Source organism: Embleya sp. NPDC020630 (genome assembly GCF_044334985.1).
Taxonomy (GTDB): Bacteria; Actinomycetota; Actinomycetes; order Streptomycetales; family Streptomycetaceae; genus Embleya.
The window spans coordinates 1,333,714-1,389,858 of the sequence record NZ_JBIRUB010000001.1 but is presented as its reverse complement, the minus strand read 5'-3'; the positions used below and the strand labels follow the sequence as shown (position 1 = coordinate 1,389,858).

Below are 56,145 nucleotides of genomic sequence, written 5' to 3'. Positions count from 1 at the left end.
ACGGCGGCTACCGCGCCGACCACTACACGCTCGCCTTCGACTGGCAGGCGCCCGGCGCCGCGTTCCCGGCCGTCACCACCATGGAGGCCACCGCCACCCAGGCGCTGTCCCGGTTCGACCTCGACTTCGCGGGCAACACCCTCGGCCGGGTCACCGTCGACGGGCGCCCGGCCAAAACCCGCCGCGACGGCGACGAGTTGGTGATCACCCCGGCCCGCCCGCTGCGCAAGGGCCGCTCGTTCACCGTCCGGGTCGAGTACACCGCCGACCCCACCCAGCAGCGCCACCGCGACGACGCCATCGATACGTTCGGCTGGATCCCCACCCCGGACGGCACGGTGATCTACCCGCAGCCCGACGGCGCCAAGATGATCTTCCCGAGCAACGACCACCCGAGCCTGCGCACCCGCACCACGGTCGAGATCACCGCGGCCGACGACCTCACCGCGCTCTCCAACGGCACCCTCGTCAACAAGCGCCCGGCCGCCCCCGGCCGCACCCGCTGGACCTACGACAGCCGGCAACCCGTGGCCGGCCAGCTCTTCCAACTCGCCGTCGGCAAGTACACCCTGATCGACGGCAAAGCCGCCGACGGCACCCGGCTGCGCGACGCGATCCCGCCGGACCTGGTCGACCAGGTCGAGCAGTACCGCTCGCTGACCCCGCGACACCTGGCCTGGGTGACGGACAGGCTCGGCCCGTACCCGTTCGACAGCTACGGCCTGCTCGTCGCGCACACCGACCTCGGCGTCGCGCTGGAGACCCAGGGGTTGTCCCTGCTCCCCAAGGGCGACCTGCTCGGCGACAAGATCAACGCCGAGCGCAACATGGTGCACGAGCTGGTGCACCAGTGGACCGGCGACAGCGTGGCCATCGAACGCTGGTCCGACCTGTGGCTGAGCGAGGGCCACGCCCGCTACTACGAGCGCGTCTACAGCGAGGAGAACGGCGGCGCCGACATGGAGGCGCTGATGCGCGAGGCGTACCGGCAACACGACATCTGGCGCCGGGACACCGGCGCGCCGGCCGAGCCCACCGAGCCGAACCTGTTCAAGCGCATGCGCTACGACGGCTCGGCGCTGGTCTTCTACGCGCTGCGCACCGAGGTCGGCGCGGACACCTTCGCCCGGATCGAACGGGCCTGGACCACCCGCTTCCGGGGCCGCGCCGCAAGCACCGCCGACTACGTGAAGCTGGCCTCCCAGGTCGCCCACCGCGACCTCGCCCCGTTCCTGGACCCGTGGCTGTACGGCGCCAAGACACCGCCGATGCCGGGCCACCCGGACTGGACCGTCGACCCGGCCTGACCGCGCGATCCCGATATCCCGGGCGCGGCGGCCGACCACCGCCGCGCCCGGGCCGGTTCGGCGTGCTCCCGCACGAAACAACCCCGGGAAAGCAACTTTGCCGACCGCCTCTCCCGTGATAGAAACCGGAACGAACGTCCCACTTTATTTTCTATCGACGGGAACTCCCGTGCGTAACCCCTACCGAGACATCTTCACCGCGCCCGGCGCCAAGGGATTCTCGGCGGCCGGCTTCATCGCCCGCATGCCCATCTCGATGACCGGCATCGGCATCGTCACCATGCTCTCCGAACTGCGCGGCGAATACGGCCTGGCCGGCGCGGTGGCGGCCACCTTCGCACTGGCCACCGCGCTGATCGCGCCGCAGGTGTCGCGGATCGTGGACCGCTACGGGCAGGGCCGAATACTTTTGCCGGCCACCGCCGTCAGCGTCTTCGCGATGGGCGCCCTCCTGCTGTGCGCCCGCTACGACGCCCCCGCGTGGACCCTGTTCGTGTGCGCGGTGCCGGCCGGCTGCATGCCCAGCATGGGGGCCATGGTCCGGGCCCGCTGGCTGGTCCTGTACCGCGGCTCGGCGCACCTGCACACGGCGTTCTCGTTCGAGTCCGTGGTCGACGAACTGTGTTTCATCCTGGGCCCGATCATCGCCGTCCAGCTCTCGGTGTCCGTCTTCCCCGAGGCGGGGCCGCTGGCCGCGATCGTCTTCTTCACCGTCGGCGTACTGCTGTTCACCGTGCAGCGCGGCACCGAGCCCCCGCCGCACCCGCGCACCGCCGGCCCGACCAGGTCGGTCATGCGGATCCGGGGGCTCCAGGTGCTCGTGGTCACCCTGATCGCGATCGGCGCCATCTTCGGCACCGTCGACGTGGTCACCATCGCCTTCGCCGAGGAGCACGGCCAACGCAGCAACGCCAGCTTCGTGTTGGCCACCTACGCGGCCGGCTCCTGCATCGCAGGGGTCGCGTTCGGCGCGTTCAAGTTCGCCGCCCCGCTGCCCCGGATGTTGCTGATCAGCGTGGGCTGCACCGCGATCACCATCCTGCCGCTGCAGCTCGTGGGCAACCTGCCCGCACTCGCGGCGACCGTGTTCGTCGCGGGCATGTCCATCTCGCCCACCATGATCCTCACGGTCAGCCTGGTCGAGCGCCTGGTCCCGCCCGCGCGGCTGACCGAGGGCATGACCTGGACCACCACCGGCATCGGCATCGGCGTGGCCGCCGGCTCCTCGCTGTCCGGTCTGGTCGTGGACCACTTCGGCGCCCGGGCCGGCTTCGGCGTCGCGGTCGGCGCGGCCCTCGTCGCGGTCGTGATGGCGCTCGGTGGATACCGTGTGTTGCGGCGGACCGCCCCGCGCGTGGTCGGCACGACCGTCGCGCACGGCGGCTCGCTGCCCCAGGCCGCACCCGTACGAGAAGGTGAGTCCCACTGACCGAGGAAGCCGTCGACGGCCGACGGGCCAAGGGCGAACGCCGGCGCCGCGCGCTGATCGAGGCCACCCTGCGGGTGGTCGAGCGGGACGGCGCCGCGGGGGTCAGCCACCGTTCCGTCTCGCGCGAGGCGGGCCTGCCCACCAGCGCGTCCACGTACTACTTCGCCGGCGTCGACGACCTGCTCACCGCCGCGCTCACCACGTGTATGACCGAGGACGCGGTGCACATCCGGGGGCTCGTCGACACCCCGGGCGACCCCCGGCGCGCGCTGGCCGAGCACCTGCGGCACATCTGCACCGCCCCCGGCCGACTGGTCGCCGAGTACGAGTTGTTCCTGCTCGCCGCCCGCCGCCCGGAGTTGCGCGAGTCGACCGACCACTGGACGGCCGCCGTCACCGACTTCGCGCTGCGCTTCAGCAGCGATCCGGTCCGGGTCCGGGTCTTCGTCGGCGCGCTGGACGGGCTGCTCATCCAGGCCCTGCTCACCGACGCACCGCCGAGCACCGACGAGTGGGAGGCGATGATCCGCGACCTGCTGCCGGGCCCCTGCCTGGCGCCCGCCTGACGCCCGCCCGACCGGCGCGCGGTGTGGTCGCCAGCTCCCCCGCCCGCCGGATGGGCCAGAATCGGGTCATGTCCCGACGCACCTCGCGGCCCCGACCGGACGCCGTCACCGCCGCCTCGCCCTGCCCCTGCGGCCTGTCCGCGACCTATGGCGAGTGTTGCGGCGCCCGCCACGCCGGCTCCCCCGCGCCCACCGCCGAGTCACTGATGCGCTCGCGCTACAGCGCCTTCGTCGTCGGCGACGAGCCGTACCTGCTGCGTACCTGGCACCCGGACACCCGGCCGGACCGGGTCGGCCTCGACGACCGCACCCGCTGGCTGGGCCTGGAGGTGCACGGGAGCACCGACGGCGGCTCGTTCCACCAGGAGGGCACGGTCGAGTTCACCGCGACCTACCTCGAGCGCGGCAACCGGGGCGAGGTGCACGAGCACAGCCGCTTCGTCCGACACGAGGGCGCGTGGGTGTACGTCGGCCCGCTGCCTCCGTCGGCGTAGTCAGGGCCCCGACCGGTTCGCGCACCGCCCGGGTCCGGCTACAGCTCCGACTCGCCCCACTCCGTCACCGTGAGTTCGTCGCCCACCGCCACCTTGCCGGGGCGCAGCACGGCGAACTTGCCGCCGAAGGCCACCCCGCCCTGCGGCGCGCGGCGGTATCCGGCGAACGTGCGCAGCGGTTCCGGGCCGGCCTTGGCCCCGGTGCGCTGGTCGACCAGGGTGACCGCGCACCGGATCGCAAGCTTCGCGTAGCCCAGTTCGGCCTCGCCGAGCGTGAATCGGCGGATCCGGTCCTCGGTGTGCGGTTCGGCCCAGCCGTCCACCACGACGTTCGGCCGGAAGCGGTCCATCGGCAGCGGCGCCTCCCCGCGCTCGGCCAGGCGCGCGTGCAGCAGTGCGAGCGAGGCGCGGGAGAGCACGTGCAGGGGCGAGCTGTCCGCGTAGCCGCAGGTGCCCGGTATCGCTCCGTCGGTCACCCGGTCGTGCTCCGGCGGCACCCGGACCAGGCGGCTCGGCACGCCGAGCGCATCCGACAACCACGCGGCAGGCGCGTCGCCCTGGTCGATGCCCCGATAGGGATCGCCGAACAGGTCCACCTCCCGGCGCGGGCCGTCGGTGTCCACCTCGATCGCGACCGGATCGGCGTCCGGCCGATGCAGGATCAGCCGGGTACCGTCGGCGTCGATCTCCGGTCGGATCGACGCCAGGCGAGGATCCCGTCGCTGGGTGCGGAAGACGCCGTCCGGATCGGTCACCATGAAGGTCCGGTCGTGGGCGAGCCCGGCGGGGGTGAGCAAGGTGCGCTCCACCGGGATGCCGGCGCACCCCTTGACGGGGTAGTGGATCAGTTCGACTACGGAGATCATCATCCGAGCCTATCGACGGCCGCGACACGTGCGCCGAGCGGCCGTGCGACCCTTGTTACCGACCCGTAGCACTGCTTGACTACCGGACATGTCGACGCACGAGGTCACCAATCAGGTCCCGGCTTTGACCGCGCGGGAGGCCGCCGCCGACCCGGCCCTGTTCGAGGCGCTGCACCGCGAGCGGGCGGGTTGGGCCGAGGCCGAGGTGCGCGAGTTGGGCCTGCGCGCGTGGGACGAACCGGCGCGGGAGTGGGGCCGGTTGGCCAACGAGCACGAGCCGATCCTGCGCAGCCACGACCGCACCGGGCACCGCATCGACGAGGTCGAGTTCCATCCGGCCTGGCACGAGTTGATGACCGTCGCGATCGAACACGGCCTGCACGCGAGCCCGTGGCAGGACGACCGGGTCGGCGCCCACGTCGCGCGCGCGGCGAAGTTGTACGCGTGGGGCCAGGTCGAGGCGGGGCACATGTGTCCGCTGTCGATGACCTACGCGTCGGTGCCGGTGCTCCGGGTCGAGCCGGAACTGGCCGAGCGCTACGAGCCGTTGCTGGCGGCGCGGACGTACGACTTCGGGTTGCGCGAGCCGACCGCCAAGCGCGGGCTGCTGGCCGGCATGTCGATGACCGAGAAGCAGGGCGGCTCCGACGTACGGACCAACACCACACTCGCGGCTCCGACGGCGGACGGGTCGTACCGGCTGACCGGGCACAAGTGGTTCACCTCCGCGCCGATGTCCGACCTGTTCCTGACCCTGGCCCAGGCCCCCGGCGGGTTGTCCTGCTTCCTGGTCCCCAGGGTGCTCCCGGACGGCACGCGCAATACGTTCCGGCTGATGCGGCTCAAGGACAAGCTCGGCAACCGGTCGAACGCGTCGGCCGAGATCGAGTACGAGGGCGCGTACGCCCGCCTCGTCGGTGCCGAGGGCGAGGGGGTGCGGACCATCGTCACCATGGTCAACGCCACCCGGCTCGACTGCGTGATCGGCGCGGCCGTCGGGATGCGGGTCGGCGCGGTCCGCGCGGCGCACCACGCGGCGCACCGGTGGGCGTTCGGCGCGGCGCTGATCCACCAGCCGCTGATGCGCAACGTGCTGGCCGACCTGGTGATCGAGTCGGAGGCGGCGACCACGGTGGCGATGCGGCTCGCGGGCGCGGCCGACCGGGCGCTGCGCGGGGATCCGGCCGAGGCGGCGTTTCGTCGGATCGCGGTCGCGGTGTCGAAGTACTGGGTGTGCAAGCGCGGTCCGATGCACGCGGCCGAGGCGTTGGAGTGTCTGGGCGGCAACGGCTACGTCGAGGAGTCGGGGCTGCCCCGGCTGTACCGGGAGGCGCCGCTGGTGTCCATCTGGGAGGGCTCCGGCAATGTCGCCGCGCTCGACGCGTTGCGCGCGATGGCCCGCGAACCGGCGTGCGTGGACGCGTACTTCGCCGAGATCGACGCGGTCGCCGGGGCGGATCGCCGACTCGACGCGGCGGCCGCGGCGCTGCGCAAGGAGTTGGCCGATCCGAGCGAGGCGGAGTTCCGGGCCCGGCGGCTCGTCGAGTCGATGGCGGTACTGCTCCAGGGCGCACTGCTCGTGCGGTACGCGAACCCGGCGGCCGACGCGTTCTGCGCGACGCGGTTGGCCCGCGAGGGCGGCCACGCCTTCGGCACGCTCCCGGCCGGCACCGACACGGCGCCGCTGCTGGCCCGAGTCCCCGGTGCGTAGCGCAACGGGAACGGGGACAGCGACGGGACGGGAACCGTGACCGGAACAGAACACACGCCCTAAGCTCCCGTTCATGATCAACTCTGTCGGACTTGTCATCTTCGACTGCGACGGCGTCCTCGTGGACAGCGAGCCGATCGCCATCCGGGTGCACGTGGCGCTCGGCGCCGAGCACGGCTGGCCGTTGACCCCCGCCGACGTGATCGAGCGGTTCGTCGGCCGCTCGTCCACGGCGATCGCCGAGCAGATCGCCGAGCGTGTCGGGCCGGACGTGGCCGCCGAGTGGACCCGGGGCTTCGAGGCGCGGCACCGGGACGAGGTCGAGGCGGGCCTGAGTCCGGTCGAGGGCATCGAGTACGCCGTGGACACCCTCGCCGACCTGGGCCTGCCCACGTGCGTGGCCTCCAGTGGCAGCCACGACAAGATGGCCCACACCCTCGGCCGAACCGGCCTGTACGACCGCTTCGCGGGCCGGATATTCAGCGCGACCGAGGTCGCTCACGGCAAGCCCGCCCCCGACGTCTTCCTCCACGCCGCGGCCCGGATGGGCGTCGCCCCGGAACACTGCGTCGTGGTCGAGGACAGCCTCAACGGCCTACGCGCCGCCCGCGCGGCAGGCATGCGCTCCTTCGCCTACGCGGGCGATCTGATCCCCCCGCACCTGCTGGAGGGCCCGACCACCACGGTCTTCAAGTCGATGCGAGACCTGCCGGCCCTGATCACCGGCACCCCCTGACCCACGACACGGCCGGGCCGCCGGGGGCGGCCGGCGGGGGCGGCCGGTGGCGGCGGCTGCCCGCTCCGGATCAGGCCTGGTTGGTCGCGACCACTCGGGCGACCACCTCGGCCGCCCGGGCGGCCGGTACGCCGAGGGCCACCAGAGCCGCCGCCGCCTGGTCCTCGGCGGTCACCACGATGTCCGCCTCGGCTGCCTGGAGGAGCGCGACGCACATCCCCTCCAGCGCGAGCGCCAGCACCGACGCGGGCAGATGGTCCGCGAACACGCCGCTGCGCTGGCCGGCCGCGATCAGCTCGATCGAGCGCTCCCGGACCGGTGCCAGCATGGCCGGGATCCCGCCGTCCTTCAGGTTGCGCTGGGCGAAGCCGATCAGCAGCCGATAGCGCTCCCCGCCCTCCCACGCGGCGAGATCGAACCGCGCCACCGCCTCCTCGGGCGAGTCACCCGCACGCCGCGCACCCTCGACCGCGGCCAGGATGTCCCGCCGCGCCTCCTCCGCGAGCCCGGCGACCAGCGCCTCCCGGCTCGGGAAGTGCCCGTACACGGTGCGCCGCACCACTCCCGCCGCGCGTGCGATGTCGTCCATCGACGCGTCGGCGTCGCGGATCAGTTCGCTGCGGGCCACCGCCAGGATCCGCTCCCGGTTCGACTGCGCGTTGCGCCGACGTGGCGGCGTACTCGCGGTGGCGGGCGCCGCGGGCGCGTCGCCGACCGCTGCGGCACCGACCGCTGCGGCACCGGCCGGAATCCGTGCGGCGCCCGGTTTCGTCTCCATCGCGCGTTCCTCCCTGGGGTGACCTGGAGCCTGCCAGAGATCCGGCCCTGTCGGCACCGACACTCCGCTCCGATGCGGCGAATCGACCGATTCACCCGACTCGTTCCACAATATTTGCACAGCCGTGTGCAATCAACTAAGTTGCACATCGTTGTGCAATTACTGCGGCTGCGCCGGCCGCCTGCTCCGAAAGGCGTTCGATGTCCGTCTTCGCCACCACGCCGGTCGATCGCATGGACCGGCCGTACACCCGCCGCTGGTGGGCCCTGGGCGTGCTCTGCCTGAGCCTGCTGATCATCGTCATGGCCAACACCTCGCTGATCGTGGCGGCCCCCGACATGACCCGGGACCTGGGCCTGTCCAGCCGCGACCTGCAATGGGTGATCGACGCCTACACCGTCCCTTACGCGGCGCTGATGCTCGTGCTCGGCGCGATCGGCGACAAGTACAGCCGCCGCGCCGCGCTCATCACCGGCCTGGTGGTGTTCGCCGCGGGCTCCGTCGCCGGTTCCCTGGTCCACTCGACCAGCGGCGTGATCATCGCCCGCGCGGTGATGGGCCTGGGCGCCGCGGTGATCATGCCCGCGACCCTGTCCCTGCTGGTCGCCTCCTTCCCGCGCAGCGAGCGGGCCAAGGCGATCACCGCGTGGACCGCGACCTCGGGCCTGGCGATCGCACTCGGCCCGCTGATCGCCGGCTGGCTCCTGGAGCGCCACGCGTGGGGCTCGACCTTCCTGATCAACGTGCCCGTCGCGCTGATCGCCGTGGTCGCCGCGCTGTTCGTGGTCCCGCCGTCGAAGGCGCACGACTACGGCCGGCTCGACCTGGTCGGCGGCGCGCTGTCCATCGTCACGCTCGGCTCGCTGGTGTACGCGATCATCGAGGGCCCGCACTTCGGCTGGGGCACCGGCCCGGTGACCGCGCTGGTCCTCTTCGTCCTGGGCCTCGGCTCGTTCATCGGCTGGGAACTGCGGCACCCGCGCCCGATCTTCGACCTGCGCAAGTTCGGCGAGCGGGTCTTCTCCGGATCGATGCTCGCCGTACTGCTGTTCTTCCTGGGCACCTTCGGCGCGATCTACTTCCTCACCCAGCACCTCCAGTTCGTGCTCGGCTACAGCCCGCTGGAGACCGGCGTCCGACTGCTGCCGCTGGCCGGCGCGGTCTGCCTGGGCGCGATCGCCACCGGGCAGCTCACCCCGCGACTCGGCATGCGGGTGACGGTGACCGGCGGGATGGCCCTCGGCACCCTCGGGGTACTGCTGATGACCCGGGTCTCGGACGGCTCCGGCTACACCGACTTCCTCGCCCCGCTGCTTCTGCTCGGCGTCGCGATCGGGCTGAGCGTGTCGCCCTGCACCGAGGCGATCATGGGCTCGTTCCCGGAAAACGAACTGGGCGCGGGCGGCGGCGTCAACGACACCGCGGTGGAACTCGGCGGCGCCCTCGGCATCGCGATCCTGGGCTCGGTACTGGCCACCTCGTACGAGTCGGAACTGACCAAGGCCGTAGACGGCAAGCTGCCCCCGGAAGCCATGAACGTGGCCCAGGACTCGATCGGCGGAGCGCTCGCCGCAGCCGAACAGGTAGGCCACGTAGCCGGCCCCCAACAGGCCCAAGCCCTGGTCCAAGCCGCCGACCACGCCTTCACCCAGGCGGTGGCCCACACCAGCCTGATCGGCGGAATCATCCTGGCAGCAGGCACGATCCTGGTCGCCCTGATCCTCCCGAACCGAACCAAGCAACCCCAAAAGCAGGAAGCCCCCCAAGAAACCCAATCCCCCAACCCCACCAAACAGCCGGTCGCCTAACCCCGACACCCCTCCCGGCGGGGCAGGTCGCGACAACGACTCTCATTGGGCGCTTCGCGCCGGCTCGCGAGGGACCACTTTTCCGCTCCCCCGCTTCGCTCCTCCGCAGAAAAGCGGCCCCTCGCTCGGGGCCGGATGCCCCTCCGCTTCGCTCCGGGCCACCCAGCCCGAACTTTGCGGCTCCGCCGCTCTCCGCGCTGCGCGCGTCGATCGCGCGAGTGGGCCGGGTCGTGGGCGCTGACGCGCCACGGGGGCGTGCGTGGGGTGGGGTGGTGCTTGGTCGCGGGGCCGGATTGGCGTCGTCGATGCTTCAAACCCCAGCGTGTTCGCCTGAGGCAACGGGTGGAGCGGGTGGGTACACCAACCGGACTCGGCCAAAGCGCAACCGCAGCGCGCGATGGTCGGCGTCGAGACCGAGGCGAAGCCGCCCGCACAAGGCCACATCGCGGCCGGCCGGACCCCCGCGCGCCCACGGCAACAACCGCACCCGACTCGGGCCGGCCAAACCGCCGCGCCCCGCCCCGTGCCGCTCACGTGCGTCCCAGCATCCTGACCGCCCGCCCCACCCAAGCCTCGAAGCGTTGCCATTCGACCAATTCGTCGCCCGTGCGCGGCTCCGGCCAATCCAACAGCGCGTCGCCCGCATCGAGCAGGTCCCAGTACGGATGGTGCTCCGCCGCACGACCGGACGCCTTCGCGTACGCGGGCAGAAACTCCTCCGCCACGGCCACCCCGTGGCTGAGCGCCAGGTTGAGCCGCATCCGGGCCAGGTCCACCCCACGCGGACCGACACAGCCCGTGGTCCAGTCCACCACCCCGCCGATCTCCTCGCCCAGCCACAGCAGTTGCCCGCCATGGAAGTCCCGGTGGATGAACCCCGGCTCGGCCGACGGCGCTTCCTCAGCGAGCGCAGCGAACATGCGCTGCCACACGTGCGGCCGCGTGGTCCACGCCGGCACCGCCCGCGCCCCGTCGACCGCCGGATCGTAGTAGGTGGCGTATTCCCCCAAACCCGCCCCATCCGCATCGACCGCGTGGATCGCCGCCAACACCTCGGCCGCCCGGCCCAGCAGCACGGCCGGGTCCGCCGGCGACTCGGGCGTACCCGGCACCCGCGTGGTCAACAGCGCCGGCTCCGCCCCCGCCAACCGCGCCGCGACCAACTCCGGCGCGGACACTGGCGTTTCGGCGAGCAGACGAAGCGTGCGGGCCTCCTGCTCGGGCCGGTACCACGGGTCCCGGGCGAGCCGCTCCGTGTCGTGGAAGACCCGCAGAACCAGATCGCCCACCGTGTAGAGCCGGTTGGCCCCGATTCCCATGGGCTCGACCGGCAGATCGCCGACGATCTCCCGCAACCAGGCAAGCGTTTCGGCATTCGGCATCGGTTCGGACTCGGACACGGCCACGGCCACGGACACGGATCGGGCTCCTGTTCGGCGACGGATTCACTCGCCGGCGGTCGCCGGCGCGGCGCCGCCCGCCGACAAGCCTGCCAGGTGCCGCCCCCTTCCGCGGCCTCCAGGGCATCGGCGCGGCGACGTTGCTCGCCACCGGGCTCCCGCTGATCGCCCAGGCGTACTACGCCGCCGACGGCGTTCGCGAGCTGTGTGCCGCGATGCGCGCGTGGTGCACCCGCGCGCGGTGACCATCGCCGCGACGGCCCCGGTGGACTCGGTCGACGAACAGTTCGCCTTCACGATCGACGTGCTCGCACAAAACATCGAAACGCCGCTCCGCCAAGCGCCCTGAGCAAACCTGGGGCGCGTCTTCAAGCCCTAGGCGGAAAGCGCGTCCGGATCGGGGATCGCGCACACCGCCGCGACCTCGTCCAGCGACAGTCCCAGCTCCAGGGCCAGCGCCGCGATCGTGAAGAACGCCGGGGTCGGCGCCCGGCCGGTCTCGATCTTGCGCAGCGTCTCCGGCGACAGTCCGGCCGCGACGGCGACGTGGCCGATGCTGCGTTCGCCGCGCGCGCCGCGCAGCAGCGCGCCCAGCTGCAGGCCGCGCGCTCGTTCCAGTGGGGTCAGCGGGGTTCGCACCATGACCGTGATACTAATACCGGTATAAGAATTGGTCGAGGAGGGGACCCATGGTCGAAATCAAGACCCGAGCCGAAATAGCCGCGATGCGCGAGGCCGGGAGAGTCGTGGGACAGGCCCTGGAGGCGACCCGCAAGGTCGCCGCCATCGGCGTGTCGCTGAAGGAACTGGACGAGGTCGCGCACACGATCCTGCGCGAGGCGGGGGCAACGTCCCCGTTCCTGGGCTACCAGCCGTCGTTCGCGCCCGTCCCGTTCCCGGGCGTGATCTGCGCGTCGGTCAACGACGCCGTGGTGCACGGCATCCCGACCGACTACCGGCTGCGCGACGGCGACCTGGTCAGCATCGACTGCGGCGCGACCCTGCGCGGTTGGACCGGCGACGCCGCGATCACCTTCACCGTCGGCACGCCGCGCCCGAAGGACCTGACGCTGATCGCCGACACCCGGCGCGCACTCGAAGCGGGCATCGCGGCGGCCGTACCCGGCGGCCGGTTGAGCGACATCTCCGCCGCGATCGGCGCGGTCGCCCGCGGGGCCGGCTACGGCATGCCGCGCGACTGGGGCGGCCACGGCATCGGCCGCACGATGCACGAGGACCCGCACGTACAAAACGAGGGCCGCCCCGGACGCGGCATGGCGCTGCGCCCCGGCCTGACCCTGGCCCTGGAGCCGATGTTGCTCGCCGGCGGCAAGGACGCGTGCTACACCGCCCGGGACGGCTGGACGTTCCACACCTCTGACGGCTCCCGCGCCGCGCACATCGAACACACCATCGCGATCACCGAGGACGGCCCGCAGATCCTGACCCTGCCCTGAACCCACGCCCCCGGAACCCTTGGCCCCGCCCGAGGGGCTCCCGCCCGAGCCGGGGCCTACCCCACCCGAACCGTCCGCCCCTCGCGCCGGGACACCACACACGCCTCGGCCACAGCCTGCGCCGCGAGCGCGTCGGCGCCCGGACAGGGGTTGGCGATGCGACCGGCGGCCATCGCCACGAACGCGGCCAGCTCCGCACGGTAGGCGTCGCCGAATCGGGTCAGGAAGTCGCCCTCGGTGACGCCGCCGCAGGCATGGGTCCCGGCGGTGCCGGCCAGTTCCAGCCGCACGTCGTAGCCCGGCTCGTGCCGCCGACCCGCGTGCGCGGTGCCGAGCGTGCCGTCGGCGAGCCGGAACAGCACCGCCGACACGTCGACGTCGTCGTGCTCCCGGAACACCGCCGCGCCCCGGTTCGCCCCGATCGCGGTCACCTCGACGATCGGCACACCGGTCACCCACGGCACGATGTCGAAGTCGTGGATGTGCGTGTCCCGATAGATGCCGCCCGAGGTCGGCACGAACGCGGCCGGCGGCGGCCGGCGATCCACGCTCACCGCGTGCACCCGGGTCACCGTGCCGAGCCCGCCGGCCTCGACCGCCCCCCGCGCCGCGACGTACATCGGGTCGAATCGGCGCTGGAAACCCACCTGAAGGCCGGCCCCGCGCGCCTCCACATACGCCACCGCCTCGCGCGCGAGGATCGGGTCGAGCGCGATCGGCTTCTCGCACAGGATCGGCAACTTCGCGTCCGCCGCCGCCCGCAGCAGCCCGACGTGCGCCGAGGTCGGCGCGGCGACCACCACGGCGTCCACCGCCGCGAACACCTCGTCGAGCCCGACCGCCGCGACGCCGGCCGCCCGGGCGAACTGCTCGGCCCGCCCCCGATCCACATCCGCGACGACAACCCGCTCGACCGCCGCGATCTCGCTCAACGCCCGGGCGTGAAACCCCCCGATCCGCCCGACCCCGATCACTCCGACCCGCATACCGCCCCCTTGCACACCCACACCACCCGGGCCAACCGGATCACCGAAACCCAACCACACCCGCACCCACGCCCCGAGCCCCGTCCACCCGCACCACGCCCACCATCGAGTGACCCCGAACACCACCGAGCGAGTGGCACCGGCGAACACACCGCCCGCGCTGCCGGAATGACTCGCCCGATGGGGGTAGTCGTGGAGGAATGACCATCCCCCGCCGCTCGCTGTTCCTGACCGTCCCGGCCGCACTGGCCCTCTCCGGCCTGCCCTCGGCCCGGAACTCGGCCGCCGGCGCCCCGGATTCCGCCACGACGCTCCCGCCCGCGCCCGCCCGACCCGGCGTTCCCCTTCCCGCGCCCATCGGCGCCCGCCTGGCGGGGCACATCCCGCCCGAGACCACCCAGTTGTTGCTGGTCGTCGGCGACGACCGGAACGCGGACTCCGGCACCGCCTCGTTCTGGACCCGCGAGTCCGACGGCTGGCGGCCCCGCGACGCGTGGCCCGCGCACAACGGCCGGGAAGGCTGGACGTTCGACCACCACGAGAACGACCTGCGCACGCCGATCGGCGTGTACACCCTGACCGACGCCGGCGGCCTGCGCCCCGATCCCGGCACCCGGCTGTCCTACGACCGCTCCGACGACTTCGCGATCGACGGCACCGGCTTCGCCGGCGAACCCCTGGCCGGCACCTTCGACCACGTGATCGCGATCGACTACAACCGGGTGCCCGGGACCTCGCCGCTGGACCCGGTCCGCCCGCGCGGCGACGAGTTCGGCGGCGACATCTGGCTGCACATCGACCACGGCGGTGCCACCCACGGCTGCGTCACCCTGCCGCCCGAGGCGCTGGTGTCGCTGCTGCGCGTCCTGGACCCGGCCGCGCGTCCGGTCGTGGTGCTCGGCGACGGCCCGGCGCTGGCCCAGGACGGCCCCGCTTCCTGACCTCGTGGCAGGGCTCTTACCCTGTCCGGGTGACCTCCGCCAAGCTCCGTCCGCTGCCCGCCGAAGTGATCACCCTGCTGGATCAACTCACCCCCTGCCCCCGCCTGGTCGAACATCTGCGCATCGTGCACGACGTCGCGTGCCGGCTGTGCGACTGGGTCGCGGCGACCTTCCCGGAACTGGCCTTCGACCGCGACGCGGTGCTATTCGGCGCCGCCACCCACGACATCGGGAAGACCCTGCACCCGGAGGAGTTGTCCGGTCCGGGTTCGTGTCACGAGCAGGCCGGCTACGACCTGCTCACCGCCCAGGGGGTGTGCCCGTCCCGAGCCCGCTTCGCCCGTACCCACGCGGCCTGGAACCCGACCGACCCGGACGAACTCCTGGTCAGCCTGTCCGACAAGGTCTGGAAGGGAAGGCGGGTGGCCGCCCTGGAACAGGACCTGATCACGCTGCTCGCGACCGCCTCGGGCCGCCCGGAGTGGGAAATCTTCCAGGCCCTCGACGACTTCGTGACCACGATCGAAACCGACTCGCTCCTGTTCTGACCCCGCTCAGCGCGGCAACCGCCGCCACAGCGCCCGAGGCAGCACCCGCATCCCGGCGAACACCGGCCGCAGCGTGCCCGGCACCCACACCTCGCCCCGGCCCCGCAGCAGCGCCCGCACCGTCGCGTCCGCCACCTGCTCCGGCGTGCTGGACAACGGCGCCGGCGACATGCCTCGGGTCATCCGTCCCACCACGAACCCGGGCCGGACCAGCAACAGCCGTACCCCGCTGCCCGCGAGCGCGTCGGCCAGACCACTCGCGAAGCCGTCCAGACCGGCCTTGGCCGAGCCGTACACGTAGTTCGCCCGCCGTACCCGGACCCCGGCCACGGACGAGAAGACCACCAGCCGGCCGTGCCCCTGCGCGCGCAACACGGCGGCGAGATGGGTCAGCACGCTCACATGCGCGGTGTAATCGGTGTGCACCACCGCGACCGCGTGCGCCGCGTCGACCTCGGCCCGGCGCTGATCGCCCAGGATGCCGAACGCGGTGACCACGACGTCCAGCGCCCCGTGCCGGGCGATCACGTCGTCCAGCATCGGCCGATGCGTGGCCAGATCGTCCGCGTCGAACTCGACCCGATCCACCCGCCGGGCGCCGGCTTCGAGCAGCCGCGCCTCCTCGTCGTCGAGGTCGTGACTGCGCCGCGCGGCCAGCACGACGGTGCGCGCGCCGCGGGCGATCAGCCGCTCCGCGACCGCCACCCCGATCTCACTGCGGCCTCCGAGGACCAAAACGGTTCCACTCACGGGCACAGTCTGCCGGATTCCCGGCCCGGGCCCGCTCCCCGTACTCGGCGCCGACTCAATAGCCTTGTCCGCGTGACGCCGAACCCGAATCCGAACCAGGCCGCGCGCACCGACCCGGCCCCGGACCCCCGACCCGTCGTACTGCGCGGAGCCGAGGCCGCCGCGTCCGCGGCCGAACCGCTGCGGGCGATCCTGGCCGAGCTGATCAACGACGGCGCCGCACTCGGCTGGGTGGATCCGCCGGACCTCGCCGAGGTGGGCGACCTGCTCACCGGCCTCGCCGAGGCGCAGCGGTCGGGCGACGCCGCGCTGCGGTTCGCGTACGCGGGCGAGGAGCTGCTCGGGTTCGGCTACTGGCGGCGCTACATCCGGCCGACCCATCGGCCCAACGCCGACCTGGAGAAGCTCGCGGTGGCGCTGCCCGCGCACGGTCGCGGCATCGGCCGGCGGCTCACCGAGGCGTTGCTCGACGACGCGCGGGCCGCGGCGGTCGAGATCCTCACCCTCGACGCCCGGGGCGACAACGTCGGCGCGCTGCGGCTGTACCGCTCGCTCGGCTTCGTCGAGTACGGGCGCCTGCACGACTTCGTCGCGGTCGGCGCGCGCCGCTACGACAAGTACTTCTACTCGATCGACCTGCGCGCCTCCGTCGCGTGATCGGCCGCCGCCGGGGCCGCCGGGCCGAGGCCGGCGCGGAGCCGGGTCGCCCGCATCCGCAACCACCACCGGCCACGCCCCCGACGGTGCCGGACACCGCGGCGCTGCTGCGCGCGGACGCGCCGGCGGCGGCCTGGGCCGCGGCGTTGACCGAGGCCGAGGCCGACAGCCGGATCGAGGTCGAGCTACCCGCCGGCGACCGGCTCGCCGCGGTGCTCCTGGACCTGTCCGTCCCCCACGAGGACGTGGGCGAACTGCTCTCCGCCCGGTCCGCGCTGCTCGCCGACCCGGTGCTGCGCGAGCTGTTCGAACGGGCCGTCCGGGTGCTGGCGGCCGACATGGGCACGCCCACCCGGCGCCGCCCCTTCCCGCCGCTGCCGGCCGCGGCGGGCGCGGGGGCCCGGTGGTTCCACGTGTACGTGTACGTCGCCGCGCTCCCGCACGTACTGGCCCACCACCACGGGCTCGGCATCCCACCCGAGGTGTCCCGCCGCACCCTCGCCGACCTGGGCCGGCACATGGCACTGCATCGGCGCAGGCACGGCTCGGGCGGATTGAGCGCGCGGCACTGGCCGGGTTACCACTTCCGCGGCGAGCTGTACCAGCTCGGCCGGCTCCAGTTCCAACGTTCGACGATGGGCGAGACGGCAGCGGCGAGCGCCACGGCGTTCGGGCTCGACCACGGCCCCGAGGACCCCGCGCTGGAGCTGCACATCCCGGATTTCCTCGGCCCGATGTCCCCGGAGGCGTGCGACGAGTCCTTGAACCTCGCCCGCGCATTCTTCCCGCGCCACTACCCGAGCGAGCGTTACAGGATCGCGGTCTGCGGTTCCTGGCTCCTCGACCCGCAGTTACGCGAGTACCTACCACCCGAGTCCAACATCATCCGCTTCCAAAGCCGCTTCCACCTGTACACAGACCCAACCGGACCAAAATCGGACGACACCGCCCCCATCGGCTTCATCTTCGGCAACCCCGACCTACCCACCACATCCCTTCCCCAAGACACATCCCTACAACGCGCAATCACCACCCACCTACACACCGGCCGCCACTGGCACATCCGCACCGGCTGGTTCGAGCTGTAACCCCGATCGACCTCGCCTCGTCGCCTCGGCGCGCGCCGTCGGCGGCGACATCACGGCCGGTCGGTGGGTTCGGGGACTGGGGTGGTTCGGACGAAGACGCCGGCGCGGGCCGCTGTCTCGGCTGCGTCGGCTGCGCGGCGGGCCTGGTCGGTGTCGACCGGTTCGCGGGTGATGAACAGGCGGTAGTACAGCGCGCCGACGGCCGTGCGCACCACCTCGCCCGCGTCGGTACCCGCCGGCAACTCCCCGCGCTCGACGGCTCGTTGCACCACCACCTCGGCCTGGGCGAGTCGACCGACGAGAAAGCCGTGCAGTGCCGCGCCCGTGGTCGGATCCCGCACCGCCGCCGCCACGAGGGCCCGTGCGATCGGCCCGCGCCCGGGGTCCTCGAAACCCGACACCACCATCGCGGTGATCGCCCGCAGATCGTCGCGAAGCACACCGGTGTCGGGCAGCGGCCACGGCTCCTCCGCCGCGAGGTCGAGCGCGTCGGCGGCCAGCCCGGCCGCGTTGCGCCAGCGCCGGTACACCGTCGTCTTGTGCACCCCCGAGCGCACGGCGACCGCCTCCACGGTCAACCCGTCGAAGCCCTTGTCCGCCAATTCGGCCAGCGTCGCCCGCCGCACCGCGTCCCGGGTCCGCGCGGTGCGCCCCCCGGGCCGCGCCTCACCCACACCACTCACCCGACACCCCAAAAGCAACCCGGTTGCATTAGCAATACCCCGCCCGTCATACTCATTCTAATGCAACAAGGTTGCATTAGATCCGCTCACCCGTAAACACCCGCCCGCGTCGCACCGCACGAGAGAAGGCCCGGATGACCACCCCCACCGCGATCACCGGACTCCCGGTCGCCGACCGCGAGTCCGGCCCGTACTCGATCGCCGTCGGCCCGGACGGCGCCCTGTGGTTCACCCTGGTGCACGCCGGTCGCGTCGGCCGGCTGGACCCCGCAGACGGGCAGGCCACGATCCACGATCTCGGCGACCCGACCTGCGGCCCGACCGTGCTGGTCGCGGGCCCCGACGACGCGCTGTGGTTCACCGAGTACAAGGCCCACCGCATCGGCCGAATCGCCCCGACCGGCACGGTGACCCACTTCGACCTGCCCACCGCCGATTCCGGGCCGTACGGGATCACCCGCGGCCCCGACGGCGCGCTGTGGTTCACCGAGACCACCGCGAACCGCATCGGCCGGATCACCACGACCGGCGCGGTCACCACGTTCGACCTGCCGATCCCGGCCGCGTTCCCGTCGGCGATCACCACCGGCGCCGACGGCGCGCTGTGGTTCACCCTCAACGCCGCCAACGCGCTCGGCCGGATCACCACGACCGGCGCGGTGACCATGTACCCGCTGGCCACCCCGGGCGCGGCCCCGGTCGGGATCGCGGCCGACCCCGACGGCTCGGTGTGGTTCACCGAGATCGGCGCGGGCGCGATCGGTCGCCGCACGGCGACCGGCGAGTTCACCCAATTCCCGCTGCCGGACCGGGAGTCTCGCCCGCACGCGGTGGCGTTGGACGCGGCCGGCCACTGCTGGTTCACCGAATGGGCCGCGAACCGGGTCGGCCGACTCGCCCGGGAGGGCACTCTGACGGAGTACGACTTGCCCGGCGTCGCCGCCGAACCGCACGGCCTCACCCAGGGCCCCGACGGCGCGATCTGGGTCGCCCTGGAGGCAGGCAGCCTGGCCCGCGTCGAGCCCTGAATCACCCGAAAACCGCTGGTGAACACCGATTCGCCGCCCGATCCGCCACCCCTTCCCGGATTCGACCCGGCGCCGAACACGCCCCCCATGCGCCCCTGTACGCGCCCTCGCACGCGAAACGAACCGCAGGCGACACCGATCACGAAATGGTGCAAAGCATGACAAAAAGTGCCTATGGTCGAAGGCACGGGGCGTCGCCGAGCCCGGCGATGTGGTCACCACGAGGGAGCACACGATGCTTACTCAGCACGTTCGTCAGTCCACACCGGTCCACGCCGGTACCGTCGCGTCGCTCATGATCGAGCAGGAGACGACCATCAGCGACGCTCCGCTGTGCGTGCCGGAAGACTTCGGCGGCGGCGTCGGCCTGCTGCTGGCCGGCCTGCTCCTGTCCCCGAAGCCCCCGAAGGAGCGGTGACCCGGACGAATCGTCCGTGACACCACCGGTTCCGACGGAAAGTTGAACACCACCATGCCCTTCGCCGGCACCTCGCCACACGAGGACTACACGGCGGCGGTCGAGCGAGTGGCAGGCCAGGCCCTCGGCGTCCTCATGGACGCCGGGGGCGCGGTCGTGCCCGCCGGATTCGCCGCCGACGACCTGCACACAGCACAAACCCGCGACCCCGACGCCGACTTGCCCGGCCTGCGGGTCCTGGGCTCGGACGCGCTCGCCCCCCACGTCCTGCGCGGCACGCCCGTGCCGACCGATCGAGCCGAGGCCGCCGCCAGGGCGTTCGCCGTCTTCCCGCCCGACGCGGTGGGCGCCTCGCCCGACACCGCGTGGATCGTCACCTGGCGCGACTGGGCGACCGCCCGCACCCTGACCCGCTTCGGCCTGACCGTGGACGTGCCCGTCCCCGGCGACGGCGCCCAGGTCGCGGACGCGTCGTCCTGGCAGACCTGGTCGGTGCGCATGGCCCAGCTGTCCTCCCTGGCCCTGCCCGGCCTGGACGGCCCCATCCACACCGCCGCCCGCGAGGGCGCCGAGGCCCTGTCCCGGGGGCTGGTACGGGCGATGTTGCGCCGCGACTACCGCACCGCCGCCCGGATCGCCCGCTGGCTCGCGTGGGTGGCCGCCGACGGCGTCGCCCCGCCGCTGGACCTCGCGCCGCTGCTGCGCCACGTCCGGCTGTTCGGCGGCGGCAGCACCCGTACCGTGCTCGACACCCGTATCGCCCAACACGTGACCGGGCTGGAGGGCTCATGAACGCCGAGGTGCTCAAGACCGCGCACACCATCGGCTCGCGGGCGTTGCGCTGGCTGCACGACAACGCCGGGTTCGGCACCCTGCCCACGCACACCATCGTCGACTTCAACGACCGCGACGGCGCGTACAAGCCGCTCGGCGAGACCGCGCTGGCCACCTCCCTGATGTTGCGCGAGGGGGTCGCCGGGCCGGGCGACCTGGCCACCGCGCGCAACCTGATCGGCTTCGCCTGGGAGCAGTTCCAGTGCGGGAACTTCCTCTACGAGCGCCAGCTCCGGCACCCGCTGATCACCGATCCGCTGGAGACGTACGCGCACTTCGCCCGGGCGGGCCTGCGGCACGAGCCGATGGATCGCCTGCAGGAGCACCTGGCCGAGCTGCGCTCGGTGCAGGGGATCGAACTGATGCCCAACCGGCGGCTCGCGGTGGCCAACGCGAGCCGGGTCGCCGGATCGAACCGCCGATTCGACTGGGCGGCGCTCGCCGCCGACACCTGGTTGGGGCTGACTCCCGAGCCGTGGCTGATCGACTGGATGACCGCGTACTGCATGACCCACACGGTGTTCCACGTCACCGACTGGGGGGCGCATCCGGAACTGTTGCCCGCCGAGATCCAGGACTATCTGCGGCTCTGGTTGCCGGTGTGGGTGGACATCTGGGCCGAGGTGTCGCAGTTCGACCTGGTCGGCGAGTTGTTGGCGGTCGACGCGTGTCTGACCGAGCCGGTCTGTGACGCGCAGGGCTGGGAGCGGCTCGCGGCGGCACAGCACGAGGACGGGCTGCTGCCGCGTGACGCGGATCCGATCGACGAGGACCCGAAGCAGGCGTTCAAGGACCACGAGCACACCGCCGTGGTCGCGATCGTCGCCGGCACCATCACGCTGGCGCGCTCCCTGGGTACCGCAACGGCCCCCGTTCCCGCGTGAGCGAGTCGTCCGCACGGTTGTTGGCACCGCTGTTGCGGACCGTGCCCTCGGCCGGCGCGCTGGTCGTGGGCACGGTCCGGGCCGGCGAGTCGTCGGTGGTGTGCCGAGGGCCCGCGGTGGACGCCGACGCCCGGTTCGAACTGGGCTCGGTGACCAAAACGTTCACCGCGCTGCTGTTGGCCGACGCGGTGGCGCGCGGTGAGGCCCGCCTCGACGATCCGCTGATCACCTACCTGCCGCTCGGCGCCCGGCCGCGCTGGGCCTCGGACGTGACCCTGCTGCATCTGGCCACGCACACCTCCGGATTGCCCCGGCTGCCGCCGGGCACGCTGCGCACGGCGTTGCCCGCCTGGTACTCGAACCCGTACGCGGGCTACACCGAGCAGCGCCTGTTCGCGTTGCTCGGCCGGACCCGGCCGCACGCGCGTCCGGGCACCCGGGTGTTGTACTCCAACCTGGCCGTGGCGCTGCTCGGACACGCGCTCGCGCGTGCCGCAGGCATGCCCTATCCGGACCTGGTGGTGGCCCGGCTCGGAGTGCCACTGGGGCTGACGATGACCACGTGCGATCCGAACGGGCCGCAGGTGACGGGGTATCTGCGCGGTCGACCCCGGCCGCCGTGGGACATGCCGGGGTTGCCCGCGGCGGGCGCGCTGCGCAGCAGCGGCACGGACCTGACCCGGTATCTGGCCGCGCACCTGGATCCGTCCGGGGTGCAACCCGCCTCGCTCGCCCGCGCGTTGATCGAGGTGCGGCGGCCTCGGCTGATCTGCCCCGACAGCGGTGATCGAGTGTGTCTGGTGTGGAATCTGCGGGTGCGTCGTGGGCACGATCTGATCTTCCATGGCGGCGCGACGCGCGGGTTCACCACGTTCGTGGGCTTCAGCCCGCAGACGGGGGTCGGGCTCGCCGCACTGGTGAACCGGGCGACGGGGGATCGGGGGCCCTTCATCCAGGTCGCGTACGACACGTTGCGGGCGCTCGCGGACGACGCCGGGCCGGGCTGAGTCTCCCCCGCACATCGGGGCGAGCCGATACCTCGACCGCCGCGGCCCGGATCCGGGCCGCGGCGGTCGTGCGCTATGCCCCCTCGCCCTCCGCGTCCAGGGCGTCGGCGACCGCGCGCAGCCAGATCACCACGGCCTCCGCGCCCGGGTCGACCGTGCCGATCGCCCGGTCGCCGAGGTAGCTGCTGCGGCCCCGGCGGGCGCTGTGGGTCGCCGTCTCCTCGGTGCCGGCGGCGGCCGCGTCGATCGCCTCGGCCAGGCTCGCGCCGCCGACCAGGGCCTCGCCGGCGGGCACGAGGGCGTCCAGCATGGTGCGGTCGCCGACCCGGGCGCCGCCGAGTTCGCCGACCGCCCGGGCGCCCGCGGCCAGCGCCTCGCGCCACCCGTGCGGTGACGGGTCGGCCTCCACCGCGCTCGCCGCGCGCAGCAGGAGCACCGAGTACAGCGGCCCGGAGGTGCCGCCGAGGGCGCGTCGTACGGTGTCGGCGAGCCCGCGCAGCACGGCGGCCGGGTCGCCGCCGCCGTAGCCGGGCAGCTCGCGCCGGACGGCCTCGGCGCCGCGGGCCAGGCTGATGCCCAGGTCGCCGTCGCCGACGATCCGGTCCAGCTCGGTCAGGTGCGGCTCGGCCTCGGTCAGCGCCGCGCACGCCGCCTCGACGGCGCGGGTGAGCGGGGTCGGCTCGGTCAGCGCGGTTCCGGCGTCGGCGGTGCCGGGAGCGGGGGCCGCCGGCAGCACGGTGACCTCGCCCACCCGGCCCGCCACCGGCGTCGGCCACGCGGGCGCGGAGGTCGCCGCGTCGAGGCGGGCGAGCCGGGCGTCGTCGACCCGGAGCAGGGACAGCGAGACGCCGGCCATTTCCAGGGCGGTCAGGAACGATCCGCGCCAGGCCCGCTCCAGGACCAGACCCCGGCCGGCCAGGTCACGCACGGCGCCGCGCAGCACGATGTCCAGTTCCATGGTCGGGGTGCCGCCGAGGTTGTTGACCAGCAGCGCGACCCGGTCGCCGGCTTCGAGGCCGGTCTCCGTCACGATCCGGTCCAGGAGTTCGGCCACGAACGTGTCGGCGGGCGCGATCTTGTCCCGGCGTACCCCCGCCTCGCCGTGAATGCCCAGGCCCAACTCGACTTCGTCCTCGCCGAGTTCGAAGCCAGGCTGCCCGGCGGCCGGCACCGTGCACGGGCTGAGCGCAACGCCCATCGTGCCGATCGCGCGGGCCGCCGCCTCGGCCTCCGCCCGGACCTCGGCCAGCGTCGCGCCCGCCTCCGCCGCCGCTCCCGCGACCTTGTGCACGAACACGGTGCCGGCGATCCCGCGCCGGCCGGCGGTGCCCTCCCCCGCGGCCAGGGCCACGTCGTCGGCGACCACCACCACCTCGACCGCGATCCCCTCGGCCCGGGCCAACTCGGCGGCGAGGCCGAAGTTGAGCCGGTCGCCGGTGTACGACTTGACCACGAGCAGCACTCCGGCGGGGCCGGCGACGGTGCGGATCGCGGCCAGGATCGTGTCGGTGGCCGGGGAGGTGAACACGTCCCCCGACACGGCGGCGGTCAACATCCCGGGCCCGACGTATCCCGCGTGCGCGGGCTCGTGGCCGGCGCCGCCGCCGGAGATCACCGCGACCCGGCCGCTCTGCGCGTACGCCCGCGCGTCCGCGCGCAACGCGACGTTCGCGCCGTCCAGCAGGGCGATGCCGGGGTTGGCCAGCGCCAGCCCCTCCAACATCTCGGGGACGACGTCGCGGGCGGAATTGATCAGCTTCTTCATGGCTGCATCTCTACCTGGCAGCGCCGCGGACGAATCCACCGGGTCGTCCCGAATCACGGGCAACCGGACGGACGGTGTACGCGTGTCGATCATCGGGACCGAAGGTCCCGGGGCGCGGTGGATCGCCGTCCGGCGGTCGTACCGCCCGGCCCGTGGCGGGAGTGGTTCCTCCTCAGGACTTCCGCCACGAGCCGGACTCCGGTCGGTGCGGCGGCACTCACCCGTCCGCGGGCACCGATTCGCGGATCTTGCGGCCGGCGCCCGGACGGGGTACGCCGTCCACGGACACACAGATCCCGTAGACGCGGGCGTACGACGTCCAGCCGTTGGTCCGGCCACGATTGTTGCTGATCTGGACGCGCGAACGGGTGACATCCAGTGCGGAGACCAGGTGCAGGTACATCTTTCCCGCGACCCTGGCCAAGACGATGTCCCCGAGAGCGAGACGGGCCGGGTCCACCGGCGCGACGGTCACGAGTTGGCGACTGCGGATAAGCGGGGCCATGGAGGTCCCGCGCGGGCGAAACTCGACGGTGGCGCCGCGCGCCACCTTGGCGGCCATGCTGTCCATCATTCCCATCGCGGAACAGGATGACGGATGAACGCCGAACCGGCCACGGGTTTTTTTCGCCCGCCGGCCGGCCCGACGAACCAACCCTCGACGACCCACCCGAAAGGCCACGGATGAGCTCCCGACCGCACCACTACCGATTCGCCCACGTGGTCTTCCGCTCGATCGCGCTGCGCAACGCCGCCGGGCTGCTGGCCGCACCGCTCGACGAACTGAACGCGCGCACCGCGGACCTGTGGGTCGGCGTCGGCGGCGAACTGCCCGAGGAGCAGCGGCTGCCCGCCGGCGGACTGGCCCTGTCGCACGTGCCGCTGGGCGCCGGGACCGCCCTGCTGGTGCGCTTCCCGCCCGCGCTGCATCCGCCGGAGGCGCACTTCGCGCTGCTCCTCGGGCCGGATGTGGTGGGCGAGCCGCGCTACTTCGTCCTGGAGGAGAGTCTCGACATGTTCACCCGTGCGCGGGTCACGGTGCTCGGCGCCTGGAACGCGGACACCCATCTCAATCTCGGGCCCGGCCCGGTCGCGGAGGCGGACGCCTTCGTGGCGGCGGTCGCGGCGCGGGTGCGGTAGGGCGGTGGGCCTGGCCGCCCGGGTTCGCCTTCGCGTGGGTTCGCTTTCGCGCGGGTCAGCGGGCCGGGCGGTCGGCGGTGGTCGCGCGCCAGGGGGCGGTCAGCGCGTCCCGGTCCGCGGCGGACATCAGGTGGGGCGCGCCGAGCGCCATCGCGGCGTGCAGCAGCGGGGACAGGGCGTCCGACCACGGCTCGGCCATCACCTCCTCGCTCTCCCCGTCCTCCTCGTCGTACACCGTCTCGAACGCCGTGGGGCCACCGCGTTCGCGCGCCGCGGCCCGGACCGTGGCGGACACCGCAAGGAACCCCTTGCCGATCGGGGAATCGGCCGGGCCCGCGCCGGGGATGGCCAGAGTGTCGGAGTGGTCGCGGTCGAGGTAGGGCGCGGCGTTCGGCTCACCGGCGAGCCAGCGAATCCAGGCCGCGCCGTAGTGGGCGGCGGCGCCCGGAATCGTGGCCGCGGCGAGCCGGGCGGCGGCCCGCGGGGTAAGCACGCGGGCCGCGTCGAGGACGTCCACCACCGCCGCGCCGTGCGGGCCGAACAGCGCGGACGCGGGCAGTTCGGCGAGCACGTCCACCGTGAACGCCCGGATGTACTTGGCGGGTTGGCGCAGCGCCTCGTTGGCCTGCGTCAGCGCCGCGCGCTCGGCGTCCGTCTCGGGCGGGGTCACCGCGACCCGGTACAGCCGGCCCGGCCACCCGCCGACGATCACGCTCGACAATTCCCGGTCGACCACGATGCACGGCGGCTCGAAGTCCGCCTTGGCGATCCGGCGTCCGACGGCCGCAGCGGCCATCGGCCCGGGGCGCGCCTCGCGTACGAAGACGAAGCCCTCCTCGGGAGGGTCGGCGCGGATCATCCGCCCAGCGTAGCCCCGGCTTTCGGGCCACCGGCCCGCATGCCGCCGGACAGGACCTAGGCTTGCCGCAGACATCAGGGGGAGGGGTCCGTGACCAAGGTCGTTTTTGTACACGGCGTCGGTAAGCAGTACCTGAGCGAGGACTCGCTCGCGCGTGACGTGGTGCCCGAACTGCGGGGCGGGGCCCGCCTGGCCGAGGGGCCGGTGCCGGCGGCCGAGGAGGTCGCGGTGGCCTTCTACGGCGACCTGTTCCGGCCGGCGGGGACCCGGTCGGCGGGGGACGAGCCCTTCGACGCGGCCGACGTGGTGGACGACGACGAGTTCGACCTGCTGATGGCGTGGTGGGCGGAGGCCGCGCGGGTCGATCCGGGTGTGCCGGGCCCGGACTCCGGCGGTACGCGCGGTGCGGCCGGCGCGGTCGGCTCGCGGGCGGTGCGGCTGAAGGCGGTGCGGGCGGCCCTGGACGCGCTGACCGGCGCGCGTTTCCTGACCGGCGTGCTGGACCGGGCGCTGATCGGCGACCTGAAGCAGATGGTCCGCTACCTCATCGACGAGGACATCCGGGCGCGGGCCCGGGCCCGGGTCGCGGCGCGGATCACCCCAAAGACCCGGGTGGTGGTGGCCCATTCGCTCGGGTCGGTGGTGGCCTACGAGACGTTGTGCAACACCTCGCACCGGGTGGACACCCTGGTCACCCTGGGCTCGCCGCTGGGGATGCGCGCGTTGGTGCACGATCGGCTGCGACCGGCTCCGATCGAGGGCATGGGGTGGTGGCCGCAGGGTCTGCGGGCCTGGACCAACATCGCCGACTCGGGCGATGTCGTCGCCGTGGTGCGCGAGTTGCGGCACACCTTCGGCGAGCGGGTGCGGGACGTGGTGGTCGACAACGGCAGCCACATGCACGACGCGACGCGCTACCTGACGGCGGTGGAGACGGGGACGGCGATCATGGCCGGGTTGCGCGCGGACGAGTCGGACCGGTTCGACGCACGGGCCGAGGCGCTGCGCTGGGCGGCGGGCGGCACCGGGTCGGGCGAGTGAGCGAACCGCGCCGATATCTGGTCGCGGCCGGGACGCGGCACTATCGCGAACTCGGCGAACTGCGCGGCGCGCACCGGGATGTCGGGCGGATCGTGGACCTGTTCGGGGCGATGGGCTACGAGCGGGTGCTGACCGAGGTGTCCCGCGACCCGGATGCCGACGAGTTCGAGGACGCGCTGGCGGACTGGTGCGCGGGTGGCGGGTTGACGGCGGGTGATGTCGTGGTCGTGTACTACGCCGGCCACGGCGACCCGCCGATCGCCGGACCGTATCGGCTGGCCTGCGCGGGCTCGGTGGCGACCCGACCGCGCACGTGGTTGTCGTTGGAGAACCTGGCGGCGATCCTGGCCGAATCGCCGGTCCGTGACGTGCTGTTCATCGTCGACGCGTGCCATGCCGGTCTCGGCGCCGACGAACTCGGCGCGGTGACGGCGGCGTTCGCGGCGACCCGGGCACGTGGTGAGGAGCCCGGTTCGGGGACGTGGGTGCTGGCATCGGCCCGGCGTCGGGAACTCGCCGGCGATGCGGGCGACTTCGTGACCGAACTCACCCGCGCCCACGCGGCGGGCGACGGAGCCTCGCAGCGCCGGCTGTCCCCCGCGCTGCTCGCCGACCGGATCAACCGGGCCTTCGTCACCGCCGGGCACGCGCAACGCGCCGTATGCTCCGTCACCGACCAGTCGATCCAGCCCCCGTTCTTCCCGAACCCCGCCTTCGACCCGGCGGCCGAGATCGGTCCGGACGGCCGGGCGGAGGGCGAAGGCGGGGACCTGACCGCGCACTTCGAGCCGCGCGGACGCGGTGTGGAACACGTGCACGACCCGGGCTCGTACTTCACCGGCCGCGCACACGCCCTCGACGTGGTCCGCACCCGCCTGGCCGGCCCGGGCGGACGCGGACCGCTGGCCGTCACCGGCGCGCCCGGCTCGGGCAAATCGGCGCTGCTCGGCCGGATCGTGCTCGAAGGCGACACCTGCGGCGGCACACCCCCGATCGACGTGTCGATCAACGCCCGGCATCAGACCATCGACGCGCTGATCGGCCGCCTGGCCGGCGCGGCGGACGTGCGCGCCTCGAGCGTGGACGCGCTGTTGGCGGCGCTGGCGGGCCGACAGGCGCCGTATCGCGTGGTGGTGGACTCGCTCGACGAGGCGGGCCCGGGCCACGACATCGTCGAGGCGCGCCGGATCGCGTGGGAACTACTGCGGCCACTGGGCGACGTGCCGTGTGTGCGGTTGGTGGTGGGGTCGCGGCGCGAACTGCTGAGCGACTGGTGCAGGCACGCCCCGATCGTGGACCTGGACGCCGACACCTACGCGGACGACACGAGTGTCGCCGACTACGTCGAGCGCATCCTCGCCGACGTGCGGTCGCCGTACACGGACGCCCCGGACACGGCGCGCGTTATCGCGGGGGCGGTGGCCCGACGGGCGGGACGCTGCTTCCTGGTCGCGCGGATGACGGCGAGCGCTCTGCTGCGGCAGGAGCCGGTGGACGTAAGGACATCGGGCTGGGCCGACGCACTCCCCTCCGACGTCGACGGCGCGTTCCGCTCCTACCTGGAGCGCCTACCCGCGGCCCGCCGCGCCACGGCGTTGACCCTACTCACGACTTTGGCCTTCGCCGAGGGCCACGGCCTGCCCCGCGCGGGCGTATGGACGACGGTGGCGTCCCGGCTGTCGGGCGCGGCGGTATGCGAGCGCGACATCGACGAGTTGGTGGACGAGGAGGGTTCCTATCTCACGACGGTCGACGTGGGCGGCCACCGCTATTTCCGCCTCTACCACCAGGAGTTGACCGACCACCTGCGCGAACGGGCGCTGACCGCCCGGAGCATGGTGGACATCCAGACGTGCTTCGTCGCGGCGCTGCTGGGCCTGGTGCCTCCCTTGCCGGACGGCATGGGTCCGAACTGGGACAAGGCGGAGCCCTATGTCCGCTACCACCTGGCAACGCATGCGGGAGCGGCGGGCACCATCGGTGAACTGATCACGGATCCGGCGTTCGTCCTGGCCGCCGGCCCTCTGGATCTGCTGCGAGCCGTTCGACGCGCCCGGGGGAACTCGATGGTGCCGCTGGTGGTGGAGCGGTGCGCGGAGGTTTTGCGGAAACGGGAGCGGGATCGGGCCGCCCATCTCGCGTTCGTGGCCCGGGCGACCGGCGAGCACGAATTCGCGGACCGAGCCCTGGCTTTGTCAACGTCCGTAGAGCGGGTGTGGATGGAGCCGCGGTCGGTAACGCCGCATCAGGTGATCGGACACCACGGCACAGGGGGCTTCTCGGTCGACGAGATCGACGACAACTGGTGGATCGAGGAACTGCGGCCCCGGAATCGCTCCTTGGTGTTGGCGCTCCCGCCCGCAGCGACGTGCCTGCATGTATGGGTCCCGGGCGACCCGTCCGCGGCCAGGACTCTGCCGCATCCGAACGAGATACTCGCCGCTGCGGCTTTCGTGGACGCGCACGATCAACCCACGGCGGTCACTCTCGACGACCAGGGCCAAGTGCGGACATGGAACGTCGACGACGCGACATGGCGTCCGTGCGCGGACAACGCCGGCTACCGGTCGATCGTCACGGCCGGTGTCCTGAGCAGCGGAAGGGCGGTTGTCGCCTGCCAAGAATGGGACGGCGTCGAGGTTTTGGACGTGACGACCGGGCAGGTCGTCCTGCGGGTCGAGCACCGCTTCGCTGGGAACGCCCCGCTGACCGGATGTCGGCTGATCCGCGCCCCGGGTTTCCCGGCGCGGTTGCCCTTGTTCCGGAAGGAGTCCGGCGCGATCGTACTGTACGACCCGGAGGGAGATCCGTCGGCCTCTCCCGAAGTTCTGGTCGATGGCCTCCATACCCGACCCGACCTCGACATCGCCGAGAATTCGAGGGGGGAGACCTTCCTCGCACTCGTAGAGGAGAGAGAGACCACGACGACGGTGACCCTGGTCCGGGTCGCCGGCCGATCTCTTTCGTTCGATCTACCGGAGGAGACGGCCGACGGGCGATGGGGTGGCTTCGTTCGGCTGGACGAGGACCCCACCTACATCGTGGGTGGTACGCACACGATCCACACGCTGCCGATGTCCGGTCTTCCCATGTCTTCCACGCAGCTCGACAGGAAACCGCTCTCGGCCGTCGCCATGGGAAACGATGGTCGCGCCGTCGTCGTCCGGGCCGGATGGAAGGGCGCGGTACACGTCGTCGACGCCACCGCCGGCACCCCGCTCGGAGACCCCCTCCTCGGCCACGAAAGCGCGGTTTGCGCCCTTCGGATACTCGCTTCGTCCTCGTCCGACGGCTTGAACATCCTCGCGGCCGGTGCCGACGGCACGGTTCGGCTGTGGAATTGGCAACCCCCGACAACCACCCTTCCCGACCCGGGCACCGCGCGTCGGCCGACGCCCGTGTCCGTCGAGGCACGGTCCGTACGGAGTTGGAGAGCACGACCGGACCGGATCCTGGTCACATCCCGTCTGGGTCTGCGAACGCTCGACCGCGAGCCGTTGGACCTCCCCGACAGCGCGGTGAGCGGCGACGTGCTTCCGGGTTCGGACAGACTTGCCATCACACGACGCCACGAAGACGACGACGGTGTGGTCTCCATCTTCCAGGTCTCCCACAACGCGAAGGAGGGTGCGCAGGACGCGGATTCATCCGGCTCGACCGTCTGGCACCGGTTGAGCCCCGACGGAGGGGTGCGAACCACCCGGCTCGCCTTCCCGAGACACATGTCCAGGATGACGAAATTCCACCTGATTCCGCCGTCCGCGAGCCACCCGCGCGCACGGCTCGTCTCCGTCGATCCCGTCCTGGACACCGTCGAGTTCACCGCGCCTGGCGGCCACCATCCCGGAACGGTCTGGCCGCTGTCTGCCGCGGACAACCACGCGACCTGGTGCAGTTCGACCGCCGTGGCCACATCGACCGGCCGGGCGCTACTCCTGCTCTCCCAGGGAGTCGGGCCACCGGACACCAGGCAGCTCTCGGGCCCGGCGATCCGCATCCGAGATGCGGTGACCGGCAACGAACTTGCGCACGGTCGCGTCGAGACACCGAATCCGGTGATGAGCATGCTGCCGTTCCATGCCCGAACCGGTACCCGTCATGTCTCCTGCGTCGACTACCGGGGTGACTACGCCGTTCTCGACCTGACCGACAGGCGCATGTACCGGGTCGGCATGGGGCGTCGACTCCCCGCCGCGTGGTGGACGCAGATGGACTACGCCGACGAACACGACATGGCCTGGGTGCGTCTGCCCTCGAACGACGCGTTGTTGCTCGCCACGGGTCGCGACGACGACCTGTCGGGCGCCGATTCGGTCCACATCTGGAACTCCGCCTCCCCGAACGACGTCGGCCGCCTTGCCGTCCCTGCCAAGCGCCTCCTCTGGACCGGCAACTCCCCTGACGGCGAAGCTCTCGTGCTGGTCGACGACGAACACGGCATCACCCTGTGTCATCTCCCGGACGGCAACCCGATCTGGCGCACGCCCCTGCCGGCCCGGATCAACGGCGCCACGCTCCTCGACGGCTTCGACATCGCGCTCGCCACCCAGCAGGGGGTCGTCCTGGTCCGGCCACGGATCTCCGCTGCGTGGCGGCGGCGGCTCGGGCTCGGGCGGGGGTGAGCGCGGCTGCCGCGCGCACGGGACAACTCGGTTGCCGGGAAAAGCCTGAAGGCGACAGAATTGCGGATTGCAAGTGACAGGCGGCCGGCGGTGCGACAGCGGGGGCACGAGTGATCGAGACAAGCGCAATAGTCGGGGTCAGCGCCGTGGCGCTGGGGATGGTGCTCACTCCCGGGCCCAACATGATGTACGTGACCTCGCGCAGCATCACCCAGGGCCGCCGCGCCGGCATGGTGTCGCTGCTCGGTGTGGCCCTCGGGTTCATGATCTACATGTCGATGGCCAACCTCGGCCTGTCCGCCGTGTTCCTCGTCGTGCCGGAGCTCTACCTCGCGGTCAAGCTGGCCGGTGCCGCCTACCTCGGCTGGCTCGCCTGGCAGGCGCTTCGGCCCGGTGGCGTCTCGGCGTTCGCCCCGCAGGAGCTGGCGCCCGACTCCAACCGGCGGCTGTTCACCATGGGGCTGCTGACCAACCTGCTGAATCCCAAGGCCGCGATCATGTACCTCTCGCTGATCCCGCAGTTCGTCGACCCGAACGCCGGGCACGTGCTGCTTCAGGGGTTCGTGCTCGGCACGATCCAGATCCTGATCAGTCTGACGGTGAACGGCGTCCTGGTCCTCGCGGCCGGTTCGATCGCGATCTTCCTGACCAAGCGGCCGTCGTGGCTGCGCATCCAGCGCTACGTCATGGGCACCGTGCTCGGCGGCCTCGCGGTCAAGCTGGCCACCGACCGGAGTCACCCCGCCACGGCCTGACCCATCGCCATCCCCCAGGAGCGGAGCGGTATGCGGCTCGACGAGTACGCCCGGTACGACGCGGTCGGCCTGCGTGACCTGATCCGCGGCGGCGAGGTCACCGCGGCCGAGGTCGAGCAGGCCGCCCGGGAGGCGATCGAGGTCGCGAACGCCGAGCTGAACGGGCTCGCGCTGCCCGTGTTCGAACCGGCCCTGGACCGCTCCCGAGACCCGGACGCGCCGTTCGCCGGCGTGCCGTTCCTGATCAAGGACTCCGGGCCGGTCGCGGCCGGGGTCCCGTTCTTCCTGGGCAGCCGCGCGGTGCCCGGGGTGGTCATGCCGCACGACAGCGAGCTGATGGCCCGCTTCCGGGCCGCCGGTCTCGTCACCCTCGGGCTGACCACCGCGCCGGAGATGGCGATCAACTTCGCGACCGAGTCGGTCAAGTACGGCATCACCCGCAACCCGTGGGATCCGGAGCGCGGCGTCGGCGGCTCCAGTGGCGGCGCGGCGGCCCTGGTCGCCGCCGGCGCGGTCCCGATCGCGCACGCCACCGACGGCGCGGGCTCGATCCGCGTGCCCGCCTCGGCCTGCGGACTGGTCGGGCTCAAGCCCACCCGGGGGCGTACCCCGTGCGGCCCCGACCTGGGCGAGTCGTTCTTCGGGATCTCGTACAACTTCGCGCTCACCCGCACCGTGCGCGACACCGCGTATCTGCTCGACGCGGTTTCCGGTCCGGCGCCGGGCGACAAGTACGGCGCGCCCACCCCGCTGCGGCCCTACGCCGCCGAACCGGGCGCCGACGTACCGCCGTTGCGGATCGGCGTGACCACCCGGGCGTGGTCCGGCGTCGCCGTCGACCCCGAGGTGGCGGGGGCGGCCGCGGCGGTCGCCGGGCTGCTGGGCGAACTCGGGCATCGGGTCGACGAGGCGAGCCCGGTGGTCGACTGGGAGAGCGTGCTCGACGGGCTGGTGCCGGAGGTGGTGTCGTTCGTCGCCGCACCACTGCTCGGCGCGCCCCGCCCGCCGGACCCGGCCAAGCTGGAGGCGGTCACCCGGCAGATCCTGCACGACGTACACGCGGTGACCGCGCTCGACCTGATCGCCGCGTTCGACGCGCACAACCGGGTGTCCCGCTCGGTCGGGGCCTTCTTCGCCGATCACGACCTGCTGATCACCCCGACCCTGGGTCAACTCCCGCCCCCGCATGGCACGTTGGACTTCGACGACCCGAAGCACTCGGTTCGGGGTTGGCTGGAGACGATCTTCGCCTACGGCCCGTTCACCGCGCTCTTCAACGTCACCGGCCAGCCCGCGATCAGTCTTCCGCTGGGGCACAGCGCCGACGGCCTGCCGATCGGCGTGCAACTGGTGGCCCCGTTCGGCCGCGAGGACACCCTCCTTCGGGTCGCCGCGCTGCTCGAACAGGCCCTGCCCTGGCACGACCGCGTCCCGCCGACGTTCGTCGGCGGCCGATAGCGGCTACTCGCCGTCGGAGACGAACTGCACCGGGATCACCCCGGTGCGCTTCCGGGCCACCTCGCGTGCCTCACCAGGCAGTTCCTCGACGTCGATCAACCGGGGCAGCAGGTCGGGCTCGATGGTCAGCGCCCGAAAGCACACCCCGACCGTGAGGTCGTGGTCGGGCCGGGAGACCACGGTGATCGCATCCCCCGCGCGCACCTCGCCCGGTTCCAGCACTCGCAAGTAGGTTCCGGGCAGGGCGCGTTGGGTAAATCGGCGGACCCAGCGCCGCTCGTCCAGCCAGTGGGCGAAGGTCGAGCACGGGATGCGCGGGACGGAGACCTCCAACAGCGGACCCGCCGCGCCGCCCACCCGCCAGCGCTCGCCGATCAGGGCCGCCTCGACGTCGAGTTCGGTCGTGGTCAGGTTCTCGCCGAAGCTGCCGTTGGCGAGTTCGCGGCCCAGGTCGGCCGCCCACAAGTCCAGGTTCTCCCGGGCGTAGGCGTATACCGCCTGGTCGTTGCCACCGTGGTTTTGCCGGTCGTAGATCTCGTCGCCGACCAGTCCGCTGCCGTGACCGCCGTATTTGGGCCCCGGTGGTCGCACGGCGACCGCGTGGTCGACCGGCCGCTTGTCGATCCCGGTCAGGTCGATCCCGGCCTTCACCGGGTTGGCGCGCGGGTGGGCCAGGTTCACGGAGAGGACGTGAGACATACCGGCAGGCTACCCGCTTCCTCCTGGCGGGCCTCGGCGGGCCGATTCGGCGGATTTCCCGGGGAGTTCCGGGGGATTTGGCCCGGCCGAACCGCGTATCCCGATCCAGACCGGGGCAAACACCTGTTATCGGCGCCCTCGGGGACGCCGACGCCCGCGTTTCCGGGCATCAGGGAGGGACCACGACATGAGCGCGCTGTCGAAGACCGTGAAGAAGATCCAGGGGTACATCCGCCGCAATCCGCGCCAGGTCGAGCAGGGCAAGCGACACCTGCGCGACCGACTCACCCGCCGTCGCGGCGGCAACAGCGGCTCCGGCCACCCGCCGACCACCTCGGCCTGACCTCACCGAGCCGGGGCGAACGCGTCGGCCCGCACCCGCGCACCGCTCGCGAACGCCCCCCTCGACCAAGGCCGATCGCTCAACCGATCAGCGTCGCCTTCGCCCGTACCACGCAGAACTCGTTGCCCTCCGGGTCGGCGAGCACCGTCCACGACTCGGTGCCGGTCTGGCCGACGTCGACGCGGCGGGCGCCGAGCGCGATCAGCCGCTCGATCTCCGCGTCCCGCTCGCCGGGACCGGCGCCGGGGGTCAGGTCGAGGTGCAGTCGGTTCTTGACGGTCTTCACGTCCGTCACCGGCATGAAGCAGATACCGACCGGCGCTCCCGGCTCGGTGCCGATGACCACCTCGCGTTCGCGCTCGGACAACACCTGCCAGCCCAACACTTCGGCCCAGAAACGCGCGAGCCCGGGCAGATCGTGTGCGTCGATGACGATGTGATGCAAGGAAATGGCCATGCGCGCCATTGTGCGCGCGGCGGTCGGCCGGACCAACCGGGTTTCGCCCACCGCCGCGCACCGGCCGTCCGTCCCCACCCGACGGATCGTCGCTCAGCCGTGGTTCACGACCACGGTGCCCACGAAGCCGCCCTTGGCGTGGTGGCGCAGCGCGTCCGGGATCTCGTCGAAGCCGAACTCGCGGTGGATCGTCGGCCGCACCCGCCACGCGTCCACCGCGCGGTTCATCGTCTCGAACGCCGCCCGGTTGCCCACCGCGAGCGGACGCAGCACCGCGCCGGCGTTGAAGAAGTCGGTCGGGGACGGCGTACGCTCCGGGGCGTCCGTGCCCAACCAGTGTCCGACGAAGGCGATCTCGCCGCCGAGCGCGGTCGCAGCGAGCGACTGGGACAGGTCCCCCACGACGTCGACGACACGGTCCACCCCGCGCCCACCGGTACGCCGCCGCACCTCCTCGCCCCACCGGGGGTGCTGCCGGTAGTCGACCACCTCGTCGGCCCCGAGGGCTCTCAGTTGCTCCGCCTTGTCCGGGCTGGACGTGGTGGCGATCACCCGGGCGCCGGACCGCTTGGCGAACTGCACGGCGAACAACGACACACCTCCGGTGCCGAGGGTCAGCACGGTCTCCCCCGGCATCGGCACCCGGCCGCCGGTCAGCGCGTTCCACGCCGTCACCGCGGTCAGCGGCAGCGCGGCGGCCTCGGCGAAGGACAGGTGCGCGGGGATGTGCACGAGCGCCCGCTCGTCCGCGAGCGTGTACTCGGTGAACATGCCGTCGCGCGAACTGCCCAGCTGGGCCGCGTAGTCCAGGCCGAACGGCCCGTCGATCCAGTCCGGGAAGACGGTCGCGGCGACCCGGTCCCCCGGCGCCACCCGGGTCACCCCGGCGCCGACCGCGACCACCTCGCCGACCCCGGCGCAGCCCGGGACGACGTCCGGCCGCACGGGCAGCGGATAGTCGCCGGCCAGGACGAGCAGCTCGCGCAGGCTGATCGAGGAGGCCCGGACCCGGACCAGCACCCGACCCGGACCCGGCGCGGGCTCGTCGTGGTCCCGCACGGTGAGTCCGTCGATTCCGGCGCCCGGCTGCAGGTGGTAGCTCTTCATGGTGGTGCCTCTTCCGCGTTGCGACGATGATGCGACGATCCGCCGTGCCCGGCCCGCCGCTCGGCGGGCCGTGGTGACGATCCTGCGAGCGACCCGCCCGACAGGACAATTCCCGCAAGGGAATTGCCCCCCGTGCTCGCACTGCCTAGAACTGCCCCATGAGCACGATCACCCACGGCCCGGACTTCCCCGCCGAACTGCGGCGCTGGCGTACCGCTCGGCGGCTGAGCCAGCTGGAGCTGGCCGCCCGCGCGGAAACCTCCCAGCGGCATCTGAGCTTCATCGAGAGCGGTCGGTCCCGGCCCGGCCGAACCATGATCATCCGGCTCGCCGAATCACTGGAACTGTCGCTGCGCGAGCGCAACGCGCTGCTGCACACCGCCGGCTTCGCGCCGGTGTTCCCCGAGTCCGATTGGGACGCCCCGATGATGCGGCCGGTCCAGGAGGCGCTGAGCGCGGTGATCGAGGGCCATCTGCCCTATCCGGCGATGGTGCTGCGGCCGTACGGGCAGATCGTGGCGGCCAACGCGGCGATCGACGTGCTCACCGACGGCGCGGCCCCGGAGCTGCTCGGGCAGCCGATGAACATGTTGCGGCTGATGCTGCATCCGCGGGGCATGGCGACGCGGGTGGAGAACCTGGCCGCGTGGGGTCATCACGTCATCGAGAACATGCGGGCCCGGGCGCTGCGCAGCCCCGATCCGCTGCTCGACACGTTCATCGAGGAGTTGCGCGGCTACGTCCCGAACGTGGAACCGGGCCCCGACCACCTCGGCTTCGCGGTGCCGCTGCGGTTGCGGGACCCGGCGAGCGGAGGCGAGTTGCGCCTGCTCACCACGCTCACCTCGTTCGCGACGGCGACCGACGTCACCGTGTCCGAACTCCACCTGGAGGCGTTCCTGCCCGCCGACGAGGCGACCGCGACCGCCCTGCGCCGCCGCGCCGCCGAACGCTCGTGAGCCCGGGCGGGGCCGACCGCCCCCGAAACGCGCGAAACCGCCGTGCCGCCCCGGAATCGGGACGGCACGGCGGTGGAGTACTCGGGCACACGAACCCGGGTCAGAAGTCCTCGTCGAAGGAGACCGATCCGGTGACCGCGACCTGGTAGGCCGACACCCGCCGCTCGAAGAAGTTCGACAGCTCCTGGACGTCCTGGAGTTCCATGAAGCCGAACGGGTTCGCCGAGCCGTACACCGGCGCCATGCCCAGCTGGGCGAGCCGCCGGTCGGCCACGTGCTCCAGGTAGGAGCGCATGTCGGCGACGGTCATCCCGGACACCCCGCCCTGGAGCAGGTCCTCGGCGAACGCCGTCTCCGCGTCCACCGCCTCGGCCAGCATCCGCCGTACGTCCTCGGCGAGTTCGTCGTCGAACAGGCCGGGCTCCTCGGCCCGCACCGTCTCGACCACGGAGAACGCGAAGTCCATGTGCGCGGACTCGTCGCGGAAGACCCAGTTGGTCCCCGACGCGAGGCCGTTGAGCAGCCCGCGCGAGCGCAGGAAGTACACGTAGGCGAAGGCGCCGTAGAAGAACAGCCCCTCGATGCACGCCGCGAAGCAGATCAGGTTGAGCAGGAACTGCCGCCGGTCCTCCCGCGATTCGAGCCGGTCCAGGCCCATCGCCGAGTCGATCCAGCGGAAGCAGAACTCCGCCTTGCGCCGGATCGACGGGATGTGCTCGACCGCGGCGAACGCCTGCTCGCGCTCCTCGTGGTCGGGCATGTAGGTGTCGAGCAGCGTCAAGTAGAACTGCACATGGACGGCCTCTTCGAAGAGTTGCCGCGACAGGTACAGCCGGCCCTCGGGCGAGTTGATGTGCCGGTACAGGTTCAGCACCAGGTTGTTCGCCACGATCGTGTCGCCGGTCGCGAAGAACGCGACCAGGCGCTGCACGAGGTGCCGCTCCGCCGGGCTGAGCTTGTCCAGGTCGGCGAGGTCGCTGTGCAGGTCGACCTCTTCGACCGTCCAGGTGTTGCGGATCGCCGCCCGGTACTTCTCGTAGAAGTCCGGATACCGCATCGGGCGCAGCGTGAGGTTCATTCCGGGATCGAGCAGGCTCACGTGCACGCCTCACATGCTTCGGGGTTCTCCAGCGAGCAGGCGATAATCTCGACATCGGAGGGGGCGAGGTCCGAGATCTCCTCGACCGGCGCGGCGGACGCCTGCGCGGGCACGGTCGCCTGCTGGATCCGCGTCGCGGGGCGCGAGCGCAGGTAGTACGTGGTCTTGAGACCGGTGGACCACGCGTAGCGGTACATCGAGGACAGCTTGCCGATGGTCGGGTCGGCCATGAACAGGTTCAGCGACTGCGACTGGTCGATGTACGGCGAGCGGGCCGCCGCCAGGTCGATCAGCGCGCGCTGCGGCAGCTCCCACGCGGTGCGGTACAACTCCCGTACGTCCTCCGGGAGTTCGGCGATGCCCTGGACCGAGCCCTCGGCGCGCTTGATCCGGTCGCGCACCTCGGGGGTCCACAGGCCGCGGGCCTTGAGCTCGCGCACCAGGTAGCCGTTGATCTGCAGGAACTCGCCGGACAGCGTCTCGCGCTTGAACAGGTTGGACACCTGCGGCTCGATGCACTCGTAGGCGCCGGCGATGGAGGCGATGGTCGCGGTCGGCGCGATCGCCACGAGCAGCGAGTTGCGCAGCCCGTGCTCGGCCACGCGGGTGCGCAGCGCGTCCCAGCGCTTGGTCTGGGTCGGGTACACGCCCTCCCACAGGTCCGGCTGGAGCCGGCCGCGCGCGGCGTGCGTCTCGGCGTACGCCGGGTGCGGGCCGTGTACCTCGGCGAGCGCCGAGGACGTCTCCAAGGCGGTGAGGTAGATCTCCTCGGAGATCAGCGTGGACAACTCGCGCGCCTCGGCCGAGTCGAACGGCAGGCCGAGCGTGAAGAACACGTCCTGCAGGCCCATCAACCCCAGGCCCACCGGGCGCCAGCGCGGGTTGGACGCGGCGGCCTGGTCGGTCGGGTAGTAGTTGATGTCGATCACGCGGTCGAGGAAGATCACCGCGGTGCGCACCGTGGCGCGCAGCTTGTCCCAGTCCATGCCCTCGCCGGCGACCACGTGCGCGCCGAGGTTGACCGAGCCGAGGTTGCACACGGCGGTCTCGCCGTCGCTGGTGACCTCCAGGATCTCGGTGCACAGGTTGGACAGGTGCACCACGTTGCCCGGCTCGGCGGCCTGGTTGCAGGTCCGGTTGGCGGCGTCCTTGAAGGTCATCCAGCCGTTGCCGGTCTGCGCGAGCGTGCGCATCATCCGGGCGTACAGGTCGCGCGCGGGCATCTGCCGGACGAACCGGCCGTCCCGCTCGGCGGTCTCGTACACCTCGTCGAACTCGGCGCCCCACAGGTCGGGCAGCTCGGGCAGCTCGTTCGGGTCGAACAACGACCAGACGCCGTCCTCCTCGACGCGCCGCATGAACAGGTCCGGCACCCAGTTGGCCAGGTTGAGGTTGTGCGCGCGACGCGCGTCCTCGCCGGTGTTCTCCCGCAGTTCGAGGAACTCCAGGATGTCGGGGTGCCAGGTCTCCAGGTACACGCAGGCCGCGCCCTTGCGCCGGCCGCCCTGGTTGACCGCGGCCACCGACGAGTCGAGGGTCTTCAGCCACGGCACGATGCCGTTGGAGTGCCCGTTGGTGCCCCGGATCAGCGAGCCGCGCGAGCGCACCCGCGACCAGGCCACGCCGATGCCGCCGGCGAACTTCGACAGCCGGGCGATTCGCCCGTACATGTCGTAGATCGACTCCAGCTCGTCCTTGGGCGAGTCGAGCAGGTAGCACGAGGACATCTGGGTGTGCACGGTGCCGGAGTTGAACAGCGTCGGCGAGCTGGGCAGGTAGGCCAGCGAGGACATCAGCCGGTAGAAGCCGATCGCCTCGCCGGGCTCCTTGGACAGACCGCACGCCACGCGCAGCAGGAAGTGCTGCGGGGTCTCGACCACCTTGCGCGAGACGGGGTGGCGCAGCAGGTAGCGGTCGTAGACGGTGCGCAGACCGAAGTACTCGAAGCGGCGGTCCCCGTCGGCGTCGACGGCGGCGTCCAATTCGGCGGCGTGCGCGGCGACGAACGCCGCGGTCTCCGCGCCGATGATGCCCTCGCGGTGACCGAGCGCGATGCCGGCGCTGAAGGAGGCGACGCCGGCCTCGGCGGCCTCGTCGGCGATCCGGCCGGCCAGCAGGCGCGCGGCGAGCCGCGAGTAGGCGGGCTCCTCGGCGATCAGCTCGGCGGCTGTGCGCACGGCCAGGTCGGCCGCCGCGCCGCGGTCCGCACCCTCGTTCAGACCCGCGACGACCCGGCGGACGACCCGATCCGGATCGACCTCCGGCAGATCGCGCGCCTGGGTGCGCACCAGGGTGGCAAGGCGGTCCTCGGGGCTCTCGTCGACCCGCATCCGGGTCGCGCCCACGCTGTCCACAACGGTCACGTGCTCTCTCCTCGCGAGCTCGTACGTACAGGTGACCCCACGCCCGAAGGCGCGGGCAGCCGGCAGGTATTCGGACTCGCGGGCATGCCGGGGCACCGCCGGGCACGGCGTGTGCTCGGTGGTCCGCGGAGTGCCTAGGGGTCGTCGCTTCCCGTACGCCCTTCGGCGTCCGGCGCTCCATGACGACTTTCGTTCCCGCTCACCGCTGCGGGGGCAGTTCCGGCCTCGCACCGGATTCCCTCTTGCCTCGCCTTCCCGAAAACTTCGGTCGGGCGAACCAGCTGCGTCGCAGAGCATATATGTAGTGGCGGGGTGGTCGTCGCACCCCCAGGTGTTGTGTCGCGTCCCGATTCCCGGCGTGTCACGGTTCGCCGGAGACGTGCCCGGGTGGTACGACCGGCGGGCAATTGCGACGCGCGTCGAGCACCCCGAACCCCCGCTCTCCCGGCGCCCGTCCGGCCCCACCGGGCCTGCGCGGGCCGCGTGGGGCGGAGCCGAGGGCGGCGGGGGGCGGCGGCGACGGACCGGATGGACGGGGCGTCGCGCGTCGGCCGCCGCGCCGATCGGCCGGCAAATTCCTTCCTCGCCGGGCGTGTCGGCACACGCGTGACAAGAAGCACATCGCGCGGCGGCCGGCCGATTCACGCGGAGCGGATCGGCGGCCCCGGCCCTCGGGTCGGGACCGGCGGGGGCGCCTCCGGACCCGGATCGCGCCACGTGGCCGGCTCACGGGCGACGCGTGCGCGGGCTCGGTCCGGGTGGGCGGGCGTGTCGGGGCGGGCTGCCTTGCGGTCGGTCGGCCGGCCAGGGTACCTCCCGGCCCGAGTCGCGCCATTCGGCGACCAACGCCTCGTAGACGGGAGTCTCGAACGTCTCGGTGGGCCACGGCCCGTACGGGGCTCGCAGGATCTTCATGCCGACCCAACCTCACGAGGGGGCGCGAAGTAACCACCAACCGGGTGATGCCACTCGGTCGATTGACGGCCCCGCCCCCGAGTCGGGTCGCCCACGCCGACGCCCGGTCGCCGCCGCACAGGGTGAGCGGCACGGATGGCGCCCCCGCGCGCGGCCCTCCTACTCGGTCGGGTAGGCCGCAGTGCGCAGGGCGGTGAAGGCTTCGGCGAGGGCCGCGGCCGTCCAGTGGGCGTTCAGGCCGCTGGGGTTGGGGAGTACCCAGATTCCGGTGTCGTCGATCGTCTCCGGCCGGCGGCCGACCACCGCCTTGGGGCGGCCGAAGCCGGTGCGGTATGCGCCGATGCCAAGGACCGCCAACCAGGCCGGTCGGTACCGGCGTACCTTCGCGGTGAGCGCCAGGCCGCCGGCCCGGTACTCCTCCTTCGTCAACTCGTCGGCGCGCGCGGTGGTTCGGGCCACCACGTTGGTGATGCCGAGGCCGAGCGTGGTCAACTCGCGCTGCGCGGCGGGCTCGATCAGGCGCGGGGTGAAGCCCGAGGCGTACAGGGCCGGCCAGAACCGGTTGCCGGGACGGGCGAAGTGCCGCCCGGTGGCGCCCGACCACAGGCCCGGGTTGATCCCGCAGAACAGCACCCTCAGGTTCGGCGCGATCACGTCCGGGATGCTCCGACCGTGCGCGGCGGCCAACTCGTCGGCGGTGGGGTTGCGTCCCGGCGGGATGGGCAGCACGATCGACGCGGCGGCATCGGTCTTCGCGCCCGCCTCGGCCGCCCGCCCCTCGTCCCTCTCGCTCACGGCGCCTCCGCGATCATCGCCGTCCCCACCGAGCGGAAGCCGATCCGGTCGTACACCCGCGCGACGTCCTCGTCCCCCGCGCTCAGGAACACCGTCTCGCTCCCGCCCTCCAGCGCGTGCCGGGCCAACTCCCAGGTCACCGCCGCCGCGAGGCCGCTGCGCCGGGCCGCCGGGAGGGTGGCCACGCCGACGATCTCGGTCGTGTCGTACAGGTGCTGGTAGCTGCCCACACACAGCGGTCCGGCCGGGCTGTACGCCGCGAACATCACCGTCTCGCCGCTGCGCAACCGCTCGTTGAGGTAGGACAGCAGGCCCGGGTCCTGGCCGAGCGCGGCGGTGTCCCGCTCGGCGGCCCCGTCGGAGCCGGGCGCGGTCCCGGGGTTGGCGAAGCCGATCGCCGCGACGCTGTGCACGATCGCCAGGTCGGTGGCGTCGGCGCGGATTCGCCGCAGCGTCACCAGGTCCGGCAGATCCGGGCGCTCGGCCGGATGTTCGTCCGGGTCGAGCACCATCAGCGGGTGCTCGTGTACATGCAGTTCGGCCTCGATCGCGGCCGCCCGCAGCGCGGGGGTGGTCTCGTGGACCCATTCGAACGTCTCGGGCACTTTCAACTCTCTCTGCCGCGCCCGCACCGCGCGCACGTCCGCGACGGTGGGCTCGGTGAGGCCGCCGAGCGTGGGTCGGGCATAGTAGGGCCACCCTTCGCCCTCCCGGACGAACAGCGTCAGCGCGCCGATCGCCTCGGTGCGGGTGAACCGGCGGGGCACCGCGTCGTAGAAGATCTCCAAATGCGCGCGCAGTTCCGCGGCGGACTTCGGCATGCGGGTCAGTGTGACACGGCCGTCGGCACCGGTTCGGCCCGGTGTCCGAAGCCCGCGTTCGACCCGAAGCCCGCCTTCAACCGGCCCAGGAGTTCGGACAGTCGCTCCGCGTCCTCGTCCGGCCAGTCGGCCAACCGCTCGGCGATCACCGCGAGGCAGCTCTCGGTGGCCCGGTCGACCACGGCGCGCCCCTCCGGGGTGAGTCCGAGCAGCACCGACCGGCCGTCGCGCGGGTCCGGGCGGCGGGCCACCCAGCCGTGTTCGACCAGGTGTGCGAGGTGTCGGCTGACCACGGACATGTCCAGGTCGAGGAGTTCGGCCACCCGCCCGGCGCGCAGCGGTTCGGCACTGCGGCCGAGCACGAACAGGACCGCGGAGCCGGACGGCAGGCTGCCGGGCGGGACGGCCTTGGCGAGGCCGCGGCGTACGCCGACGATGCCCTCCAACTCGGTGAGCAGGTGCCGACAGGCTTCCCTGGTGGCCATGGCGGCTCGCTCCTTCCTGTGCGCGGGCGGTCGTACGCCCGCGTCGCGGCGACTTCGTTGCCTGGCACAACCATAGAAGAAATTAGTTGCATTTGACAACTTCTCCCGGGTGGCGAATCCGCCGCGCCCGGCCGGCGCCCGGGTACGGTATGCGGCGTTCCCGCAGCCGACGGAGGCACCGCCGTGTCCGGATCGCCCGCTCGTCGCGTGTTCGACGCGCACCTGCACATCGTCGACCCGCGTTTCCCGCTCGTCGCCAACCACGGCTACCTGCCGCCGACCTTCACCACCGCCGACTACCTGGCCCGCGCCGTCCCGCTCGGCGTGACCGGCGGCGCGGTGGTGTCCGGCTCGTTCCAGGGCTTCGACCAGACCTACCTCCTCGACGCGCTGGCCCGACTCGGCCCCGCCTTCGTCGGGGTGACCCAGCTGCCGCCCGACGTCCCCGACCGGCGGATCGCCGAGCTGGACGCGGCCGGGGTGCGGGCGATCCGCTTCAACGTCCGGCGCGGCGGCTCCGCGACGCTCGACCACCTGGACCGGCTCGCCCGCCGGGTCCACGAGATCGCCGGCCGGCATGCCGAGCTGTACCTCGACGCCCGCGATCTGCCCGACCTGCTGCCGGTGTTGACCGCGCTGCCGAGGGTGGGCATCGACCACCTGGGCCTGTCCCGGGAGGGGCTGCCGCAGCTGCTGCGGCTGGTCGAACACGGCGCCCGGGTCAAGGCCACCGGCTTCGGCCGATTCGACGCGGACGTACCCGCGGCGCTGCGCGCCGTCGCCGCGGTCGACCCACGGGCCCTGCTCGCCGGCACCGACCTGCCCTCGACCCGCGCGCCCCGCCCGTTCCGGGACGCCGATCTCGACCTGATCGCCGACTCGGTCGGGCCGGACCTGGCCGCCGCCGTCCTGCACGACAACGCGCACGCCCTCTACCGTCCGCGCGGGTAGGCCCTTGTCCGGCGGGCCGTCTGCACCCCTCACTCCCGGGCCGCGAGCGCCCGGACCGTGTCCATGTCGTCCGCCTCCGCCGCCGTCTTGTCCTCCCGGTAGCGCAACACCCGCGCGAAGCGCAGGGCGAGGCCGCCGGGATAGCGGGTGCTGGTCTGCAACCCGTCGAAGGCGATCTCCACGACGAGTTCGGGTCGCACCCACACGGTCCAGTCGTCCCGGCGCACCTCGAGTTCCCGCAACCGCTCGGTCTGCCACGCGAGCAGTTCGTCGGTGAGCCCCTTGAACGTCTTGCCGAGTATCACGAACCCGTCCCCGCCCGGATCCCGCGCGCCCAGGTGCAGATTGCTCAGCGTGCCGCGCCGGCGGCCGTGGCCCCACTCGGCGGCCAGCACCACCAGGTCGAGGGTGTGCCGCGGTTTGACCTTGACCCAGCCGGCGCCGCGCCGACCCGCCGTGTAGGGGGTGTCCAGAGACTTCACCACCACCCCTTCGTGTCCGCGTGCGACCGCGTCGGCGAAGAACGCCTGCGCCGCCGCGTCGTCCCCGGTGACCAGCCGGGGCACCAGGAGTTCGGGCGGCGCCAGGTCCGCGAGCGCGGCCCAGCGGTCCGCGCCGGGGCGGTCGATCAGGTCCTCGCCGTCCACGTGCAGCACGTCGAACAGGTACACCGTCAGCGGCGTCTCGGCCCGCAACCGCGCGGCGTCGCGGGTCCCGGTGCGGGAGGCGGTGATCTGGAACGGGTGCGGCCGACCGTCCGGGCGCAGCGCGATCGCCTCGCCGTCGAGCACGGCGGTACGCACCGGCAACGCCCGTACTGCCTCGACCAGTTCCGGCACGCGCGGGGTGATGTCGTCCAGGCTGCGGGTGAACACCGCGACACGATCGCCGTCGCGGTGGATCTGCACCCGGATGCCGTCGATCTTCCACTCCGACGCGACCTCGGCGGCGGGGTCCTTGGCCCGCAGCTTGGCCAGCGCGGCGGTCACGTCCGGCGCGGCGGCGGCGAGCATCGGGCGCACCGGGCGGCCCACGTCGAGGGTGAGCGCGTCGAGCGCGGCCCGGCCGCCGTGCAGCGCGGCGGCGGCCACCGGCCCGGCGGCGCCGCGCAACATCAGCGCCCGCCGTACCGCCGTGGCCGGGACCTCGGCGGCGCGGGCGATCGCGTCCGCCATCACCCCGTCCAGTGCGCCTTGGCGTACCTCGCCGACCAACAGCCCGATCAGGAAGCGCTGTTCGACCTCGGTCGCGCGGGCGAACAGCGCGTCGAGCGCGGCTCGTCGGGCGGCCTGCGAGCCGGTGCCGGTGGTGGCCCCGATCGCGGCCAGCGCGGCGTCCACCTCCAAGAGGGTCAACGACGGCTCGGCGGCGGGCGGCGGCACCGCACGCAGCATGGCGGGCCCCACACCGATCTGCCGCTGGGTGAGCGTGCCCGCGAGATAGGCGACCACCACGGTCGCCTCGTCAGGATCCGCCCGCCGCAGGCAGCCGGCCACCAACTCCGCCTTCGCGGTCCGCCCGGACTCCCCCGCGATCTCCCCGGACACGACGGCCACCTCACGAAACGACAGCGACCCCACGCCCACCACTCCTCCCGACGACTCCCCCCACCATGACCGCCGAGACGGGATTTCAATCCCCGGCCCCGGGTCGCGCGGCGGACGACCGCTGCGGTCCGACCGACTCGCCGCGACGGGGCGGCCCCGTGGTACCCGACTCGACCGGAGGCCCGCCGGTACTGCCGCCACCGCGGCGCCCGAGCCGGCCGCCGTCACGCCGGGCGACCGGGAGCCCGGGAAGCCGAACGGGCCGGGGACAGGAAGCCGAACGCCGAACGGGCCGGGGCGTGCAGGGGATCCCCACACGCCCCGGCCCGTCCGGCCGCAGGTGCGATTGCGTCCAGGCCCTGTCCGGCGGATCTTGGCGGGGCCGCGCCGCCCGGCACCGCACCTCGCCGCACCGGCCTAGAGGATCGCGCCCGGACGGTACTTCGCCGCCTCCGGGTGCTTCTCCGCTACCGCCTCCACCCGGCGGACCACCTCGGCCACCTGGGCCGCCGCCGCACCGGTGAACGACAGCCGGTCGGCGAGCAGCGTGTCGAGCGCGGCCCGGTCCAGCGGCAGGCGCTCGTCGGCGGCCAGGCGGTCGAGCAGTTCGTTGCGCTCGACGCCCTCCCGCAGCGCCAGCGCCGAGGCGACCGCGTGCTCCTTGATCACCTCGTGCCCGGCCTCGCGCCCCACGCCACCGCGGATCGCGGCCATCAGCACCTTGGTCGTGGCCAGGAACGGCAGATAGCGGTCGAGTTCGCGCGCGACCACGGCCGGGAACGCGCCGAACTCCTCCAGCACGGTCAGGAACGTCTCGACCAGCCCGTCGAACGCGAAGAACGCGTCCGGCAGCGCCACCCGCCGCACCACCGAGCAGGACACGTCGCCCTCGTTCCACTGGTCGCCCGCCAACTCGCCGACCATCGAGGCGTAGCCGCGCAGGATCACCGTGAAGCCGTTGACCCGCTCGCACGAACGTGTGTTCATCTTGTGCGGCATGGCCGACGACCCGACCTGACCGGGCTGGAAACCCTCGGTGACCAGCTCGTGCCCGGCCATCAGCCGGATCGTCTTGGCCAACGACGACGGCGCGGCGGCCAGCTGGACCAGCGCGGTCACCACGTCGTAGTCGAGCGAGCGCGGGTAGACCTGGCCGACCGAGACGAACGCGTGCTCGAAGCCCAGGTGCGCGGCGACCCGCCCCTCCAGCTCGGCCAGCCGGTCCTCGTCGCCACCGAGCAGGTCGAGCATGTCCTGCGCGGTACCGACCGGGCCCTTGATCCCACGCAGCGGGTAGCGGGCGATCAGGTCCTCGAGGCGGTGGTAGGCCACCAGCAGCTCGTCGGTCGCCGACGCGAACCGCTTGCCCAGCGTGGTCGCCTGCGCGGCGACGTTGTGCGAGCGGCCGGCCATGACCAGCTCGGCGTACTGCGCGGACAACTCGGCCAGCCGGACCAGCAGCGCGACCACCCGGTCGCGGACCAGTTCGAGCGAGGAGCGGATCTGCAACTGCTCGACGTTCTCGGTCAGATCGCGCGAGGTCATGCCCTTGTGCACGTGCTCGTGGCCGGCGAGGGCGTTGAACTCCTCGATCCGGGCCTTGACGTCGTGCCGGGTGACCCGCTCGCGTTCGGCGATCGAGGCCAGGTCGACCTGCTCCACCACCCGCTCGTAGTCGGCGACCGCGCCCTCGGGCACGTCGATGCCCAGGTCGGCCTGGGCGCGCAGCACCGCGAGCCACAGTCGGCGCTCGAGCACCACCTTGTACTCGGGGGACCACAGCGTGGCCAGCGCCGGGGAGGCGTAGCGGTTGGCCAGAACGTTCGGAATGCGGGGCTTGCGCACAGGCTGGGACGTCACGACCGGGGAGTTTACCGAGCCGCCGACCCCGCTCTCACCGGCCGTCCACGATCGTGGACGCCCGGCGGGCCCGGTGCGCGTGCGCCGGGTGTTCGGCCGCGCCGCGCTTCGCCCCTACGGTACGTCCATGATCGTCGCGCGCTCCCTGATCCTGTTCGCCCTCGCCGCGCTCGCCGAGATCGGCGGCGCGTGGCTGGTCTGGCAGTCCGTGCGCGAACACCGGCCGTGGTGGGTGGCGGGCCTCGGGGTGATCGCGCTGGGCGTGTACGGGTTCGTCGCGACCCTCCAGCCCGACGCGAATTTCGGTCGGATCCTGGCCGCCTACGGCGGGGTGTTCGTCGCGGGCTCGCTGGCCTGGGGCATGGTCGTGGACGGCTTCCGCCCGGACCGCTGGGACGTGGCCGGCGCGAGCGTGTGCCTGGTCGGCGTTGCGCTGATCATGTACGCGCCGCGCCGCTGACACCCCGGCAGCACCGGTGCGGTCGACGGCACGGCCGGCGGCGAGGGGACAATCGACGGCATGGACAAGATCCGGCCCGCCTACGAGGAACTGGGCGCCGAGGGTTTCTACGCCCGCCACGGGGCGCAGTACCGCAACCCGCACGAGCCGCGGGTGCGGGCGGTGCTGACCGAGGTGCTGACCGGGCCGTTCGCGGCCGAGCCCGGGTTGGCGGCCTCGGTGCTCGACCTGGCCTGCGGCAGCGGCGAGGCCACCCTGGCGCTGCGCGACCTGGGCGCGCGGGAGGTGACCGGCGTCGATCCGTACACCGGCGATGCCTACCTGGAGCGGACCGGGCGGCCGGCCGAGCCGTTGCGGTTCGAGCAGATCGCGGCGGGCGCGCTCGCCGGGCGCACGTATTCGCTCGTGGTGTGCAGCTACGCGCTGCACCTGCTCGCCGAGTCGTGGCTGCCGGCGCTGGCCTACGCGCTGACCGAGGTCACGACGGCGTTCGTTGTGGTGACTCCGCACAAGCGTCCGGTGCTGCGGCCGGAGTGGGGGTGGCACCTGCATCGGGAGTTGCTCGTGGATCGGGCCCGGGCCCGGGTGTATCGGACATTCCCGGAGCCGACCGGGACCGCCGCGCCTGCCGGGTCCGCCGGGGCTCCCGAGGCGACTGGGCGAGGGTGACGCCCGCGCTGGCGATCACCACCAGCGCGATGCCCACGATCTGCACGAGCACCAGCGACTGGTGCAGCACCAGGAAGCCGGCCATCCCGGCCACCGCCGGTTCCAGGCTGGCCAGCAGGCCGAACGTGGCCGGCGGCAGGTGCTTCATCGCGAGCATCTCGAAGCTGTACGGCAGCGCCGAGGACAGCAGCGCGACACACGCGCCCAATCCCAGCATCTTCGGCTCGACCAGCGCGGAGCCGGCCGTCGCCACGCCCAGCGGGGTCACCAGCACCGCGGCCACCACGAAGCCCAGGGCCAGGCCCTCGATGCCGTCGAAGCGCGCGGAGATCTTCGAGGCGACCACGATGTAGCCCGCCCAGCAGGCCGCCGCGGCCAGGATGAACACCACCCCGACCGGGTCGAGGCCGCCGAATCCGCCACCGCCGAGCAGCAGCACACCGCCGGCCGCGAGCACGATCCACACCATGTCGCGCAGTCGGCGGGACAACACCACGGCCAGGCCGAGCGGGCCCAGGAACTCCAGCGTGACCGCGGGTCCCAGCGGGAGCCGGTCGATGGCCTCGTAGAAGCACATGTTCATGCCCGCGAACATCACGCCCAGGCCGGCCACCACCAGCCAGTCGCCGCGCGAGCGTCCACGCACCCGGGGCCGGGAGAACGCGAGCAGCAGCGCGGCGGCGATGACCAGACGCAGCGTGACCGCGCCCGCCGGTCCCACCTGGGGAAATAGCCGGGCCGCGAACGCGGCGCCGAACTGGATCGAACACGCACTCGCCAGCACCAACAACACCGCACGCCCTCGCGGCCCCGGCAAAAGCCGGTCGGCGAGGGCGGGATGCGGGCGCGCGGGCACGCCGGTGGTGGTGCGGGAGGTCATTCCCCGACACTACGGACACCGTCAAGCCGGTTCAGCCGGCGGCCCCGGATTTCGCGTCCCGTACCACCACGCGCAGCGCACCCGGGATCGGGCCGAGACGGGCCGACAACTCGTTGATCCGCTCCTTCGCCTCCCGGCGTTCCCGGCCGCCGAGCACCGTGCGCAGCTCGCCGTGGTAGGCGAGCACGGCCAGGGCCGCGTCCGGAGTGGGCACCTCGGCGACCCGGCCCTTGAGCGCGGCTTGCATCGCGTTCACCGCCGCGACACGCATCGGTGCCTGCCGCAGCACGAACCGGCGGTACGGGATGAGCCCGAACAGGCGGCGCGTCTCCTGCCGGATCACCCGGTCGTGCACCAGAGAGTCCGCGACCCGGTCGACGGCCTTGCCGTCACGCTTTTTCACCCAGTACCGCCAGCGGTACGCCCGTTCGCTCGCCTCGATCCGGGCCAGCAGGTCGGCCGCCAGTTCACACGGCGGCACGGCCGCTCGGGCCCGCCCCGTCCGCCCCGACGTCGCCCGGACCTTGCCGGCGTCGTCGTGGATCAGGCCCAGGTCGTGGAGCTCGTACAGGGCCGCCGCCTGTAGCGTCGCCCCGAGGTGGGTGCGGCTCAGCATGAGTTGCCGTTCGGGGCTGTGGGCCAGCAGGAACACCCGCTGGGGCAGTGTCGCGTGCACATCGACCTCCTCGGCGCCGGGGCGTCGGATCGTCTTCGGGATGGTGCTTCGGTCCGCCTGCGCGGTGACCTGCGGGATGGCCCGCGAGGTGGTCGTCACGGCGCGGTCTCGACGTCGCCAGGGTCGCCACCGTCGCCGCCGCGCCGACCAGGAGTGCCAGGGTCGCCTCGATCGCCACCGTCGCCTCCACCGGGCTCGGTATCGGTATCGGTATCGGAATCGGAGGCCGAGCCGGCCGGCGGAGCCGACTTGGGCGGGCGGCCCCGTCGGGCCGGTCGCCCGGCATTGCCCGGCATCCGACCCGCGTCGCCCAGCGCACGGCGCAGCAGGAACTCGATCTGCGCGTTGGTGCTGCGCAGTTCGTCGGCCGCCCACTTGGCGATCGCGTCGTGCACGGCCGGGTCCAGCCGGAGCAGGATCTTCTTGCGTTCGGTCACGGGGACCGACTATGCGTACAGGGAACCCGTGTTGACCACGGGCTGGGTGGCCTGGTCGCTGCACAGGACTACGAGCAGGTTGCTGACCATGGCCGCCCGGCGGTCGTCGTCAAGTTCCACCAGGTCGCCCTCCTCGAGCCGGTTCAGCGCCAGTTCGACCATGCCCACCGCACCCTCGACGATCCGCTGCCGGGCCGCGACCACCGCGCCGGCCTGCTGGCGACGCAACATCGCCTGGGCGATCTCCGGCGCGTAGGCGAGCCGGGTGATCCGCGACTCGACCACGCTGACCCCGGCCGAGGCGACCCGGGCACCGATCTCGGCGGACAACTTGCCGGTGATCTCGTCGGCGTTGTCGCGCAGGGACATGCCGCCCTGGCCGTGGTCGTCGTACGGGTAGCTGTTGGCGATGTGCCGCACGGCGGTCTCGGTCTGGATGGCGACGAACTCCTCGAAGTCGTCCACCTCGAACTTGGCCTGCGCGGTGTCCTCGACCTGCCAGACCACGACCGCGGCGATCTCGATCGGATTGCCGTCGTTGTCGTTGACCTTGGCGGTCTGCGTCTCGTGGTTGCGGATCCGGGTGGAGACCTTGGTGCGGTCGGTGAACGGGTTCACCCACCGCAGCCCGTCCTTGCGCACCGTGCCCTTGTAGTGCCCGAACAGCTGAAGCACCCGCGCCTCGCCGGGCGCGACGGTGGTCAGCCCACACAGCCCGAACAGCGCCAGGACGATGATCACGATCCCACTCGTGACGGCGGCCACCTTCTGCCCGTCGTCCAGGAGCGCGCCGACCACGGTCAACCCGATGCCCCCGGCGACACAAAGCACCCCCACGGCCAACGCGGGCAACCCGGCCGCCCCCGTCACCACTCGCTCCCGCACCTGCGGCGCCGGCATCTCCACGACAGTCCCGGACCCGAAATCACTCACGACGCCCACTCCCTACTCGACCAACCTGCCATCACCACCATAGCAAAGTGATATCACTTTTCCGCAATCCCCAAACCACCGTCCCGGCCCTCGGCGGCAGGCACCACAGCCAGGCGACGAATCGCTACCCGACCGCCGGCGGGCGTCCGCCCCGAGCCGCGGGCGGGGCGCGCGGATGACGGCGGGTGGGGGTCGGCCAGGGCCGCCTCCCAGGCCGAGCACTGCCGTGGCGCCCGCATCGGCGGGGGCTCACGGCCGCACCACGCCCGCTCGGCGCCCGGCCGCCGACGCGCGCTCCGTGCGCTCCGGGGTCGGGGACGTGCGCGACGCGGATGCGGTGGCGCGGGCGCTGGTCGGTGTGGACGCGGTGTGTCATCAGGTGGCCAAGGTCGGGCTCGGGCTGGATCCGGGGGAGGCACCCGACGGCCCGGCCATCGTCCGCGGCATCGTCGAGGCCCAGGCGGGCCGGGTCGCGGTCGCCAAAACGGGCACGGGCTGCCGCTTCGAGGTGCGCCTGCCGACGGGGTGAGGGCGGGGTGCTCCGGGCCCGCCGGCCGGCGGGTCGCTCACACGTGGGCGACGCGGGCGGCAAGCGGGCCGGCGGCCCGACGGGCGGGCGCGCGGCGGACGGCGTGGCAGGCGGGCGGCTTGGGGCCTCGACGCCCGACGAGTGGCCGTGGTCGTGTCCGGGGTGGGCGCCGCCGTGGTGGTCGGGTCGGTGGCAGGGTGCGGGGCGGGTGAACACCCGGTCGGGTGCCGGGCCGGTCGCTTCCTGATCACGTCAGCGGCTTGATGGTGCCGCCGGACTTGAGCGTGGCCATCACCTTGGGACGGGCCGTGGTGTTCGGGGTGGTGCCGGGGGACTTGAGGATCAGTTGGCGGGCGTCCGCCGAGCCGGTGAGGGGGGCGGAGGCGGTCAGCTTGACCACGTCCCGGCTGCCGGCCGCGACCAGGTACCAGGCGCCGGATCGGGCGCGCCACCACGTGGCGGTGACGATGTCGTTGGCCGAACGGCTGCACGCGGGCGAATCGGCGAGCCGTTCGACGGTCTGCGCCCCGGCCGCGTTGGCCCCGGGCGGCAGGAACTGGACCACGACGTCGCCGCCACCCCGACGGTCGAACGCGTGCACGCACGACCACATGCCCTCCCCGGCCGCCTCCGGCAGGTCGAAGTGCGCGAACTCCCAGTTGTCCACCAGCCGCAGGCCCCGCCCGCGCAGCGTCTCCAGCACACAGGCCGTGCGCGACCAGACGGTCAGCGCACGCTCGGTCGAGGCCGCCTCCGCCGGCCGGCCGGTGTGCGCGAACTCCGGCGGCGGCATGTAGGTGAGGTGGGTCGCGGACACCTCGCCCAGGTCCGCGAGCAGGTACGGGTGGCCGTCGGCGGCCCGCCTGGACACCAGTTCGAGCACCGGCACCGTCGCGCAGCCCTTGGCCACCGTGCCCGGGTCCGGCATCGGGGCGGTCGTTCCGTCGGTGACCGGCAGCGGCCTGCTCTTGTCGTCGGGCCGGCGCAGATCCCGCGTCGCCGCCTCGTCCACCCACGGCGCGAGCAACATCCGCACGCCCGCCACACCCCGGTGCAGCACCACGGCCGAGGCGGAACGGGCGTCCGAGTCGTCGGCCGCGGCCACGTCGAGACGCCGGCCGCCGTGCTCCTCGGTGTACCGGGCCAGGCGCGTGCCGTCGGTGAGCAGGACCACCGCGGCCTCCGCGACGTCGCCCGCGTACAGCAGGCGCGGCAGGCCGATCGGTGGGCCGGCGGCGGCGCCCTGGCCGAGCGCGACGATGGTGCCGGCCTCGGGCTCGACCCAGGCCCGGACCGCACGCCGGGTCAGCGCCTGGTCGCCGGCGCGCGCCCCTCGGGTGGACCAGACGTCGAAGTCCAGCCGGGTGGTGGTGGTCCAGGCGCCGGCCGGGACCATCCGGGGCGGCGCCTGGACCACGACCCGGGCGGCGGGCGCGACGTGGGTGCCGGACCCGGTCGCGTCGCCGACATACGAAACGAGGACGGCCGGCACCGCCGCGACCGCGACCGCACCCAGCGCGGTACGCCTCCGGCGTCGTCGGCGCAGCAGGTCCGACGGGGTGGCCCGGAGCGTGCACGGGTCGAAGTGGGCGGCGTGCAGCAGTCGCTCCGCCGCCGATCCGGGCCCGTCGGCGCGGGCCGGCGGGCCGGCCGCGAGCGCGTCGGCCTCGGCCTCTGCGCTCGCGATGTCCTCGACGCCGGCGATCAGCAGCAGTTCGACCACCCCGACCGGGTCGAGACCTTCGAGCACCCGCAACACGTAGGCGGCCCGCCCCGGCCCGGACAGTCGGCCCAGCGCCTGTTCGATCGCCGGCTCGTCGGCGCCGCCGGTCGGCGGGAACAGACGCAGCCCCCAGACCTGCGGCAGCGCCGCCGGCCGGGCCGCCCACCGCCGGGTGGACCGACATCGCAGCAGCGCGCCGCGCACGATCCGCAGCCGAACGAGTTCCGCGTCACTCATCCCCGCCGCGCCCGGTCGACGCCCGACGTCGCGCCACCGACCGGGCAGTGCGTCCTGGACCAGGGCGTGGGCCGTGAGCACCCGGCGGTGCCGCTCCAGGCCGGGCGGCAGGATCAGGTAGGCGAGCCGCACCAGTTCGGGGTAGCGGCCGACCATCAGGGCCTCGGTCCGGTGCACCGCGCGCCCGTCGAGCCGCCGCCGACACAGGTCGGCCAGGTCGGCCAGGCCCGCCCGGGCCCGGCGCGTCCGACCCCCGATGCTCGGGTCGCTTCCGAGGTCCCGGACGGGCTCGGCCGTCGGTTCGGACGCGCTCTCGTGGCCGCCGCGTGGCATGTGATGGGTCCCCTCTCGCCCGCGCCGTGGTCGACGCCCGCGACTGGGTGCGGGGCCGTGCGCACGGTGGCCAACGAGCGTCCTCGGAAGGGGTCACACATGGTACGAAAATCCGTCTTGTGTGACTCTTTTCGGTCCCCTCGCCTGCCCCCCGAGTCGCGATCGGCAACCTCCCGACGCGCCACCCGCCGGCCGCCGGCCCCACCCCGGGGTCAGCCCGGCGCGACGAACCCCGACTCGTAGGCCGCGATCACCGCCTGGGTGCGATCACGCGCGCTCAACTTGGCCAGCAGCGCGCTCACATGGCTCTTGACCGTCTCGGTGCCCAGGTACAACTCCGCGGCGATCTCGGCGTTGTTCAATCCCCGGGCCATTGCCCGCAACACGTCGGCCTCACGATCGGTCAGCTTGGCCCGGGCCACCGCGTCGCTGCGCGCCGTCTTCCCGAAACGCTCGGCCAATGCGCGCAGCTTGGCCGGGAACAGCAGCGAATCCCCCGTGGCCAGCGTCCGCACCGCGTCGGTGATCTCCGCCGGACGGGCCCGCTTGAGCAGGAAACCGTGCGCGCCGACCCGAAGCGCCTCATAGACGTATTCGTCGTTCTCGAACGTGGTGATGATCAGGATCTTGGGCGGCTGATCGAGGTGCGCGAGGAGGTCGCGGGTGGCCTGGATGCCGTCCACCCGGGGCATGCGTACGTCCATCGCGACCACGTCCGGGCGCAGCGAACGGACCAGCGCGAGCACCCCCGCGCCGTCGCCGGCCTCGCCCACCACCTCGAAGTCGGGCTGTGCGGCCAGGACCGCCCGCAAGCCGGCGCGCACCAGTTCGTTGTCGTCCACCAGCAGAAT

The 56,145-nt window shown here is 72.7% G+C and carries 53 protein-coding genes, 2 pseudogenes and 1 riboswitch (2 of these 56 cut by a window edge); of the genes and pseudogenes, 28 read left to right on the top strand and 27 right to left on the bottom strand.

The annotated features are described in order from the left end of the window. The 4 genes from ACH4XV_RS05775 to ACH4XV_RS05760 form a co-directional block, all read left to right on the top strand. Window positions 1-1,307, top strand: the 3' portion of a protein-coding gene (locus ACH4XV_RS05775; protein WP_395786967.1) for a M1 family metallopeptidase. The gene continues 154 nt to the left of window position 1, outside the view; only the last 1,307 of its 1,461 coding nucleotides appear in the window; the start codon falls outside the window, past its left edge; its stop codon occupies window positions 1,305-1,307. A gap of 169 nt (window positions 1,308-1,476) precedes the next feature. Further along, window positions 1,477-2,736 carry an MFS transporter gene (locus ACH4XV_RS05770; RefSeq protein WP_395786966.1) on the top strand — a complete coding sequence of 420 codons (1,260 nt, stop codon included), beginning with the start codon at window positions 1,477-1,479 and terminating at the stop codon, window positions 2,734-2,736. Window positions 2,737-2,810: 74 nt separating this feature from the next. After that, window positions 2,811-3,302, top strand: coding sequence for a TetR/AcrR family transcriptional regulator (locus tag ACH4XV_RS05765; RefSeq protein WP_395786965.1), 492 nt, complete (start codon window positions 2,811-2,813; stop codon window positions 3,300-3,302). Window positions 3,303-3,370: 68 nt separating this feature from the next. Next, window positions 3,371-3,796 (top strand): YchJ family protein, encoded by a 426-nt coding sequence (locus ACH4XV_RS05760; protein ID WP_395786964.1) that lies wholly within the window; start codon window positions 3,371-3,373, stop codon window positions 3,794-3,796. 38 nt (window positions 3,797-3,834) lie between these two features. On the opposite strand, the gene ACH4XV_RS05755 is transcribed toward ACH4XV_RS05760, so the two are convergent. Continuing rightward, a complete protein-coding gene (locus tag ACH4XV_RS05755; protein ID WP_395786963.1) occupies window positions 3,835-4,662 on the bottom strand; it encodes an MOSC domain-containing protein in 828 nt (275 codons plus the stop codon). An 88-nt stretch (window positions 4,663-4,750) separates the two neighbouring features. Between ACH4XV_RS05755 and ACH4XV_RS05750 the strand changes: the two genes are divergently transcribed. Both ACH4XV_RS05750 and ACH4XV_RS05745 read left to right on the top strand, forming a co-directional pair. Then, window positions 4,751-6,373 (top strand): acyl-CoA dehydrogenase family protein, encoded by a 1,623-nt coding sequence (locus ACH4XV_RS05750; protein ID WP_395786962.1) that lies wholly within the window; start codon window positions 4,751-4,753, stop codon window positions 6,371-6,373. A gap of 73 nt (window positions 6,374-6,446) precedes the next feature. Next, window positions 6,447-7,109 carry an HAD family hydrolase gene (locus tag ACH4XV_RS05745; protein WP_380000598.1) on the top strand — a complete coding sequence of 221 codons (663 nt, stop codon included), beginning with the start codon at window positions 6,447-6,449 and terminating at the stop codon, window positions 7,107-7,109. Window positions 7,110-7,179: 70 nt separating this feature from the next. Here ACH4XV_RS05745 and ACH4XV_RS05740 read toward each other — a convergent pair whose 3' ends face one another. Beyond that, a complete protein-coding gene (locus tag ACH4XV_RS05740) occupies window positions 7,180-7,887 on the bottom strand; it encodes a TetR/AcrR family transcriptional regulator (RefSeq protein WP_395786961.1) in 708 nt (235 codons plus the stop codon). 200 nt (window positions 7,888-8,087) lie between these two features. Between ACH4XV_RS05740 and ACH4XV_RS05735 the strand changes: the two genes are divergently transcribed. After that, on the top strand, window positions 8,088-9,695 hold the full coding sequence (locus tag ACH4XV_RS05735; protein ID WP_395786960.1) for an MFS transporter: 1,608 nt from the start codon (window positions 8,088-8,090) through the stop codon (window positions 9,693-9,695). 530 nt (window positions 9,696-10,225) lie between these two features. Here ACH4XV_RS05735 and ACH4XV_RS05730 read toward each other — a convergent pair. After that, complete coding sequence (locus ACH4XV_RS05730; protein ID WP_395786959.1) at window positions 10,226-11,113, bottom strand: phosphotransferase family protein; 888 nt, start codon at window positions 11,111-11,113, stop codon at window positions 10,226-10,228. 357 nt (window positions 11,114-11,470) lie between these two features. Continuing rightward, entirely contained in the window at window positions 11,471-11,737 is a 267-nt protein-coding gene (locus tag ACH4XV_RS05725) for a helix-turn-helix domain-containing protein (protein ID WP_380000608.1), read from the bottom strand. Window positions 11,738-11,784: 47 nt separating this feature from the next. Between ACH4XV_RS05725 and map the strand changes: the two genes are divergently transcribed. Continuing rightward, complete coding sequence (gene map, locus ACH4XV_RS05720; RefSeq protein ID WP_395786958.1) at window positions 11,785-12,552, top strand: type I methionyl aminopeptidase; 768 nt, start codon at window positions 11,785-11,787, stop codon at window positions 12,550-12,552. 56 nt (window positions 12,553-12,608) lie between these two features. Here the strand turns inward: map and ACH4XV_RS05715 are convergent, their stop codons facing one another. Further along, a complete protein-coding gene (locus ACH4XV_RS05715) occupies window positions 12,609-13,538 on the bottom strand; it encodes a Gfo/Idh/MocA family oxidoreductase (RefSeq protein WP_395786957.1) in 930 nt (309 codons plus the stop codon). 200 nt (window positions 13,539-13,738) lie between these two features. On the opposite strand from ACH4XV_RS05715, the gene ACH4XV_RS05710 reads away from it, so the two are divergent. Both ACH4XV_RS05710 and ACH4XV_RS05705 read left to right on the top strand, forming a co-directional pair. Further along, window positions 13,739-14,479, top strand: a complete 741-nt coding sequence (locus tag ACH4XV_RS05710) for a L,D-transpeptidase family protein (protein ID WP_395786956.1) — start codon at window positions 13,739-13,741, stop codon at window positions 14,477-14,479. A 29-nt stretch (window positions 14,480-14,508) separates the two neighbouring features. Further along, entirely contained in the window at window positions 14,509-15,027 is a 519-nt protein-coding gene (locus tag ACH4XV_RS05705; protein ID WP_395786955.1) for an HD domain-containing protein, read from the top strand. Window positions 15,028-15,033: 6 nt separating this feature from the next. Here the strand turns inward: ACH4XV_RS05705 and ACH4XV_RS05700 are convergent, their stop codons facing one another. Beyond that, window positions 15,034-15,777: an SDR family NAD(P)-dependent oxidoreductase gene (locus tag ACH4XV_RS05700; RefSeq protein ID WP_395786954.1), complete on the bottom strand. Its 744-nt coding sequence runs from the start codon at window positions 15,775-15,777 to the stop codon at window positions 15,034-15,036. 141 nt (window positions 15,778-15,918) lie between these two features. Between ACH4XV_RS05700 and ACH4XV_RS05695 the strand changes: the two genes are divergently transcribed. Together ACH4XV_RS05695 and ACH4XV_RS05690 are read left to right on the top strand one after the other, a co-directional pair. After that, window positions 15,919-16,434 (top strand): GNAT family N-acetyltransferase, encoded by a 516-nt coding sequence (locus ACH4XV_RS05695; protein ID WP_395787077.1) that lies wholly within the window; start codon window positions 15,919-15,921, stop codon window positions 16,432-16,434. An 86-nt stretch (window positions 16,435-16,520) separates the two neighbouring features. Then, window positions 16,521-17,522 carry an acyltransferase domain-containing protein gene (locus ACH4XV_RS05690; protein ID WP_395786953.1) on the top strand — a complete coding sequence of 334 codons (1,002 nt, stop codon included), beginning with the start codon at window positions 16,521-16,523 and terminating at the stop codon, window positions 17,520-17,522. 50 nt (window positions 17,523-17,572) lie between these two features. On the opposite strand, the gene ACH4XV_RS05685 is transcribed toward ACH4XV_RS05690, so the two are convergent. Further along, a complete protein-coding gene (locus ACH4XV_RS05685) occupies window positions 17,573-18,205 on the bottom strand; it encodes a TetR/AcrR family transcriptional regulator (RefSeq protein WP_395786952.1) in 633 nt (210 codons plus the stop codon). A 134-nt stretch (window positions 18,206-18,339) separates the two neighbouring features. On the opposite strand from ACH4XV_RS05685, the gene ACH4XV_RS05680 reads away from it, so the two are divergent. The 5 genes from ACH4XV_RS05680 to ACH4XV_RS05660 all read left to right on the top strand — a co-directional run bounded on the left by ACH4XV_RS05680 (window position 18,340) and on the right by ACH4XV_RS05660 (window position 22,376). Further along, on the top strand, window positions 18,340-19,233 hold the full coding sequence (locus ACH4XV_RS05680; RefSeq protein WP_395786951.1) for a virginiamycin B lyase: 894 nt from the start codon (window positions 18,340-18,342) through the stop codon (window positions 19,231-19,233). A 235-nt stretch (window positions 19,234-19,468) separates the two neighbouring features. Continuing rightward, window positions 19,469-19,651, top strand: a complete 183-nt coding sequence (locus ACH4XV_RS05675; protein ID WP_395786950.1) for a hypothetical protein — start codon at window positions 19,469-19,471, stop codon at window positions 19,649-19,651. A 42-nt stretch (window positions 19,652-19,693) separates the two neighbouring features. After that, window positions 19,694-20,443, top strand: coding sequence for a hypothetical protein (locus ACH4XV_RS05670; RefSeq protein WP_395786949.1), 750 nt, complete (start codon window positions 19,694-19,696; stop codon window positions 20,441-20,443). Continuing rightward, window positions 20,440-21,369 carry a DUF6895 family protein gene (locus ACH4XV_RS05665; protein WP_395786948.1) on the top strand — a complete coding sequence of 310 codons (930 nt, stop codon included), beginning with the start codon at window positions 20,440-20,442 and terminating at the stop codon, window positions 21,367-21,369. Before ACH4XV_RS05670 ends, ACH4XV_RS05665 begins: the two co-directional genes overlap by 4 nt. Continuing rightward, complete coding sequence (locus tag ACH4XV_RS05660; RefSeq protein WP_395786947.1) at window positions 21,366-22,376, top strand: serine hydrolase domain-containing protein; 1,011 nt, start codon at window positions 21,366-21,368, stop codon at window positions 22,374-22,376. The genes ACH4XV_RS05665 and ACH4XV_RS05660 overlap by 4 nt, the downstream gene beginning before the upstream one ends. A 73-nt stretch (window positions 22,377-22,449) precedes the next feature. Here ACH4XV_RS05660 and ACH4XV_RS05655 read toward each other — a convergent pair whose 3' ends face one another. Beyond that, window positions 22,450-24,141 (bottom strand): dihydroxyacetone kinase family protein, encoded by a 1,692-nt coding sequence (locus tag ACH4XV_RS05655; protein WP_395786946.1) that lies wholly within the window; start codon window positions 24,139-24,141, stop codon window positions 22,450-22,452. A gap of 217 nt (window positions 24,142-24,358) precedes the next feature. Continuing rightward, the gene (locus ACH4XV_RS05650; RefSeq protein ID WP_246127020.1) at window positions 24,359-24,703 is read right to left on the bottom strand and encodes a S26 family signal peptidase; all 345 of its coding nucleotides are present in this window, start codon (window positions 24,701-24,703) and stop codon (window positions 24,359-24,361) included. 122 nt (window positions 24,704-24,825) lie between these two features. On the opposite strand from ACH4XV_RS05650, the gene ACH4XV_RS05645 reads away from it, so the two are divergent. Beyond that, window positions 24,826-25,281: a hypothetical protein gene (locus ACH4XV_RS05645; RefSeq protein WP_395786945.1), complete on the top strand. Its 456-nt coding sequence runs from the start codon at window positions 24,826-24,828 to the stop codon at window positions 25,279-25,281. Window positions 25,282-25,336: 55 nt separating this feature from the next. Here ACH4XV_RS05645 and ACH4XV_RS05640 read toward each other — a convergent pair whose 3' ends face one another. Continuing rightward, window positions 25,337-26,140: a hypothetical protein gene (locus ACH4XV_RS05640; protein WP_395786944.1), complete on the bottom strand. Its 804-nt coding sequence runs from the start codon at window positions 26,138-26,140 to the stop codon at window positions 25,337-25,339. Window positions 26,141-26,230: 90 nt separating this feature from the next. Between ACH4XV_RS05640 and ACH4XV_RS05635 the strand changes: the two genes are divergently transcribed. The 4 genes from ACH4XV_RS05635 (at window position 26,231) to ACH4XV_RS05620 (ending at window position 34,016) form a co-directional block, all read left to right on the top strand. Next, window positions 26,231-27,181, top strand: coding sequence for an antibiotic ABC transporter ATP-binding protein (locus ACH4XV_RS05635; protein ID WP_395786943.1), 951 nt, complete (start codon window positions 26,231-26,233; stop codon window positions 27,179-27,181). After that, window positions 27,178-31,803 (top strand): caspase family protein, encoded by a 4,626-nt coding sequence (locus ACH4XV_RS05630; protein WP_395786942.1) that lies wholly within the window; start codon window positions 27,178-27,180, stop codon window positions 31,801-31,803. Before ACH4XV_RS05635 ends, ACH4XV_RS05630 begins: the two co-directional genes overlap by 4 nt. 158 nt (window positions 31,804-31,961) lie before the next feature. Beyond that, complete coding sequence (locus tag ACH4XV_RS05625; protein ID WP_395787076.1) at window positions 31,962-32,558, top strand: LysE family translocator; 597 nt, start codon at window positions 31,962-31,964, stop codon at window positions 32,556-32,558. Between the two features lie 30 nt (window positions 32,559-32,588). Next, window positions 32,589-34,016 (top strand): amidase, encoded by a 1,428-nt coding sequence (locus ACH4XV_RS05620; RefSeq protein WP_395786941.1) that lies wholly within the window; start codon window positions 32,589-32,591, stop codon window positions 34,014-34,016. Window positions 34,017-34,019: 3 nt separating this feature from the next. On the opposite strand, the gene ACH4XV_RS05615 is transcribed toward ACH4XV_RS05620, so the two are convergent. Then, window positions 34,020-34,715 (bottom strand): MOSC domain-containing protein, encoded by a 696-nt coding sequence (locus ACH4XV_RS05615; protein ID WP_395786940.1) that lies wholly within the window; start codon window positions 34,713-34,715, stop codon window positions 34,020-34,022. Window positions 34,716-34,902: 187 nt separating this feature from the next. Between ACH4XV_RS05615 and ACH4XV_RS05610 the strand changes: the two genes are divergently transcribed. Next, window positions 34,903-35,058 carry a hypothetical protein gene (locus ACH4XV_RS05610; protein ID WP_395786939.1) on the top strand — a complete coding sequence of 52 codons (156 nt, stop codon included), beginning with the start codon at window positions 34,903-34,905 and terminating at the stop codon, window positions 35,056-35,058. 79 nt (window positions 35,059-35,137) lie between these two features. On the opposite strand, the gene ACH4XV_RS05605 is transcribed toward ACH4XV_RS05610, so the two are convergent. Together ACH4XV_RS05605 and ACH4XV_RS05600 are read right to left on the bottom strand one after the other, a co-directional pair. Further along, complete coding sequence (locus ACH4XV_RS05605) at window positions 35,138-35,515, bottom strand: VOC family protein (protein ID WP_395786938.1); 378 nt, start codon at window positions 35,513-35,515, stop codon at window positions 35,138-35,140. A gap of 93 nt (window positions 35,516-35,608) precedes the next feature. Continuing rightward, the gene (locus ACH4XV_RS05600; protein WP_395786937.1) at window positions 35,609-36,622 is read right to left on the bottom strand and encodes an NAD(P)-dependent alcohol dehydrogenase; all 1,014 of its coding nucleotides are present in this window, start codon (window positions 36,620-36,622) and stop codon (window positions 35,609-35,611) included. Between the two features lie 158 nt (window positions 36,623-36,780). Between ACH4XV_RS05600 and ACH4XV_RS05595 the strand changes: the two genes are divergently transcribed. After that, window positions 36,781-37,581, top strand: coding sequence for a helix-turn-helix domain-containing protein (locus ACH4XV_RS05595; protein ID WP_380000661.1), 801 nt, complete (start codon window positions 36,781-36,783; stop codon window positions 37,579-37,581). Window positions 37,582-37,681: 100 nt separating this feature from the next. On the opposite strand, the gene ACH4XV_RS05590 is transcribed toward ACH4XV_RS05595, so the two are convergent. The 6 genes from ACH4XV_RS05590 to ACH4XV_RS05565 form a co-directional block, all read right to left on the bottom strand. Then, the gene (locus ACH4XV_RS05590) at window positions 37,682-38,659 is read right to left on the bottom strand and encodes a ribonucleotide-diphosphate reductase subunit beta (RefSeq protein ID WP_395787074.1); all 978 of its coding nucleotides are present in this window, start codon (window positions 38,657-38,659) and stop codon (window positions 37,682-37,684) included. A gap of 17 nt (window positions 38,660-38,676) precedes the next feature. Then, a complete protein-coding gene (locus ACH4XV_RS05585; RefSeq protein WP_395787072.1) occupies window positions 38,677-41,010 on the bottom strand; it encodes a ribonucleoside-diphosphate reductase subunit alpha in 2,334 nt (777 codons plus the stop codon). A 76-nt stretch (window positions 41,011-41,086) separates the two neighbouring features. Further along, window positions 41,087-41,340, bottom strand: a riboswitch (cobalamin riboswitch). Window positions 41,341-41,769: 429 nt separating this feature from the next. Beyond that, window positions 41,770-41,958, bottom strand: a complete 189-nt coding sequence (locus ACH4XV_RS05580) for a hypothetical protein (protein WP_395786936.1) — start codon at window positions 41,956-41,958, stop codon at window positions 41,770-41,772. Window positions 41,959-42,117: 159 nt separating this feature from the next. Continuing rightward, the gene (gene mug / locus ACH4XV_RS05575; protein WP_395787070.1) at window positions 42,118-42,678 is read right to left on the bottom strand and encodes a G/U mismatch-specific DNA glycosylase; all 561 of its coding nucleotides are present in this window, start codon (window positions 42,676-42,678) and stop codon (window positions 42,118-42,120) included. A 71-nt stretch (window positions 42,679-42,749) separates the two neighbouring features. After that, window positions 42,750-43,574 (bottom strand): GNAT family N-acetyltransferase, encoded by an 825-nt coding sequence (locus ACH4XV_RS05570; RefSeq protein ID WP_395786935.1) that lies wholly within the window; start codon window positions 43,572-43,574, stop codon window positions 42,750-42,752. Between the two features lie 5 nt (window positions 43,575-43,579). Next, window positions 43,580-44,059 carry a MarR family winged helix-turn-helix transcriptional regulator gene (locus tag ACH4XV_RS05565; protein WP_395786934.1) on the bottom strand — a complete coding sequence of 160 codons (480 nt, stop codon included), beginning with the start codon at window positions 44,057-44,059 and terminating at the stop codon, window positions 43,580-43,582. Window positions 44,060-44,242: 183 nt separating this feature from the next. On the opposite strand from ACH4XV_RS05565, the gene ACH4XV_RS05560 reads away from it, so the two are divergent. Beyond that, window positions 44,243-45,010 carry an amidohydrolase family protein gene (locus ACH4XV_RS05560; protein ID WP_395786933.1) on the top strand — a complete coding sequence of 256 codons (768 nt, stop codon included), beginning with the start codon at window positions 44,243-44,245 and terminating at the stop codon, window positions 45,008-45,010. 29 nt (window positions 45,011-45,039) lie between these two features. Here the strand turns inward: ACH4XV_RS05560 and ACH4XV_RS05555 are convergent, their stop codons facing one another. Together ACH4XV_RS05555 and purB are read right to left on the bottom strand one after the other, a co-directional pair. Beyond that, on the bottom strand, window positions 45,040-46,581 hold the full coding sequence (locus ACH4XV_RS05555; RefSeq protein ID WP_395787068.1) for an ATP-dependent DNA ligase: 1,542 nt from the start codon (window positions 46,579-46,581) through the stop codon (window positions 45,040-45,042). 393 nt (window positions 46,582-46,974) lie between these two features. Then, window positions 46,975-48,417 (bottom strand): adenylosuccinate lyase, encoded by a 1,443-nt coding sequence (gene purB, locus ACH4XV_RS05550; protein ID WP_380000668.1) that lies wholly within the window; start codon window positions 48,415-48,417, stop codon window positions 46,975-46,977. Between the two features lie 127 nt (window positions 48,418-48,544). Here purB and ACH4XV_RS05545 point away from each other — a divergent pair, with 127 nt between their 5' ends. Then, window positions 48,545-48,877, top strand: a complete 333-nt coding sequence (locus tag ACH4XV_RS05545) for a YnfA family protein (RefSeq protein ID WP_395786932.1) — start codon at window positions 48,545-48,547, stop codon at window positions 48,875-48,877. Window positions 48,878-48,937: 60 nt separating this feature from the next. Next, window positions 48,938-49,327, top strand: a pseudogene (locus ACH4XV_RS05540) (class I SAM-dependent methyltransferase); the annotation flags it as partial. Between the two features lie 28 nt (window positions 49,328-49,355). On the opposite strand, the gene ACH4XV_RS05535 reads toward ACH4XV_RS05540, so the two are convergent. From ACH4XV_RS05535 to ACH4XV_RS05520, 4 genes and pseudogenes are all read right to left on the bottom strand, one after another. Next, window positions 49,356-50,426, bottom strand: coding sequence for an EamA family transporter (locus ACH4XV_RS05535; RefSeq protein ID WP_395786931.1), 1,071 nt, complete (start codon window positions 50,424-50,426; stop codon window positions 49,356-49,358). Window positions 50,427-50,457: 31 nt separating this feature from the next. Then, window positions 50,458-51,201, bottom strand: a complete 744-nt coding sequence (locus tag ACH4XV_RS05530) for a GPP34 family phosphoprotein (RefSeq protein WP_395786930.1) — start codon at window positions 51,199-51,201, stop codon at window positions 50,458-50,460. Between the two features lie 128 nt (window positions 51,202-51,329). Next, a pseudogene (locus tag ACH4XV_RS05525) lies at window positions 51,330-51,539 on the bottom strand (hypothetical protein); the annotation flags it as partial. 9 nt (window positions 51,540-51,548) lie between these two features. After that, window positions 51,549-52,439, bottom strand: coding sequence for an SPFH domain-containing protein (locus tag ACH4XV_RS05520; RefSeq protein ID WP_395787066.1), 891 nt, complete (start codon window positions 52,437-52,439; stop codon window positions 51,549-51,551). A 352-nt stretch (window positions 52,440-52,791) separates the two neighbouring features. Here ACH4XV_RS05520 and ACH4XV_RS05515 point away from each other — a divergent pair, with 352 nt between their 5' ends. Then, window positions 52,792-53,001: a hypothetical protein gene (locus ACH4XV_RS05515; RefSeq protein WP_395786929.1), complete on the top strand. Its 210-nt coding sequence runs from the start codon at window positions 52,792-52,794 to the stop codon at window positions 52,999-53,001. 247 nt (window positions 53,002-53,248) lie between these two features. Here ACH4XV_RS05515 and ACH4XV_RS05510 read toward each other — a convergent pair whose 3' ends face one another. Together ACH4XV_RS05510 and ACH4XV_RS05505 are read right to left on the bottom strand one after the other, a co-directional pair. Next, a complete protein-coding gene (locus ACH4XV_RS05510; RefSeq protein ID WP_395786928.1) occupies window positions 53,249-55,294 on the bottom strand; it encodes a hypothetical protein in 2,046 nt (681 codons plus the stop codon). Between the two features lie 212 nt (window positions 55,295-55,506). Then, window positions 55,507-56,145: the 3' portion of a response regulator gene (locus ACH4XV_RS05505; protein WP_395786927.1), read on the bottom strand. 21 nt of this gene lie beyond the right edge of the window; 639 of the gene's 660 nt are visible here — the last part of the coding sequence; its start codon lies beyond the right edge, outside the window; the stop codon is at window positions 55,507-55,509.

Bases quoted from the DNA above. Each gene is read 5' to 3' on its own strand.
- ACH4XV_RS05605 (WP_395786938.1), bottom strand. From the start codon at position 35,515: ATGGCCATTTCCTTGCATCACATCGTCATCGACGCACACGATCTGCCC.
- ACH4XV_RS05735 (WP_395786960.1), top strand. From the start codon at position 8,088: ATGTCCGTCTTCGCCACCACGCCGGTCGATCGCATGGACCGGCCGTAC.
- ACH4XV_RS05740 (WP_395786961.1), bottom strand. From the start codon at position 7,887: ATGGAGACGAAACCGGGCGCCGCACGGATTCCGGCCGGTGCCGCAGCG.
- ACH4XV_RS05565 (WP_395786934.1), bottom strand. From the start codon at position 44,059: ATGGCCACCAGGGAAGCCTGTCGGCACCTGCTCACCGAGTTGGAGGGC.
- ACH4XV_RS05625 (WP_395787076.1), top strand. From the start codon at position 31,962: ATGGTGCTCACTCCCGGGCCCAACATGATGTACGTGACCTCGCGCAGC.
- ACH4XV_RS05680 (WP_395786951.1), top strand. From the start codon at position 18,340: ATGACCACCCCCACCGCGATCACCGGACTCCCGGTCGCCGACCGCGAG.
- ACH4XV_RS05675 (WP_395786950.1), top strand. From the start codon at position 19,469: ATGCTTACTCAGCACGTTCGTCAGTCCACACCGGTCCACGCCGGTACC.
- ACH4XV_RS05755 (WP_395786963.1), bottom strand. From the start codon at position 4,662: ATGATCTCCGTAGTCGAACTGATCCACTACCCCGTCAAGGGGTGCGCC.
- ACH4XV_RS05590 (WP_395787074.1), bottom strand. From the start codon at position 38,659: ATGAACCTCACGCTGCGCCCGATGCGGTATCCGGACTTCTACGAGAAG.
- ACH4XV_RS05760 (WP_395786964.1), top strand. From the start codon at position 3,371: ATGTCCCGACGCACCTCGCGGCCCCGACCGGACGCCGTCACCGCCGCC.
- ACH4XV_RS05510 (WP_395786928.1), bottom strand. From the start codon at position 55,294: ATGCCACGCGGCGGCCACGAGAGCGCGTCCGAACCGACGGCCGAGCCC.
- map (WP_395786958.1), top strand. From the start codon at position 11,785: ATGGTCGAAATCAAGACCCGAGCCGAAATAGCCGCGATGCGCGAGGCC.
- ACH4XV_RS05595 (WP_380000661.1), top strand. From the start codon at position 36,781: ATGAGCACGATCACCCACGGCCCGGACTTCCCCGCCGAACTGCGGCGC.
- ACH4XV_RS05715 (WP_395786957.1), bottom strand. From the start codon at position 13,538: ATGCGGGTCGGAGTGATCGGGGTCGGGCGGATCGGGGGGTTTCACGCC.
- ACH4XV_RS05745 (WP_380000598.1), top strand. From the start codon at position 6,447: ATGATCAACTCTGTCGGACTTGTCATCTTCGACTGCGACGGCGTCCTC.
- ACH4XV_RS05640 (WP_395786944.1), bottom strand. From the start codon at position 26,140: ATGATCCGCGCCGACCCTCCCGAGGAGGGCTTCGTCTTCGTACGCGAG.
- ACH4XV_RS05710 (WP_395786956.1), top strand. From the start codon at position 13,739: ATGACCATCCCCCGCCGCTCGCTGTTCCTGACCGTCCCGGCCGCACTG.
- ACH4XV_RS05750 (WP_395786962.1), top strand. From the start codon at position 4,751: ATGTCGACGCACGAGGTCACCAATCAGGTCCCGGCTTTGACCGCGCGG.
- ACH4XV_RS05645 (WP_395786945.1), top strand. From the start codon at position 24,826: ATGAGCTCCCGACCGCACCACTACCGATTCGCCCACGTGGTCTTCCGC.
- ACH4XV_RS05615 (WP_395786940.1), bottom strand. From the start codon at position 34,715: ATGTCTCACGTCCTCTCCGTGAACCTGGCCCACCCGCGCGCCAACCCG.
- ACH4XV_RS05545 (WP_395786932.1), top strand. From the start codon at position 48,545: ATGATCGTCGCGCGCTCCCTGATCCTGTTCGCCCTCGCCGCGCTCGCC.
- ACH4XV_RS05600 (WP_395786937.1), bottom strand. From the start codon at position 36,622: ATGAAGAGCTACCACCTGCAGCCGGGCGCCGGAATCGACGGACTCACC.
- ACH4XV_RS05610 (WP_395786939.1), top strand. From the start codon at position 34,903: ATGAGCGCGCTGTCGAAGACCGTGAAGAAGATCCAGGGGTACATCCGC.
- ACH4XV_RS05620 (WP_395786941.1), top strand. From the start codon at position 32,589: ATGCGGCTCGACGAGTACGCCCGGTACGACGCGGTCGGCCTGCGTGAC.
- ACH4XV_RS05585 (WP_395787072.1), bottom strand. From the start codon at position 41,010: ATGCGGGTCGACGAGAGCCCCGAGGACCGCCTTGCCACCCTGGTGCGC.
- ACH4XV_RS05655 (WP_395786946.1), bottom strand. From the start codon at position 24,141: ATGAAGAAGCTGATCAATTCCGCCCGCGACGTCGTCCCCGAGATGTTG.
- ACH4XV_RS05725 (WP_380000608.1), bottom strand. From the start codon at position 11,737: ATGGTGCGAACCCCGCTGACCCCACTGGAACGAGCGCGCGGCCTGCAG.
- ACH4XV_RS05535 (WP_395786931.1), bottom strand. From the start codon at position 50,426: ATGACCTCCCGCACCACCACCGGCGTGCCCGCGCGCCCGCATCCCGCC.
- ACH4XV_RS05520 (WP_395787066.1), bottom strand. From the start codon at position 52,439: ATGCCGGCGCCGCAGGTGCGGGAGCGAGTGGTGACGGGGGCGGCCGGG.
- ACH4XV_RS05650 (WP_246127020.1), bottom strand. From the start codon at position 24,703: ATGGCCGCCAAGGTGGCGCGCGGCGCCACCGTCGAGTTTCGCCCGCGC.
- ACH4XV_RS05665 (WP_395786948.1), top strand. From the start codon at position 20,440: ATGAACGCCGAGGTGCTCAAGACCGCGCACACCATCGGCTCGCGGGCG.
- ACH4XV_RS05570 (WP_395786935.1), bottom strand. From the start codon at position 43,574: ATGCCGAAGTCCGCCGCGGAACTGCGCGCGCATTTGGAGATCTTCTAC.
- ACH4XV_RS05580 (WP_395786936.1), bottom strand. From the start codon at position 41,958: ATGAAGATCCTGCGAGCCCCGTACGGGCCGTGGCCCACCGAGACGTTC.